We start from the raw sequence: 56,227 nt of genomic DNA on the forward strand, positions 1-56,227 counted from the left end.
ATGTCGGAAATTGAAAACTTGGGAGTGAGTGTAGAAGAGTATTTAGAGGGATTGGCAGCAGGGATTGACATTTTAGAGTTGAAGCGGTTAGAAGCAAGGGGAATTCCCACCAATTTAGCTTTAGAAGTGATGGCGATTATACCAAAGGTAATCAATGGCACAGCCACACCTGAAGAGGTTGTCCGAGGACTAATGATTATGTCGCCATCCTTAAGAGAGCAAATTGAATAGTTTCGAGAATTACCACATTGGTTTACTTTGGGTTGTCGCCTTGCATCAGTGCATCTAACTGAGCTAACAACTTCTCTACTTTGGATTTTTTCTTCGGATCATCCCACACTTTCGCTTTTTTGAAGCGTTGAAAAGTATCATCAACGCGGTCTTTTATGGATGCTGATTCTGTTTGCTTTGATGACTCTGATTTAGACTGCTGCTCAATTTCTTGAATCTTACGCTTGATTTCGCTCAGTGAGAGATTGTAAGCGATCGCATCTTCTAAGAATTGTTTTCTTGTTTTTTCATCACCAACTCGTGCGATCGCTTTGGCTTTACTTGTCTCCAGTTTCCCCTGACGTAATACCTCTAAAATGTCACTGGGCAAATTGAGCAATGGCAAACGATTGCTGATAAAAGAGTCTAGTTTAATATTGCCGAGCGAGGTCAAAACCTCCTCCACTACACTAATGACATCATTGCCAATAACGTTATTGGCAGCAGTTCTACCACGCTGTTGGTTTTGAATGTGATGTAGCAGTGGTGGTACTTCTTGGGGTGAAATTTTTAATTTGACAGCCAAAAGTCGCACAATCCCATCAGTTTCTTCAAGGTCAGTGAGTCCCGAACGAGCGAAGTTTTCTATGAGGGCAATTTCTAGAGCATCTTCATCATTGAGTTGACGAATGACTACAGGGACTTCTACCAATTCCAGAATGTGTCCTGCTCTGTAGCGTTTTGCCCCTGCTACTACCTCATGTTTGTCACTGCCAGGGATAGGACGGACTAAAAGTGGTTCTAGAATGCCGTTTTTTCTGGCAGTAGCAACAATTTTGTCTACCTCTTCTGGGTCGATGTAGTACCGCAGTTCTGCTTTAGGCAGCACAATCAAACTTAGGGGCATAGTCGCCTTAGTTTGGTTAGCATCATCCCTAAAGATAAACTCTTCTACCATTCTTCTATCTCTTGCCATTGGTTACTCCCAAGGCTTCGGTAAAAAGTGCCTCAAAATCTTTGGCGGCGCGTTTAGCTGTTGCTCCTGGTAGTTCCCAAACCGTCGTGCCTTGCCCTGGTGCATCAGCAATTACCTGTAAGTCATACACCATTGTTTTTAGTAAAGGAAACCCTGTGTTTTTTTCTGATAATGCTCTTTGGGCATCTTTGAGTAATACAGTTCCTTTTTTTGCGTGATTTAAAAATAAACCAACATGGGGCATACCACCTCGCAGTTCTCTTGCCTGCCGCAAAATTCTTACCATTTTTGATGTACTGTGCATATCTAGACCTGCTGGTTTACAGGGTACTAGGGCTAGGTCACATCTAGATAAAATTGCCTTGGTTGTTTCACTTAGGCTACCTGGCCCGTCTACAACTACAGCATCATATTGTTCTGCTAAAGTCGGCAGTTCATCAAATAAATCATCCGGGTCTATCATTGTTTTACACGGCAGTTGCAGGTCTTTCATCCAGTTAGTACTACTCTGCTGTGCATCTGCATCCACAATCATCACTGTTCCGCGTTGGCTTAACCAATACGCCAGATGACCAGATACAGTAGTTTTACCAGCGCCCCCCTTCTGGTTTGTTAACCCAATAATCATAATTTTTTTTAAAGTCTTGCTCAATTTACTATTGCGCTTGTATCTGTCGCAATTAATTTTCACTATTTAGCAGTAATAGTATCAGTTTTTTTTTGAGATGACTTGATAGTACTGCGATGGCTTTGCCCGCCGCAGCCATCGCATCCCATTAGATAGGCCCTTTGCCAATAACGTTATTGGTGGAAATGCTTTTGTGAAAATCAGTGAAGTTAATTGTGCGAACTTCTCATGCAATGGCATTATTGGCTCATCTGGTAATTTCATGCTTTATGCCGTTAAATTGATGAAATATTGAGCGATGGGATGAATAACCGAATTCATCATCGCGTTCATAATATTGTTGAATCCAATTCTGTAAAAAATCAAAAGTTTGTGCCTGTTCTTCAGGCGATTGGAATTTATGCACTTCCCAAGGGCGATTGCGGTTATTTTCAAGACACTTATCAATGCCAGGATTGAGGAAATAAATTTCAGTTGAGAATTCAAGAGCAATTTTGAGTAGCGTAGTATAGCAACCTTCAATTACCCAAGCAGTATTATTTTTTATGAAGTCTCGTAGATCCCTAACTGAATCTTCGTGATTACGCCGTATGGCAATTTGGTTTGCTTCCCATGCAATAGTATCGAGGTCGAGAACTGGAATGCCGAAGTCTTTGCCAAGTTTATTGGCAAGAGTACTTTTGCCAGAACCAGAATTGCCAAATATTAAAAATCGATGCATAACAATGATTTAATTAATAGCGATCGCAAGAGTGGTTCCTGTGGAGCATCACACTCTTACTTATCATCTGGTAAATACAATCTGCTGCTGTCAATCGGACTACATCTTTATTCATATTATGGTTTTTTTGTAAAGACATTGGCTACTAAAATTTAAAATAATAGCTTTAATAGAAATATAAGATAATTTCTCACTTAATTAAATGGTGAGAAAAAGGAGTTGCTATGTTGACTCACACGATACCTATGCAATGGCTAATAGAGCTAGTGCAAGAATATCGAAACATTACTAAACGCAATCTGTTTTACAAAACAGTAAATTTGGCTTCTTCACCTTCAGACTTTCAATGGATCAGACAACTGTATTATTTATCCTGCGACTTTACAGCAGCAGTGGCGTTACGTTATGGTAGCTGCCACGATGCACGTTTTCGTGATGCTTTTGGCGAACACGCTGCTGAAGAAGTGACGCACCCTGAAGAACTAGCTGATTGGATGCGTGAATCTGGCTTACTAGCTCCTGATGAACAACTAACTTCAATACCACCAACATTTGAAACTTTAGCGTTAGGGTCTTATTTTATCCGCTCTGTGATGCGTGAATCGATAGCACATCAGATTATTACGCTGAATTTGGTGGCAGAGGGGCTTGCTTACGACTTCTATGCCATTGTCAACCCTAAACTAGCCGAAGTAGGATTGACCCCTAAAGGTTATTGGTTGGTTCATCAAGAATCAGATATGAAACATCAAACTTTAGGGCTTGAGTTAATCCCAGAATGTGAGCGCAATTCATTGTGTGGCAGAGGATATACTCATACTATGTGGGAAGTGTTCAGCCTTTTTAACCAGTTATTATACTCTTGGAGTGGAATGCCAGTAGAACACAAACCCCAACTTCCTACACCTATAGAATTGGGTAGTTATAAGGGAAAATCCTAGTTGGTATTGAGCCGATAGAAAAGGGAATCCACTCTTAGAGGTACTGCCCCTCAATAATCTGTGTTATCAGCACAGCGCCTCACTTTTCGGCTTCAGGTGGAAGGCGGAAGATGGAGGAATTGAACCCCCAGGTATTACCCTGCTCTAGTTTTCAAGACTAGTTGCCCTCCCTTGAGCAGCATCTTCCATATAAGGGGTGTCTGGCGGGACTTGAACCCGTTATGACTGGTTCCACAAACCAGCGCCGCGACCGCTTTGGCTTCAGACACCAAGAGTGGATTCGGTGAGGCTTGAACTCACAACCTCCTGTGTGCAAAACAGGCGCTCTCCCAATTAGAGCTACGAACCCATGAGCAGGAGTGGTAGGGGTCGAACCTACATTGCTCGATTTAGAAGATCGATGCCTTATCCATTAGGCAACACTCCCATAAATTGGTAGCCCCGGCAGGGATTGAACCCGCGACTTCCTCTTTGTAAGAGAGGCACTCTCCCAACTGAGTTACAGGGCTAAGAAAGCGATCGACGAGATTTGAACTCGTACCTAGAGTTTGGAAGACTCAAATGCTGCCATTACACCACAATCGCATTGAAGCTGGTGACAGGAGTTGAACCTGCAACCTACTGATTACAAATCAGTTGCTCTGCCAATTGAGCTACACCAGCATTTTGATAGTACCCCTGACAGGGCTTGAACCTGTAGAAAACCCGTTTTAAGCGGGTCATGTCTTCCAATTGCATTACAGGGGCAAGGTGGGTCGCCAGAGACTCGAACTCTGATCACTCCGCTTAAAAGGCGGGAACTCTAGCCATTGAGCTAACGACCCACGAATCCGAGTGGTAGGATTTGAACCTACGACCGCCTGTTCCCAAAACAGGAGTGCTGCCAAGCTACACCACACCCGGATAATACTGCCCTGCCAGGATTTGAACCTGGAATCTCCTCGTTCAAAGCGAGGGATGTTGCCAGTTACACCACAGGGCAATAATTGGCTGCCGAGGTTGGAGTTGAACCAACATCTCTATGATTCAGAGACGAGCGCGACTTTCCCAGTCGTCCACTCGGCAATGAATGGCTGCCCCAGTAGGACTTGAACCTACAACCCCCGCGTTAACAGCGCGTTGCTCTGCCATTGAGCTATGGGGCAATGTGCCAGTCCCCCAGGTCAGTATCGAACTGACGACCTCCTGTTCTTCAAACAGGCGCTACTACCAACTGAGCTACCAGGGGGTAAGGCGAGAACGGAAGGACTTGAACCTTCACTTTTCAGTTTCGTAGACTGATGTGTTATCCAGTTACACCACGTTCTCATAAGGCGGAGAGAGAGGGAGTTGAACCCACAGTGAGATGATGAATCTCACAACTGTTTAGCAAACAGCTTGCCCTGCCAATAGCAATCTCTCCATAATGGGCCGGGCTGGAATTGAACCAGCAACGCAAACGCGGCGGTTTTACAGACCGTTACCTACACCAATAGGTGAGCCGACCCAAAAGGTAGTGCAGACGGGACTTGAACCCGCTAATTACACGCTTGAAAGACGTGCCGCTCGGCCACTTCGCTTCTGCACCATGTATGCCATGTAAGTTGAAAAAGCTGTTGATTCACACACAGGAATTGAACCTGCATAGACTGTTTAAGAGACAGTTGCCTTACCATTCGGCTAGTATGTAAGCTTTTTCGATTAGGACACGGCAACGCACAGACTAGGACTTGAACCCAGAACAACAGTTTTGGAGACTGTGGTGTTGCCATTACACCATCTGTGCATTTGGTAGCAGTGGCGAGAGTCGAACTCGCATATACCAAGTTATGAGCTTGGGGCTTTGCCGTTAAGCTACACTGCAACGTTTGGAGTCCAGGGCGAGAATTGAACTCGCACAGTCGGTTTTGCAGACCAACACCCTACCATTAGGCGACCTGGACATACTACGAGGACGACAGGAATCGAACCTGTGACCACTTGCCTCGGAAACAAGCGCTCTTTCCGACTGAGTTACATCCTCATTTGGAAGCCTTGACGGGAGTTGCACCCGCTTCTCTCTGACTGAGAATCAGAACGACTTGTCTATTTGTCCACAAGGCTACACGGGGATGATGAGATTTGAACTCACGATCTTTCGCTCGACAGGCGACTGCTTTAAACCGGACTAAGCTACACCCCCACGTTGGATGGCAATTATTTAATTTTCATGGTTCAGAAGTGTTTGCGCTATGCCTTTTTAAGAGGCTGTAGTGCTTTACTACATACATACTACATAACGTATTACAAAGTGTCAAGGGCATACTACAAACTTTTTTGAGAAATGAGAGGGCAGTGTTATGTAATGGCGCTCATTGCCCTCTCTGACTAGGTTTGAAGTAAATTACTCAGATTCACTCAGGCGTTGTGCGTTCCAAAACTGTTCGGCAAATGCTACTGCTGGGTGAATTGGAGCTTTGGGCTTGTTTTTCAGTACCATTCCAGCTTCGTGAGGTAGGCGATCGCTCTTGATTGAATTACACTTCTCACACGCAGTTACAACGTTGTCCCAGGTATGCTGCCCACCTTTTGAGCGGGGAATCACATGGTCGAGCGTCAGACACTTGCTGCTGCCGCAGTATTGGCAAGTGTGGTTGTCTCGCTTGAGTACTTCACGCCGATTTACAGGTGGTACTTTCCAGTGGCGTTCGGGATTACCCATAGTCAAGCGAATATGTTCGGGAACTTGTAGTACAACACTGGGTGAGCGTACTTCCCACTGCTTTGTACTGCCAAAATCCAACGATTCTGCCTGACCTGTGACTAACAGCACGATTGCTCGTTTAATGTTGATACGTGCCAGTGGTAGGTAGTTCTTAGAGAAGACCACCACCGAATTTTGTAATATGTGTGGTTGAGCTTGCATCACTGATTCACTCCTCAAAAAATAACCCCCGCCTCTGGTGAACAGGAGCGGGGGTCAGGTAGTTGATACTTTTTGCCCTATGTTGGTGCTATAAAACACTTGCACCTCCCGCTTTGGATAAGTTGATCTAGATTCAGCCATCCGGCAATTGCTCCAAAAATGCCAACACTTGCAGATTTATCGGCGGCAAACAGATATATTTCCTCAAACGCAAACAGCGCGAATACTCTGCCTAAACCCTTGTTGGGTTGGCAATGCACCGTGCTACTAATGGTTGAAGAGAATCTGCTGATCATTGAAGGCTTGTAGTATTTGTAATTGAAACTTATATCAATAATACAGTTGTAGTATGCGTTTGTCTACTGCACAATTCTGGGGACGGGCGAACGCTGCGTGAATGCCTTGGCGGTAAAGGCTAAATTTGCAGATGGGGCATCATTTTTTCTCAGCACAACCTTCTAAAACCTTATTCCCCAGGATAAAAATTGCCGAGTATGGATACTCTTTATCTGACATACCATCGCTACAGGCATCGACTTTTTTGATGATTAAGATATTGTTGCCTTTGCCTTGAAGTCGGTAAACTCGCACCAAGTCTGCTCTCCGCGCCTCTGCTTTTAGAGGTGCAACATAGGAGAAGGTTTGCTGTTTTGTGTCTGGTGAAGAGTAGACAATTCCCTTCTTGCTCACAGTAACACTCCAAAAAGGTTCTGTACCCCTAGCGATGAATTCTTCACTACTCGCATTTTCTGCAACAACGAGACTATTGCTAGTAATAGATGATTCATTGGCAGTACTGGGACTGTTAGCTAGTAAGCTAGCGCCAAATAAGAACAGAGTAACATAACAGATGAAACTTTTCATGTATCGAGGTATAGCTACTAATTTGCAATATTCTTGTATGTTATTGGACAACTGTAAATATACGGCACTCAAAAGACGTGGAACAGTTCTGCCCTAATGCTCCCCTCAAGTATCCGATTATCCTCTAAGAAATGGAGAAATATGATGGATGAAGACAAGCCCACAAAATCTAGAGTTATTACAGGAACATTTAAATATTGTAATTCTGGCAGAGAAGAAGAAAAAACAGTTACTTGTTTATTTACTGAAAGGTCAGAAAAGTTTGAATTAACAAAGGTGTATGTTGTTGAGTTTGGATGTGAGCTAATTTTTTGTAAATCAGATAACCACTTTTTAGTTAATGATTAGTGCGATGCCCACGGCACAATTTCCACAGTATAAATACTGTAATAATATGAAAATCCTAATTAAAATTTGGCTGAAACTTCTACTAGATGACACCCTTTATTTATTAGGAGAGGAGTGTTTTAAAGAGATGGTAAATAGAAAACTTATCGTTTGGGAAGAAGATATTAATAATATTGAGCAGAATTGAATTAATGGCGTTGCTTGCCGTCGTAGGCATCGCTCCCACTTTCCTCTAAGAAAATTGTTTTATATAAAGGTGGGTAGAGTTTGAGATACTACTGCTACACTGTTGTTTTCAGTATTCTGTGAAACAGTAGCATATCAAATGACAAATTATCTTTTACCAGAAGACTTTAGGGTATACGTTAGTGACGAAGGGAGTGTTGTCAACTGGGCAGCGCCTGGATATACAGAGAAAATTCTGCCCACCGTCAACAAGTATATGTTGCGAGATGGCGGTTATATTGCTTGTTATTCTCGCAATGAAGAAGGAAGTATTTATTCTGTTGGTGGTGGAATTTATGTAATGGGTCAAATCCGATTACAAGGTCGATACATTGGGCGGATATTTCACCCCTTGGGTTATGAGGGTAAAGATATTAGTGCTGCTGTTGAGTTCAAAACCCTTTGCAATCAAACATTTGCTGCTGCACGCAATGGCGGCTGGGCTGGTGGTGATACTGGCGGTTGGTTTGGAATCGAGTAATATCGTTTTTAATTTTCCGGAATCGCTAACTTTACTGTGGTAGTAACACACAGACAAGCAAATATAACGCACTTTCTATAATTAACCTTTGGGAATATACCCAACTCAAGCCTAGTCGTTATGACTAGGCTTTTGAGTTTGAGTCTGTTACCCGAAGAGTTAAAGCAGGTATCGCATTTACCACAACGATAACTGCCCCGGTGAAACATTAGACTTACCGCCTCTATGGTATAAAAGGTGACAAGCACTGCAAAGAGCTATAAGGTTGCCTCTGTGATTATTTGCTGGATTTCTGTCCCAATGGTGTACCTGTAGCGTGTACACTCTACGTTTTGAGCGTGTAAGTTTTGCTGTGTTTTCTCCTGGGGGGATGCACTGTAACCCGCACTTTTGACAACGCCACTGGGCTTGTTGCTTAACTGAAGTGGCAAGTTCTGACCAATTGTCTGGGTACAGAGAATGGGTAAACGTCATCAGTGTAATTCAACTAAGGCTTGACCAATTGTAATGCGAATAGCAGCGCAAAAGCCTATTCTTCATCCTTATCGAAGGACACACAAGGACTATCAATTACAATTGCACTTTGGAATGAATTACAGAAAATGGCGGTTGAACAATTAACCCCAAACTCGTCAGGGTGAATGCACTGTATGGCTCCTTCTACATTGATATGAAAAGCACAGTCATTGCAAATAGTTTTAAATGGCAATGGTTGACAGTCGATTGAGTCGGACATCAGCTAATTTCGAGTTCGGTATCGGGGATGATGATAATATTTTAAATTTGCAGCATAACTTAATATATAGCGTTGGGCAATCGTCTGGTGGAGCAAGCTTATCGCCCTCATTAATCGAACTCTCCAAAAAAGTTAACCAAGAGAAAGCAACAAGGTGAAACAATAGTGTGAAACTCTTCATCCTACTTATCAATGCTCAAATTTACACGCTTTCACTTCGCCATTATTAGCAGTGCGTTGCTTTCATTTACAATAAGTGCTGGTGTACCTGCTGCCAATGCCCAATCCCAACAATGTGAAGCTGAATCCGTTTCAATTTCCCGCAGTGGAAAAATAGCCACGGAAATTACATTTGTCAACCAGCGAAGCACACCAGTAAGATTATATTGGCTTGATTACTCTGGTCAACGGAAGTTTTACGCCTTAATTGCTCCAAATAAGAGAATTACTCAAAGCACCTATGTAACTCATCCTTGGGTAATTACTGGTACTAAAAACAACTGTCTGGGTGTTTATTATCCTGATGGACAACCGCGCATAGTAGAAATTCTCTAACGCCCCAAAGCGATGCAAAAGGCGGCAAGCTACGCACTCCCTCTACTCATCATCATCATCTGGCAAATACAAAGCGCTGCTATCAGTTGGTCTAGCATGGAGATACATTTCCTCAAAATCTCGGCAGCACTGTACCGGTTCCCGCATCCTTCTTCACTCTTACATACCCCTTGGTAGTATCGCTCTTGCTATGTCCCAACTGGTCTTGCACCTGAAAAAGCGGTTTACTCTCCACCGCCCTCGTTGCATGAGAATGCCGCAACCAGTGACACGAAAACTTCACCTTCGCCACCTCAGATATATCCTGAATCAACTTTTTAATTGCCCGATCGCTCAACGGCAATCCCCTTTTTGCTGGGTCAGGTGAGATATTGGCAAACACGGGCATCTTATCACTAGCCATCCCCCGGTACTTTTTGAAAACGAGCGAAGTCTGATGGTCTAAGCCAATCTCCCGGTACTTGCCACCTTTGCCTCGGAACTTAATTGTATAGTATCCCCGGTTTCTATCCTCTGGTGTCGCGTCGGGATACCACTGGAAATTATGCCAATATAACCCCGGATAATCTTCTCTCGGTTTAAAAGGTACATCACCTGGAACAGTTACACGTCCAACTTCACCAACCCGCATCCCACTATAAAAAAGTAGAGAGAACACCAACCAATGCTGCCCCCCTAACTGTTTGGCAGCATCAGCTAGCTTCGTCATCTCCCAATCTTCTAGATATCGCTCAGATTTAGGTAAATCACTAAAATTATCGTAATTTATACTACTTGCAATATTCCGCAAAAAATAGCCACAATTCTCAGCCGAACCGTAACTCCAGAGTGATCGCAATATCAGCACTCGGTTACTTTTAGTATAAGGGGAAACCTCACCCCAGGAAGCAACAAACTCAAGTAACAATGGTTGCTGTAGCAATCTTAAATCAGGTATTCCTTGATTACGTACCCAATCGAGCAATTTTTGACCAAATCGATAGTATTTTCGTTTAGTTTGTTCGCGGTTTTGACTTCCAGCCCAAGCTAAAATTAACTCCTCATCATTACCTACCGCAGGCGTGCGGTAATAATATTGCCGAATTACCTCCTCTACCAATTCTGGAGTTACTTGAGGATTAGTGTTTTTAATTACACTTGGTTGGAGAGTAGGAGGCAGAATTTCTACAGAGCCAATCTCAATATTAGTAACATCCATTTGGTCTTTAGGTTTACGCGACCATAAACATATAGCTTCCTGGAAGTGCAGTTTCAGGAAGCTTTTATATTCTACGACAACGCCGTGGATGTGCTTAACTGCTTGCTCCATTATTTGTGGTCAAGCAACACCCCGTTTTTTGTGTTCAAGCTGTAGCATTTAGGCACTTGAAATTATTTCACTGGATGGTAAAGTCCATCTTTTGGATTCCATTCCCAACCTATGCCCCTTGGGTCGCGGTTACGAGTCCAACTGATAAATTCTTTGGTAGTAAGTTTTTCTCGTTCCGGTGCGAGGCTTGACGGACTTAAACCTAGTCGCGGCGCTAAGTTTTCATCCGGCAATGCTTGCAGTTCAACTAGGGTTTGTTGGTATGGGTTAGCTTGTCTTCTTTGTTTAGGTTGACTATTGTATCGAGTTGATGAAATAGCCCGTTCGATGAGTTCCAGCTTTTTGGTCATTGCGTCGAGCTTGCTTTCCAGCTTCAACTCTAGCTGCAAAACCGATTTACTGCTTGGGGTAACATCGATATCAATATTGCTATCAAACCCAGAGAGCAATTCTTCCAAGCCTTGCAGCAAGGCAATTGTATGTCCCTCTCTGTGCAGTTTGGATAGTTGGCGTACTGCTCCAATTAGGGCAGTAGGAACGCGAATCATTTCGCTTGGTGGGGTCTTGTGGTCAGCCATTTGATATCAATTTTGATAGCAATGAACTGATTGTAGAGCCAAAGCGATAAGGAGCGATCGCCCACAAGAATTTTCAAGCGAGGAAACGCGATGCCTACGGCAGCAAGCTACGCTCTTGTAGACAAAAACTGGAAATCGCCTCAAAAATGATGATGATTAAATTAATCTTCGATAGTATCTAAAATTTATGCGTTTAATCATCAGTCGTTTTCAGGCTTTGGCTGTTGCTACTGCATTAATTGCTCTGTTGGGTTGTTCGCCAGCGCAAACCCAAACCCCAACAACAGAAAAACCATTGCAGGCAACGCCGATTGTACCTACTAAACCCTCAACCAGCGCTAACCTGCTTTTGGGAAATCCCAGCAATGCGATGGCGTACCCGCCCGCCGCAGGCATCGCCCTGGTGGATACTCCTGATAATTATCTGCTGGTTAAAACACAATATGTAGTCTCTTACAACCGAAGCAAGGGAACTCCCAACTGGGCAAGCTGGCAGTTAAATAAGTCATGGCTAGGGAAAGCAGAGCGTCAAGATAACTTTCGCCCTGATAATACTTTGCCTGCGGGTTGGGTGCGGATAACTCCTTCTATGTACTCTGGTTCAGGATATGACCGAGGACATATTGTACCTTCGGCAGACCGCTCTCTAACAGTAGAGGATAATTCCTCAACTTTCCTCATGACCAACATGATGCCGCAGACACCGGACAACAACCGGAACACTTGGGGTAATTTAGAAGACTATTGCCGAGAACTGGTAAGCCAGGGAAAAGAACTGTATATCGTAGCTGGGCCTTTTGGCAGTCAAGGTGAACCCCTTAAAGGTAAGGTGACGGTTCCCAAATCAACTTGGAAGATAGTTGTCGTACTAGATAATCCTGGCTCTGGACTTGATGGTATTACTGCAAGCACCCGTGTCATTGCGGTTAACATCCCCAACCAAGAAGAAATAAACAACGATTGGAGAGCTTACAAAGTAAGTATTGATGAATTAGAAAAATTCACAGGATATGATTTTCTCTCTAATGTTTCGCCAAATATCCAAGAAGTTCTTGAAAGCAAAGTAGATAATTCGTAAACAGGTCAAGTTTCAACAACTTTTGTGGACAGTCCGATACTGTCTACCGATGGAGTTTGACCAATAACATAGACATCAATCTCTATTTCCCCAAGGCGATATACCTGCAAATTGCTCAGGTTTTCTTTGAGTGTCTGCACAAGAGCTTGAAATCGTTTGACGGTTGCTTTCTCTTCTTCTTCATGCCAATCTTCTTCTGTCGTTGCCACTTGAAAAAAATCGTCAATCCCCACAATTTTAATGGGTGTATCTTGAGGATGATTTGTTTGTTGTATAACTTTTTGGGGTGTTACAGGTGCAGCATCTTCCCAAAGAAAAACTTCAAACGGATACTCGGATTCGCTCATCATGAGTAAACCATTCGCTGCTGTACGAAGCTGATCTAGGATTTCTGAATTAGTTTTGGTCATAAGCATTTAATAGAGCGTAGTTTACCGCCGCAGGAAGGCATCGCAATAAACTATATCATCCATCTATCTGCTTTTTTAGGCAGTATTGGTGGATTTTTATTCATAGTTATTATTTCTAACGATACAAGACAAATAACTAAAAATGGTGCAATTTAATAGTAGTGCAAATATAGGAAATTATGGACGCTGCCAAACGCCTTGCTACTCTAAATCGCATCCGCAAACTCAGCCGCTTGATGGATACATCTATACGTATCCCGCTAACGGGTTTTCGCATTGGAATAGACCCAATTATCGGTTTGATTCCCGGTGCCGGTGATTTAATCAGTACAGCGTTTTCAGCTTATATCATATTTTTAGCAACCCGCTTCGGTATCCCGCGTGAAGACTTAGCCAAAATGATTTTTAATGTAGGTTTAGAAGCAGTTGTTGGTACTGTGCCTTTAGTAGGTGATTTATTTGATGCTTTCTATAAGTCTAATATTCGGAATTTGGCAATTTTGGAGCAACATTTGACAGTGGTTGAACCAGAACTTAAAGAAGTATCTGATGAACTTTACTCTGGTAAGTTCAGCCAAGTTTAAGTAAGAAAGTAGATAGAGTTTTCCAGAAATTGCCCTACACGCTATCATCCATCCACCCACACTCTGGATTTTGACAATCCCAATGCACCCGTGCTGACCAGTCGCGGTCAAACTCATATCCGCATTGAGGGCATTTGCCAGTAAACATAGGATGGGTATCTAGCAGCTCTAGCTGTTGCTGTTGCGTCAATCGCTGTTGTGGTTGCAGTATTAATTCACCGTTGTAGTAGCTTGCCCCTTCCGGTTGCCATAGCTCCTCTACTTCAGCGTTGGGGTCAAGTCGAAAGTCCAAGCAGCTATCCCCCTGTGGCCCTGCTGGGTGAACGGCACAGACGAGGTGAGGATCATGTGAGTAGAGGAGACAGCGATCGCACTCTGAAAGTTTTGGCATATCACCAGTTTATCCAGCACAGGTAACGATGCCTACGGTTCAAGAAGCCTACGTAGTCTGGAATTTTTTGGTATAACATCAGTTTAATCCCCCAACGGCGATCGCCCCTTTACCCTATTGATTTCCTGGCTTGAATTGCTGCAATTCGATGTTGTACTCTGAACAAAAGAGATTGTATATCTTTTATCACTTGCCGAACAGTTTATTAAGCACATCAGCTAGACGGTAGCCTGCCAAACTCATCCGACGTTCTGCTATTGGTTTGGCGGTAGCAGCATAATTTGGCGGTAACGGCTTTCCATCATTTTTATCACTACTGCCAGAAAGTTTGCCATTGAGATATGCTTTTTGTTTAGCGATATTAAAACTCTCTACTTTTGCCCAATTATCAAATTTAGTTTCTCTTAATTCTGGCAATTTACTGCGTTGATAGGAGGCTCTTATCTTAGTTGCGGTGTTGCGAACAGTTTGAAAATTTTCTGAGCCTAGTATGAGGTCATCCCAGAATTTATGCAAACTAATTGTTTGACTATCTGGTTTAACTCTAATATAAAAACGTGTACCGCCTCTATCACCTTCTGGTTCTGGATACTGATCAGTTATTAATTTGGTGGTATGTAGTGGCTGATGCACATCTCCTAATAAATGGAATAGCCAGCATATTGCAACTGCTTTTTCGCTGTTACTAGTAGCACTACTTTGAACAATATCAAGATTTTTTTGAAAAGCATAGATAATATTTTCTTCACCGGGAATTTGACGAGGAATTGAATTTGAAGAACTGCCTGGTTGATAAGGAAAATTTATGTAGTGCCAAGTAGGGTGATCAAATGTTTGATTGCCACGAGCTTCATCTGGCCATTTTGCCGCCCACATAAACAAGTACAAGTTTTTATTTTCAGCAGAAATATTAGATTGTTTGAGGGAATTCCACTGCTGCTCAAATTTAGAGTATTCAGGGTGTTCTTTTAAAATGGCAACCATTTTCTCAATTACTTCTTGATGATTCTGCAAGAGTTCACTGTAGGCGATCGCTCCTGAAACCATGTGGCCAGACTTATTCCAAGCAAAAGCTGGGTACTGCCAAACCAAGATTGTTGATAATACTGTTAATAAAGAAAACTTAGCGAAAGAATGTAACTTCAGCATGAAATTCTTTGTTAGAAAATACAGCTAAAGTATAGGTTGCATTCAGGTAAGTTAGGGTTAAATTTGCATGATAAAAATAAATCACCCTACACAATACTCATATATTTCAATAAACAGAGCTGTACATTAACGAGTTTAAGAGTGCGATGCCACCGGCTCATGGTGGGTACGCCATCGCACTCTTTGATTTTCGGTGCATAGCAAGTGTACTGCTTTGTCACAAGCGATCGCTTCCTCTAATAATTTTTAAGTTACTTTCTTTTTCGCTCTTGCATTTCTTGCTGGCGCATGGGCATAGCGTCAATTTGCTCAAAAATTGCTGCTGCCTGGACAGGTTTTGTGTCACTGCGCTTAACACCACCATCTTTGCCTACCAAAATGACCTGAAAATTTTCTTTATCAACCCCAAAGCGATTTCGCAACTTGACAGCAGAAGATTCATCTATTAACTGTCCGTTGGCATAGCTTTTATCTGTTGCCAAAACCTGAACGAGAACTAAATCCCGGTCTGTAAAACCGTTTTGGTGCTGGTTAAATAACTGCATCTGTTGCTGATAGCTATGGTTATCAACCGACGGTGCAAACACTAGTAACACGCGGTTTTGCCATTTTTGGGAACTAAGGTTAAATGAAGACATTTTGATGGCATGGGTTGAACTTGGGACAGTACCAGCAATGCTGACTGGTGACACGGCTGTACAGGCGGTGAGGGTCAGGGCGATTAATAGTGACTTTTTCACTTCGGGGGTTGAGATGAGCGTTCCATCATCTCAAGCTATCATTAGTTTCCCCGCTATGACTCTATCTGGTGATGGTAATTGAATAAGTGTGATGCTTACCCGCAAGAGCGATCGCTATAAGAATAGCGCCAACCTAAATCCAGGCAGGCGCTATTCTTTTATTGAAATTCAGGGAGAAAATATAGTGAAATGAATTCCCTGATTTTTGTTATTAATTAATTCCAATTTAATTGATTACACAGCACTGCGACGATTTAGCAAGTTCCACAAAAATACCGCAACGATTGCGCCAAGAACCGCTACTGCAATACCGGGAATGCTGAGTGTGGGGGCGGCTAATGTCAAGGTTCCTGTACTGAAGAACACACCCAAACTACCACCAACAAAAGCACCAATAATTCCTAATATGATTGTTCCAAGAATTCCGCCGCCTTGATGACCGGGGTAGATAGCCTTTGCAATAGCACCAGCAATTAGACCTAAAACAATCCAAGCAAGAATATTCATTGTTTTAATTTTATAAACGTTTTTTACCAACAAATACACAATAGCAATCCAAACATTGACATTCCTTCTACCAACAGAACCAATTATTAATAGCCTTGAGGATGAATGCTGTTACTTCTGGTGATATACCCCCTAATTGAGATTGATAATAAATAAAAAAAGCTCCTAGTTGGTCTAAAACTAGGAGCTAATAAATTCATTGCTTGATAATTGCAGTATATGCATTTTTAATGATTTATCTCATCTACTGGAAGAATTATGATTACGGCGGTCGGTTACGTCATCGCACCGTGATTTTTTTTATACCAAGACGGAGAGCAGTGATTAGCAGTATTAAAACCAGTCACATATTAATAGCAGCTATCACTAATTATTGAAGGTAAACATAATTCTGGAGCGATAAATATGCTTCGATTATTTAATTCATTTGCATCCAAGCTCGGCAGTATTAAAGAGCAAAAAACTGAGGGAATGGCGGCGGTTGTTGCCTATTTAATGTTTGCCTCTTACTGTTTAACACTAGTAGCTATACTTTGCGTGGTAGTTGTTTTGTAGTCTAAGTTTTCAATCAGCATAATCTAGGTGGGATGAAACTCTGATTATAAAACTAAGAACATAGTCTTGTGACTATGTTCTTAGTTTATCAGACAAATTTACTTGGTATGCCGAAAAGTAATTTGCTTCAAACCTCCACAATCAGTTACTAGATATTCTCTTAATCTAGCTTGGAAATTCTTCTGTTCATTTTCATGAATTAGGTTTAAATTATGACCAATAACATAGTCGGCTTCTGTCATCCAAAAATCAAGTATTTGGTCTATTTGAGCGATTTCTAAGATATCTGCTATCCGTTGTGCTTCTGATTCTGATAAACTACTTAGACTTGCTAAAGAACAATACTCTCGGATAATGTTCTTCTGCTCATGAGTTAATGGTAACTCTGGATTTTTAATTTCCTTTGAGAAAGAAAAATTGACCATTGGTACTAGCTCCTTATCACCAAATTCTGTTCGGACTTACATATCCATCTAGTTGTAGAATTCGTTAGAGATACGCAGTATCCTTTTAATTTCCAGTTTGTGAACATATTTGGCTTGGTTAACCTCCTATTATACAGTGAGAATGTTTTAGTTTTGTGACCTTACATAATGAATAGTGAAAATATTTTACTTTTGTGACCGCTAATGGCGAAAATTTAGAAAAATTTTATTAACAAGTCACAAAAAAATCATTTTTGTCACTAACAAGTAAAGTTAATCCATTTTTCAACCGAATAAGAAGCCGTAACACTTCCTACTTAGTTAACTGGAGGCAATCGGATGCTATCTTGTGGTCGTAAGGCATTTGACACAGAATTTCAGGTCTTGCTTGATTCTGGGAGTTCTTCTGCCCACTCGATGTTAGCTTTCATTAAGCGCAGCCTTGCCCAATTCAATCTCAGTAATTCTTATAGTCCTACCTGGGTACTAAATGAGGCATATATGCGTGGAATCAAACTTATGGCAAAAGGTGAACACATTGATAAACCGCTTGCTTGGGTTCGAGCAACAGCTTATAACATCATTAGGGAACAGAGCCGAGAACGTAACAGATTTTCACAACTTGATGAAAGCATGATTGAATTTCATGTTAATTGCAGGCTTACTGTTTCTGAAGAAATTGAAGAGGAATTATTCAAAAGAGTAAACCTAGCCTTTGAAAAGTTAGAGCCAGAAGAAAAAGAAATTTTGAGATTGAAGATGATCAAAGATTTATCATGGAAGGAAATTAAATTGCATTTAATTTTACAAGGGAAGGAAGTTCAGAATGAAGCAACATTGCGTAAACGCAAAGAAAGAGCTTTAAAGCATCTTCGCAGCATATATCATTCTTTGGAACTTCAAAATGTTTAGCATTCTTGAGTGCAATTATAAAAGTGTTTGAATACCATTAGTTTTACCTAGCAATGTCTGAAGAATAAATCTGAACGCTTACGAGATATCTGTATAATTTATATTGCTTGGTTATGCATCAAGAAAGTGTAGAGTGAAGCGACCCACCTATCACCAGGCGATGTTTGACGAAAAGCCGCTATGCGTCGGGAGCATATCTACCCTGTTTGGATCGCTGACTCTTTAACTTTTCCTCGCTTGTATATTTTTAGCTGAAATACTCGCTCAAAGTGAAGGCGATCGCACATCTACCTTGTTTGGTCACTGACTCTTTAAGTTTTCCTCTAAGAATGCTTTTAGCTAGGATATTCGCTCAAAGAGAGGGCGATCGCTCTGGCAATGAAAGTGAAATAATAAACTAGTATGCCTTGCTCTGGAGATACAGCCATGACCTACACCATGCACGAAGCTCAAGAAGTGGCAAAGCTTGCTGCTGCTGACATCGAGGCTTGGCTTTACTCCAAACCAGAAACTATTAGCGTTGTTAATGTTGAGAATGACCCAGATTACCAACGCAGAGATATTGACCTCATCTGGACAACGCACAGTGGCGAAATTTTGATTGAGATTAAGGGCGATAGGTGGAATAAAACTCGTAACTTGTTCTTTGAAACTCACAGCAATTTAGAGAAGGGAACCCCCGGCTGCTTCATGTACACTGAGGCAGATTGGCTATTTTATTACTTTGTCAACACTCGCCAACTGTACAAGCTACCAATACCCAAAACGCGGGAGTGGTTTTTGATTACCATGCGGCGGTTTCGGGAGCGCTCGACTACAACACCAGTGGGGAGTAGTTATTACACAACTGTGGGGCGGCTTGTGCCGATTACTACGGTGAAAAGCGCGACAAGAAATTTAGCTTTAAGAGCGTAGGCATCCAGGCACAGGGACGCACAACTATTTTTAAACTCAACTACCGCAACACGGCTCAAGTATTGGGGGTGGCGTATGAATTTGCTAAAGAAGTAATGCAACCCACCGAAACCCAGGATGATGACCAACAAATATTGGTAGAACCGACTAGTGCAGGACGGCAAGGCCCCAAACCAGACCTCATCCGTTTACCCAGTTTTAAACACGAGGTAGATTACCTAGCAGGGCGAGTGCAACAATTACACGAGCGAGATATCCCCTGGAACGAAATAGCAATTATTTATCGCTCCAACTTTATGGGCGATCGCATCTACAACGACTTCCAAGAAGCCCAAATCCCAATAGAGTGGGTAAATGCCAATAGTGACAGCCGCAACTATAACCCGGACGAACAAAGCATCAAACTCATAACCATGTACTCCAGCAAAGGGCTAGAGTTTTCAGTGGTGCTTATTCCTGGCATTGGTTTTATGCCTGACCAGTACGGTCACGGTACACCAGAAGAAGAAGCGCGACTATTGTATGTGGCAATGACACGGGCGATTGAGCAGTTGATTCTGACTTGCGATCGCTCATCAGAATTTACCAGCCGTTTGGAAACGGTATTAGGTAAAGTAATTTGATTGCGATCGCCCCCAAACCCCATGACAAACATCCACAACCTCGGCGTGACCGATACAGAGTATGCAAAGCTGATAGTGCTTAGGCAGCGTTTGGCAGAAGCTGGACGCGATTGAATCTGTTCAAGTCGATGAAGCAGTTTTCCAAGGGCGACATCACTATCATGCGTGAAAGCTTTAATTTCAAGGGATTTAAAAGAAAAGTTGATACTATTGCTGAAGCCGATCAACTTGTTTTAAGTTACCATCCTTCGTGGAACGGAATCAGGGAAGGGAGTTTAGGTCATTGGACTTGGTACTTAGTAGACGAAATTATTGCTGAAGCATGGCTACATCAAAAATCTGGATGGTGGCTCAAAATCAAAATCGTCGATATTAGCTAGATGCAATCAAGGTGTGAGCCAAACAGGGAATAACAAGAAGATGGCTTCTCTTAACTGTGTAAGCTAGTGATCGCTATAAAGTGGCCAGGTACGCCATACCACCTTTACTATGTGTTTTCTAGTACATTACTAGCCAGTTGTAGCGAAGCGATGACCGAGCGCTGTGAGTTGGCTGCTGAGTTCTACAGCGTTGGGTCAACAACTGGCGATTTGTGACTGTTCTGTTCTGTCGATATCTTATTTAAACGGCAATTTAGAGAGTTGTGATGCCAAATTGCCAGAAGCTTTGAACATAGCGCTGTCACTTCAACTTTTACAAGCGAACGCGAGTAGCGCGTCTCGTAGAGAGGAAACCCCAAGTGATTGCACCTATCACACATTCATGTTCATGATTTTTGATTTTGTGACTTAAACCTACCTGCAATAAACTCTCGCTTAAATAAATGTTTTGTCTTGCGTTTGGTAACTCGCTCTCGCCACATACGAAAACTGGATTCTTTCATTTGCTGCCGCATTAAGGCAATTACCTGTTTCTCTTGTAGCCCAAACTGAGTTTGAATAACATCAAAAGGTGTTCTATCTTCCCATGCCATTTCAATGATGCGATCAATAGTTTCGAGATCAAGGTTTGGTAACTTCATGCCGAGAGCTTATAATTGGTCAATTCGAGCTACATCTATTTTACTTTTTGTCTTAAAGAATTACGGTGTTGCTCCCGAAAGCGGGATGATTTAGCAACTAATAAAATCTCTCCCCCTGCTCACCCTGCTAAAATCCCTGTATTCAATACATCAACTACCATGTCTGGCAAAGGATTTGGACAACGCCAACCTACAAAAATCGATAAACTTGTTGAATCTGCGGTGCGTTATTGCCAACAGCGACAGCCAGAAGCATTAGACCAAACTTTTGACAATCTGCCTGTTAAGCTCAACCAGCAAGTAGTGACAGGTATTTTGGCAGCATTTCAGGGAGATATTGATAGCCTAAGTTGGCTGTGTGGTTATTTTGCATCCGAAATTAATAGCACTTCAGACAACCAGAAGCCTCGCCATTCTATTGCAGAACTTAGCAAATTGCTCATAACATCAGGGATGAAACCTTTCGGTGATTTTGCCCCTTACCCCGGTTGTCGCATTGTCATACTCAATACTGATAAGTTTGAATCGCTACCAGAGGAAGTTAAAACCATAGTGCAGCAAGCTTTTAATGTAACGGAACAGTCTGGTGAAGAAGCACAACGGATAAATGATGCCTTGCTGCAAGAACTAACTGTGACCTAAGAGTAGTGAATAGATGCGATCGCCCCCCAACCATGACCAACATCCACAACCTCGGCATGACCGATACCGAGTATGCCCAGCTACTAGCCCAAGGCTACGACCCCAACGTAGAACACCAGTTGATAGAGTTTGGCGAGAGCATAGACCAAGCCCGAAAGCTAGCGCGAGTAGTGGGCTTGACCAAAGACAAACCACCCCAGACTGAGGAGGAGTGGCAAGAGTTCATGGCAGTGTGGGAGGATACTTGCGATGGTTCTCTTGGAAATTGAGCGACACCGGACAGCCCGTCGTAGACATCGCCCTTCATTCAAGCGTTCGCGTTCACCGTCTCGTAGAGAGGAAAACCGGAGAGCGATCGCCCCATTCAAGCCAGGAAAGCAGGGGGGATGGAGGGAATAACTGTTGAGGTGCGCCGTTCAAAGAGGAAAAGCGATCGCTTGCATTGAAAGGTCTGCGATGGCGTACCCGTCCACCGTAGGCGATCGCTCTTTGTCCTCGATCTTCATTCTTAACAGGAATTACGCAAAACTTTTTCGTTTTTCTCACGAAGTAGGGCGTATTGTTGGGGTGGCAGTTAGCTTACTTAGAATATGTTAATAACATCGCTTAATTAACCTGACAAAGCCAAGATTCGCTTTCAATCCGCTCGGCGATTGGATGTTTTGTCGTTGTTCCTGGCTTAGTATCAAGATGCCATCCCTGCCAAATATCTGCCGCCAATTTAGAAAACTCACCTCGTACTTGAAACCAAGTAGGATTATCTTCTCTACTCCATAAGCTACATAGTAAATCTAAAACTTTTTCAGACGTAGAGTTATTCATTTTATTCAGTTCACTTTTGTTTGATTCAATTAACTGATACTCTCCTTGAAAGACACTGCTAAGTCCTTTTTTTGTACTAAAGTTGCCAAGCTTCTTTGAACACCTAGAAATATTGAAGAGTGCATCACACATCCGACGGTTTAAGCCTAAGTATACAGACCCCTTCAAGGCTTTTAAAAAACACTCTAAAGCCTCAATAGGATTATTTTGAATCAAAAGCTGATATTCTCCTTGAAGTAAATTAATTTCTGAAAGAACTGCTTGGCGAAAATTCTCACTATGACCAGTTGTTAAATCATTATTAGCAAGTTTTTTGGCAAAATGTAATGCCTGTATTGACAAATGATCATCTCCAAGTCTGACCCAGACTCGTCCTGCTAAAGCTACCCATCGAGTCATACGTTGAGTTAAACCAATACGCAATCCATAATGAGCTGCTTTCAGAAAATATTCTGCGGCTTGTTCTAGGATATTGCGATCGTCGCAAAGGTAAAGCTCTATACGTGCAATATTTCCATAAATTTCAGACAAGGCTTTATAAACATCTAAACCAGCATCTTTATAACAAGATCCAGGTTTAATTGCACCTCTAATTTTACTATCCCATTCTGACAATCCCAGCCACTTACTCCTCTTGGTGGATTCAAATAAATTTGACTCATGTCCGCAGGAAAGCTCATATAAATAGATATCTGACTGAATTAGAGCCTGTATAGGAATAACCTCTTCTTTTACTTGCTGGTCTTCTTCAAGGACTTCTTTAATTTCTTGAATAAGCTGTTGTGCATTACCGATATTACCTTGAGAATTTGATCGCCTTAACTCCAATCGTTTTGCGAGGAGATAGCAACGGTAGAAGTTGAGTCGATATGAAAAATAAATCTTTTCTTTGGGAATTTTGTTCAATTCATCTCTAGCTGTATTAGCAATACTCTCAATCTCAGTAGATTGGCACTCTTTGTCAAGGAACTGAAAATTCTGAAAAGCCCTCCTTGCTATAGTTACTCGCTTCCTTAAATCAGAGAGAGTTTTAAATGCTGAACTATAGATTTCCAAGTCGAGTTCGTGATTCCAGTCCCGATCTGCTAACCATTGTCTTGCAGCACAGACAATCGCTTGCAGCATAGTGATCATTGAATCCCGGTCAACCCAAATCCCTTGATACTGTTGTTTATTTCCCAGAGTTACTGTTGTTTCAGCTAAAGAGTCAAGACTGCCGTCTAGGGTTTTTGTTAATAGGGTAATGTTAGCTACCTCTTCAGTAAAACCCATGTGTAAGCTACAGGCACTGATCGCATTCTCCATTATTGTATTGCTAGAGGTATACATCCATTCGAGAAGTTCACTAGAACTGCCATCCTGACTAAAGCTACAAGTTACTACCGCCATAATCACTGGACTGAGCGAATCAAGAGACTGTGGTTCTATTTGTGTTGTTAAGCACGCACCCAGAGTACTGAGATTGCGCTCTGCTTGATGAGCAATCTGTACGAACCTATGGTATACATCACTATATTTCTCTTCCTGATTAATGTACTTGGATAAAGTTCGGAATTCTACCTTTTGAACTCTAATATTAAGATTAGCTGGATCTTTAGGCATTTGCTGTTTAATGACAATACTAAGGAAAAGTGCGATCGCTTCTTGCCGAGTGAATTTTGTCTTGCCTCCAGCTTTCAATCTTTCCCAGTTCCGCCGCAGCTTCTCGATAATCTCCAGTCTCAGTTTTAAGCCCAATGTTGGATGTGATTCCCGTAATTCTTCAATCAGATGCCCCAGATAGTCATTCTCCTGATACTCAGAATCCTCTCCAAAATGCTTTTTACTTGAAATAGCTATCTTGTTACTAGCGATCGCCAAAAACTCTTGGGTTGTGGGACGTAAATCTTCAAAATCCAAAAACTCAAGCAATGCAACTACTTGAGCAACTTGAAAAAATCTTTCTTGGGTCACTTTAATAGTACTAATGTTCTCTGGCAAAAAGCCAGCAGACTCCAGTAGTTCATCAGCTCCAATCTCTCCCAATAAGTCTCGCAATTCGTCAGGATTAGATTCAACTTTTTCTCCTCCCTCTATTTTTGATTTTCTTTTGGACGCTCTACGTTTGTAAAGACTCTCACACAGTTTGATCAAGTTTTTACGGTCAACTGGCAATCGTTGCTTCTTGTCTTTATTCAAAAAATTAATCACTACTGGTCGGCTAACACCCATACCTTCTGAGAGTTCGACCTGCGTTGCTCCCATTTTGTCTAAGAAGAAGTGGAGCATCTCCCGTAGTTCTTCTTGATCTCCAGTGCTTTCTTTGTTCATGACTTTTATTCTACATCTAGCTTAAATGTAAATCGTATTGACATTAAACTGCTATAGTTATTATTTTTTTGTGGTTGATGATACAAAATTTTGCAGCTAAAAGTGACCTAAATTTACATTTGGTGGTAATTTGTAGCTTAGGCTACAGATTACGCTATAAAAAAGTGATTTTATATTTTACATAGTACATCAGGTTTACAGTGTATGAATAGTTTCTGCCTCCCAAAGCGGTAGAGCGAATCCTCGACTACTGCGAACAACGGATAGCTAGATTTCAACAATCTAACAACACTGGACTTATGGAAATCCGGTGCTACCCTAATCAAAGTCAGTACAAAGTTGAATGCTGGTGTGGAGATTTTCAAACTTTCCTGATTACGGTAGAAGACCTAGCTGTCTGGAGAACGACTCCGCTGTCTAGACAACGGGAAACCTTGGAAACTGGGAAACAGGTTATCACAAAGCTCAATAGCGCATTGTTTGAGACTTTTCGTCTACAACAAGGTTATGCGACTATTACGATCTTGCATCGTGGACAGGACGGTGAATATGGATTCCTGTTTTGTCCCTCGGTAATCCACGGAATTAAACCTTGTTAATTTTAGAGGTGATAACAGCACAACTACACCTCGTAAATTTTTGAAATGAATCTCGTGTGAGACTGATTCTGAACAACCTAATAAATTTCTACTAACACATCATCGATGGAAATAACCACGACGGATGCTGCTGAAGCTTCAGCACATCCGTTTTTTGGTTTCTGAGAACCAACAGAATAAATTAATCACTTGCAGGGCAAAAAATGAATTTACTCAACAATCAAAACTTTAAGTATTTTGCCTATTTAGCTTTGCTAACTACCTTTTTAGCCGTACTAGCAAAGTTTGATGGAACTGTTATTGTGCAAGTTACGCCTTTAGGGTTACAAGTAGAAGTTAAAAACCATTCTGCGGAGTGTCTAATTGACCCGCAACTGCCAAATATTCAGCCTAAGCTGCTTGACCAGGAATTTGCTTAATACAGGATTTCATAAGTTTGTAAAAGTGTTACGGACTCGGCTTTAGAAACGCTACGAACTTATGAAATGCCATCGGGTCAAATTCCCAACTAAAAGACTTATGTAGACAGCATTTCAGCACACTGATTTTCAGAAAAATAGTCCATATAGGAGTTCATAGCTATGACCACAAATCAGTATAGTTTTCTATTCAAATTGACTGCTAAATTCCTCAAATATTTCTTGGTAGCAATATTTTGGTTTGCGATCGGCTACATTCTATCGATGACTTTTGGGGCTTTGAATATTGTGGCAGTCCTGCTGCCCTTTGCAGGACATTTGTTTTGTAAGCTAGGAATTATCCTGTTGTGTTTGATGACAATAACAATTATCTTAGAGTCCTTGCGTTAAATCAGGACTCAGCAATGCTTCAGTAACTGAAAGTAAAACATTGCCAAACTTGAGCTATTACGAGAAGGATTTCCGCCTCACGTACTACTCACGCTCGGCGATAGACGTTCTTTGATATGCGATGCGATCGCTCTCCCCATTCTTAGAGGAAGCAAGAGCGATCGCCCGACCCCCAAGCGTAATGGATGCTGACGAACCTCAAAGTCCGCAGCCCACGGCGACCAGTCAACCGTCAGACCATCGTGAACGTCGGCAGCTGACCAGTGTTGTCAAAGAGGCCAACGCTATAGCTGCCTCCATACGGCACGATCATCGCGTTTGATCGCACGGCGGCCCGCGCCCAGTCTGCGTTCCCAACTGCCGATGCTGCAAGCGCCGCCAGCCCAGTAGCCTGTATGCACTGCAAGAAGTAGGCGCTGGTCACGAGGAGCAGGTCATACGTGGGCTGGTCGTAGTTCGCGATCGCGAGGAACACGTTCTGGGGCTGCCACGTTGCCTTGCCCCGTACAACCCCGGCCGACTGGATCGCCAGGAGTGAGTCGGCACCACCTGCACCGTTGACAATCTCAGCATAGCGACTGCGCGGCCGACTTGCGGCTTGCTCGGCGTGTCGCCGCCAATTGTCGAGCGGGCGGATCTCCTCGACAGCATAAGTACCGTCGAAGAGTAAGGTGTCGCGGTAGATGAAGTAGCCTACAGGAGCCATCGCGTTTGTCGGCTTTGAACCAGTCAGAATCTGGTCGAGGTAGCCTGCGTTGTACCCGTAGCTGTCGGTGAGTCCCTGGAGCGGCGCACCCCGAAGACTCCCCTCGGCGTAAGCGATCGCTCCGGCATCGTTGCCGTTGAATGCTATGAGCGCGGCGTTAATGCGCGTCACAATCGCGTCAAAGCTATTCGCGGTCGGCGCAAATCCGGGCCGTGGGTTCGGTGAACCTGGCACCGGGAAGCGGATGAAAGCGTCACGCAACCACACGCCGCCAAAATACCCGGCGAGGTGCATCAGCCACAGCAACGTCGAAAGCGACGGGTCGCCGGGTTCGGACGGTCGGAGTGTCTGCTCGAACACGTACACTGGGACGTAGCGTGAGAGAAAGTCGATCGGATTCTGACTCGCCGTCGGGGTTGCACGCGCGTAGGCTCTCACGAGTCGGTCTAGGAGGGCTTGATCCTCGGTCATGACAGTTCGGAGGTTGTCAAAGAACGGGTAGGGGGGCAGGTTGAGACGCAGCCTCTTTTGGCTTTGTGCGACGGCGATGCTGCCGAAAACTCCGGTTCTTGAGAGGGACGTGGCGGCAAGTCCGGTCGCTCCCGCTCTCACCGCGCCAATGAAGAACGCACGGCGCGAGATGTGGTTGTGCATGATGATTCCCTCTGCTACTGAATTAAAATACAGTAAATTTACTAAATCTCCAATTTCAAGAATTTTCTATATAAATTAATGGGCTTATTTATCAACAAGCAACTATCAAGTAAATATTAAGTAAATATCAGGTATAGAGGATAAATCCTAAGAGCGATGCAGCCCGTCGTAGACATCGCATACAAAAAAGCCCAGTCATCTCATAACTGGGCTTTCATTATCTCAATCAATCATTGGAGGTAGAGAAGTTTCAGACTATGCAGCAGGTTGTTCGAGATTAACCTTGACAACTTTGTTCTTTTCTTGCTCAGTTTTTGGCAGTGTCAAATTCAAGATACCGTCTTTATAATCTGCGGTGACATTGGTATTTTGAACTCTAGCAGATAGAGGAATTACACGTTGGAATTTACCATAGTAGAATTCACTTCTTGTAGTGCCATTGTTTTCGGTTTGAGTTTGGGACTTGCGCTCACCGCTAATATGAACAGCATCTTGGGTGACTTGAATATCTAGGTCTTTAGCTTCCAGTCCTGGCAGTTCTAGTTTTAGATGAATCGCATCATCATTTTCTTGCAATTCAGCCGCCGGAACTTTGATAAAATCTCTGTCAAACCGTGCAGATGGGACTCTGGTATTTCCAAATAAGCCGTTGATGTGACGTTCTAAAGCGTTCAAGTCTTGCCAGGGGTTGTAACGAACTAGTGCCATAACTCTTTCTCGGAAAAATTCAGCTATTGTTTAATCGTTTTTGCACTTGGGTTTGTGCTTATGTATTTATAATAAGTAAGCTTAAAACTCCTGTAAATTCGGTTCTCATCACCTCATACAAGGATGATTACCGCACTAAAGTAGACCTAAAATAAGATTACGGTTTACTCGATTTTTGCGGTTCGGTAAACCAGAATAAGAACTATTAATATCACTAATAATCAACTAATAAATCTGCTGTTGAAGGGGATAGTACAGTTAGGCATTGCTTATATTTCCAAAACAAATATGACACTCGCTTTACTCGCTTCGCCATCGCACTCTTCAATAAGCATTTCGATTTAGTCATCGGGAAACTGCCAAGATGAAATACTTTCTACATCTTTGCTACTGCATTGAATACAAGTAACATCAAATGCTGAATCCATCCACTCATAATCGCAAGCACGACAATGACAGAAAATATTATTACGGTTGGCATCTTTTATACCCTGATGCCATTGCTGTAGTTGGTCAGGATTTTGAAAAGGTAAATTATCAGACATTTTAATTTAATCACCACGAAACACCCTACTTAAACGGCTGCCCCCACCGCTCCCAATTTTCCTTGTTGAACGGCGATCGCCACTTTTGAATCAGGCTCAACTCTAGCGCCTGCCGTGCGCGTTGTTCAACTGGAGCATCCCACCAAAAACCAATATTAACTGCCGTCTCTATCTGATAGCGATAATGTAAGTCTTGGTAACTGCTGATGTAATCTTTACAGCCATGAGTCCCACGCCAGCGTTTGTTACTACGACAGGTTTCGCCAATATAAAGTAATAGGGAAGCAGCACTATCAATCACAAAATACAAAGCTGCTTGACCAAAATCATCTGGCATCCGGTAAAAAGCCATTGGTTGTAAATGCAGCGTAAACGGATCTATCGTCTCTGGGTCACAATGCACTGGAGCTAGGTCAAATAATGTCGCCTGCTGCACTGGCTTGGTTTCCCTCACCCGTTGCTGATAGTCCAAAATCTGCGCTTTCCACCTCAGCAAGGCATCAGCACTCATCACCAGCGCCTCTGCTCTACGTGCTGGTGTGGGTTTCACTTCTGGAAATAGGTTTAGTTGATTGGGTTCCAAGGGTATTACGGGAGCGTGGCGACTTGCTGATTATCCCCCAAAACTGAATTGAGTAAACTTGTTAACGGGTTTAAGCGATTCGCATGTTTTGAAACCGGAAACGGAACAATAAACTTATTTTTGCGCCCAAACCTGCGTGACGCGAGGGATGCAAAATATTGTTGTTTCGTCAGCAGCCAATGCCCTTATTTGGGCAATCGTCTGGTCAATCTCTTCTTGTGTTGTCAGTCCAGCTTCAATGAAAGCATCAACTGCCTCAAATAATGATAAATCGACTAGGCGTTTGGCGTTATAGCGCACTACAACGGGTTGCACCAAAGAAACGGACGGTGCAACCAACCCAACATCCTGAAAAACTCGGTATAGCGTGGTTCCAAGACGAAAATGCTGACCGCGAATGTCGCTGATAGCTAAGAAAAGTTCAAAACAACGCTCATAAGCCGGGGATGGCGGATCACAAAAGGCACAGCTAAAGTCTGCTTCCTCGCACACCATTAATCCACCAGGCTTAAGAAGCGATCGCATTTGGTCGAGTGCATCAGTAGGACGAGTTAAGTGCATTAGCAAAAAGCGGCAGTAAACCAAGTCAAAAGATTCTTTAGGTAATCCTATATCGTAGGCATTGCCAAGGGTAAATTTTATATTGCTTAAACCCTGAGCCTCTGCATTCTGCTGCGCCTTTTCTAGCTGTGCGGCACTCATATCTACACCAAAAACAGAGCCGCCAGAACCAACCTGTTGGGCCAGCCAGTTAGAAACATTACCAGTTCCGCAACCAATGTCAGCTACTAACATTCCTGGCTCAAGTCCAACTTGCCGGAATAAGAATTCTGTATAGGGCTTGTGGATGATGTTGAGGATTGAAAGCCGATGTGCGCCTAACTCCCCTGTGGCAAGTGTATAGCGGTCATCTTGTGCCATTTTTATCCCCCATACTACAACTTTCAGACTTCGGTAATTGTATAGCTCATCTGACCGTTTGGATGCTGCAAAGCAATTACAGTCAGCACAGCGCGTAACTGCTCAACTAGAGGCGGAAGTTAAGCAGTTACGCCAAAGTAATAACCAGTTAGAGCAAGTCAATAACCAATTAGATATAGCCAACAAACAATTACAACAGGAGAAAGCAGCTATGGAAACCACAGCACAGCAAGCCCAAACAGTTACTCTGAATGTCACTGAGTTAGATTCTTGGCTAGAAAAGAAAATTATTGAGGTGGTGAACAAGGTAACTCAAGGCATAGCAATAGCACCTGCTACCACTGCCACACCTGCCAAGATTGCACCATCAAGGAAGAGATTGACTGGCAAGCCAAGACTGATGATGAGGTATGGGGGAGCAAAGCGCCGGGGGCAGGTATAGAAAAAATTCGTAGGTCTTATCAGGCAATCTGTTTGTATAACGATACTGTGGCGACTGGGGACGGCGATCGCTTGGCTGTGACTAACCAAGCCCTGAGAGATTTATCTGGCTGTAATGGCTTGCTGGTGCGTGACTGGATTGAGCAACACAAAGACGAAATAATCAGTCATAACGCGAAATTCGGTATGGAGAACAAGAAAGACCCCAGTAACCCTGCTAGCTATGCCAACAAGGGCAAAGACACTAGTATTGAAAGCGAAACTAGCTGCTTAAACATAAGTTTCAGTAATGTATGTAACTGTTCTCACCTGTTTTAGTATAATTAGTAACCGTAACTATACTTAGTTATGTCTAGTTAAGAAAATATAGTCAACTTAACCCCGCCCCACACCCGACCACATATCCCCAGAGCGATCGCCCTTTAGCAAGTCATTAATAATGATGTTCGGGTAGTTATACTGGTGCAATATTTTTGACTCAGTAGATAAAACTGAAGTGCAGTTTCAGGAAGCTTTTATATTCTACGACAGCGCCGTGGATATGCCGGCACTATTCGTTAATAATTCCAAAAGCCTGCACAAAAGTAGCAAGATCCCTTCTAGGGCGAAAGACCCAAAACACGGCGGACAATTCCCGAACGGGTTTGTGCTTGAATCACCAATCCCTGATATGTTGATAGCATTGCTATCTACTTGATATCGATAGCTGTTGCTATCAATTGCGATATCACTATGTCTGACGAGAACAAACCCAGCGAGATGATCCGCATACCCACTCCCCTGATTCCAGCAGTTAGGGAGTTATCCCAGCTGCACCGACAAGGACGAACAAGCGAGTTGCTTCACTCTTTGGATGAATTAATACTGGCGTTGGACAGTAACAGTAGAAGCGCCAACCCTACTTCCCAAACGATATTAGCTATTTGCGAACGACTGGATAAGCTGGAATCACAGAACTTCGGTGAATCTAATAGCAACGAAACTGGAGCAATCCATAATCTCGCCGATTTAGAACAAAAAATTGAGGGGATGACAGCCCGAATGACACAGTTTACCGAGGCGATTATTAAAATTCAAAATCATCTCAACAACCAACCAAGGCGGCAGAAGAAATCGTACTATAACAATTCATCCTATCAAGGGCATACTCCGCGAATCCAACCATTAACGGAAGAAGGTTTAGCTTCAAGACTTGGTGTAAATGTAGAAACTATACGTGAACAGCGAATTAATCTGCATCCACCGCTTTTTGTGGCATGGTGCAAGGGCAAGGATAGATCAGGTATGGGGTGGGAATTTAACGAAAATACGGGGTTATATCATCCGGCAAGTTAACGGCGCTCTTGCGATCGCCCCTAGTCTATTAGCTTGAACATGCCAAATATTCCCTAACTCACATCTTGCACCTAGCCTTAGCGATTATAAATCGCGGCTATATAAACGAAGAAACGAAGTCCGCCTGGTATTGTGAAGACTAACGGAAAATCAAGGTTCAAAACCCGCGCAGGCGTGTTTTGCCTGTGTAGCCAAGCCAGTGCGTTGGGCGGCTCCGCCGACTTGAAGCACCTGGCGTGCGACTTCTAGTCGCCTGGTGCAAGATATAAGCTAATCGCACGCAGCATACTTGCACTACCTTTACTGTTAACCAAAAGAATCGGCGCAAGATGCGATGGACGATTCGCTTCAATAAAACCTGTGGCTGCGTGTTTAGCACTAGCCGTCACCATCACAACAATGTCAGAATTTCTCACCCACTGACGCAGCCTATCATTACCTCCCTTGTCATGACTGAGATAAACTGTCACTTCTTTACAAGCTGCTTCTAAAATACTTTTTACTCTGATTGCTGCGGTTTCTGTGAGAGTGTAAATAAGAACAGATTTACTCTTGAGTTTTTGGAAAATATTCACCTCAACTTCCAGATTTTGCTCGACTAAACTCGCTGGTTCGTCAAGCAAATCTGGAAACGATTCTCCTAAGTGTAAATCTTTTACCAAAGCGCGAAAGATTCCCCTTTGCACTTCATCAATACGTTCTGTAAAACGGCGTAGAGTTTCAGCCGTAGCAAATAGAAGTTGTTCGCGCTTTTCTAGGACTGGGCAAGGATATGATATTAGTACATCAATTAAGTCAAGCATCCAATCAACTTTTTTGGGTGAGGCGAACCTGTCCCAAAGCTCCAAAGCATAGTCTACAATCTCTGTATATTTTGCTGTATTAACTCCCAAAGTTAAAATAGCGATCGCTAAATCATTGAACAAAACCAAATCAACATCCCCACCCTCTGTACTCAGGACTAGCAGTTCTAGCAATGAGTAATAAAGGCTCTCGAACTCGCTACGGGGAAATTGCTCATCTTTCTGAAAAAATCCTAGCAAGTAAGGAAGCGCATCGTGCAGGATAGACTCAGCTGTTGAGCCTACTTTACTTAACAATTCGTCAAATTCTGCCACCGCCTGTGGTTGCATCAGCAAGCTAGTGACATCCCACTCGGCAGAACCCTGGCGTGCAGTGTATAACGCTCGTTCCCAGGTTGGCTTTTTATCAAGTTGCGATAACCACTCCAACCAATTCGTTGGGACAGATAAAGCTGTTGGGGTGTCTTTTGTTGTACCTTTTTGGCTTCCCCGCAGTTGAGTAAGAAAATCTTGGTTCCAACGTACCTTTAGCAAGGCTGTTTGCTCGTCAGCAGTCAACTCGTCAAAGGCTTGCAATACAGCTTTTTCCACCGCCAAAGTTTGCAACTCGTAGGCGCATTGAAGGAGCAAGCGAACTTTCTCTTTCGACGACGTAGCATTACAAAGCAATGAAAAAGCTTGATCAAAGTCTCCATTTTTGGATAGCTGTTCGGCTTGTTGCAGGGGGTCGCCTTCGCTGTTCGGGGTAGAATCTTTTAGCAGTGCAGCTAACCTTTGCAAATAGCTGCGGTGAGTTTCTTCAACTTCCCCAATTGCCAGCAGTTCGTCTCGAAGTGCAGGTTTCGTTGGTTCTCCACCCACCGCCAGCAGCATAAATAATTTCAATACTTCCGGGATTTTACTACCTGCACGGACAGCAAAAAGATTGTTGTAACGGGGGAAAACTACTTCTTGGAAATAGGCTACAGCACTGCCTGGGGCGTTATTGTCCTCAAAATGTTGTAGTTCAGTGCAGTATACTGCCTTCAGCAGAGCTTGGGTAACGGCGAAGGGGCGGCGAACCTGTAAAAGATTGCCTAGTTCCGGGAGGGTAAGCAACTCATTCCATTGCTCTAGTTCTGCTAAGAGTTGCACCCGCAGAAACAGCAGATTCAGCGCATCCAGACGATGCTGGTCTACAAGGTATTGTAGTGAGTTTTCCGCAGCAATGCGATCGCCTGCTTGCAATGCCATATAAAAGTCCCGCAGTACGCGACCTGTGGGACGGGGAATATCTGCGACCCGTTTCACCCGTCTCTCACTCACTCGGCGCATCTGCTCTAGTGCTTCCCAAACATCCGTCGCTTGTCCGCACAGTTTGACCGCAGCGCCTCCAGTAAATTCGTAAATTGCTAATTCTATAGGGTCTTGGGGGTTTAGTTGCGCTCTTTGTCCGCGAAATGTCGAATATGTGGGGCCAACAAACGCCATTAATTCTTCACTCAAACGGCGTAATTGGCGTTCCGAAAGGGCGATGCCGTACCAATCTACACTCTCGGAACGCCAGCAGGGAAGAATTGTTGGCTGAGGTTCGCCTTTGGTCAACAACTCGACCCAAGGACGGATTTTGGCTTGTTTTCCTTCGCCACGTTCAATCTTGCCAAGGTCAAATTTGTTGTCAGTGCCAAAAAACTGCTCTAGGAAGTGGCGGATATCTGCATTGCTGGCATTAGTCATCGCTTTTGAATATCACATAGTTAATATAGTAGGATGTGTAATAAAAAGTACTCAAATTTTTACAGGATAAAAATTAAATAATCCAAAATAGCATTACGCCCCTCCCCATCGGTTAGTAAAAATCAACTGTTGTTCAGCGATCGCTTCTGGGGATGTTTCATAAGTTACAACTTCCTCATTGACTGTAATACCGTTGTAGGTGAAGTTCATCGAACCTGCAAGATAATACCCATCTCCCAGGATACCTTTTGCGTGGAGTTCTTCGGTAATGTGGAATCGCACAGGAACATCCTGATAGTCAGTTTTGCCTTTGATTTGTTCAATAAATCTGTGGTTATGAGAGTCGGGACGGGTAGCAATGTGTACAGTCGTTCCCCGTTCAGCTAGAGTGGCGAGGACTTGGGAGAGGCGAATGCGGGAACGACTCCATGAAGGTTCTAAGCATAGGAAGGTGTTGGCGGTGTTATCGATAACGGGGATGTCAGATATCCACGGAGAAACAAGCCACACGCATTGGCTGGGGGTGATAAGTTCGGCGACGAAGATTGTTTGGAGTAAGTCAGGGATTTGGCGGGAACTTAGGCGTGAGTGAATATAGCGGGATGACATTTCTTCTTATTCTTGACGTGGATCTAACTGGGGCGGATGCCAACCCGCTTCTACCCAAAAACGACGAGCAACTTGAATCGAAGGCTCATCCCGACGTTCATCATTGAAGTCAAAACGATGGCTAGTAGCTCTCCCTGTAGAAGTTGTACCGACAATTTTTGTCCCGTCTTTTGTCCAAATAAAATGCTCAGACCATTGTTGCTGACGGGGATGAAATAGAGGGACTTGTTTTTGAGTGTTGGGATCAGTACCTACTGTAAAATTATAGTGACGCTCATTACAGCGATGACAAGCTAATGCCAAATTATCCAATTCATCAGAGCCACTCAAAGACTGCGGCATGATATGGTCAATGGTAAAACGGTCTGGACTCAAGTATTCTGGAGAGTGACAGTATTCGCAGAGATATTCAGCTCGTTTTCTTACAAGTCTTCGAGTTTGTTCGGACACCATTTACTTTTGGCTGCTAGTTGAGCGTTAATCAAGGTAAATATTCGCTCAAGTTCGGAAATGCCTACATATTCAGCTTCTTCTTCAGGAGTGAGCGCATCAGCTTTTTTCTTCTGCAACAGTTCTTCAAAGCGAGACTGTAGCTCATCGGTAAATTTAAAAAGATAAATATCACCGAATTCGCTCATCCTGATACCAGAAGACATTAAGGATGAGGGTTGAACCATCAATTGAGTAGTCATTGTGTGTTCACAGTGCCTTTGGTTCTATTGTGCCTCAATTAATCAATGATTATAACGGTGTGGGTGGGTGCGATCGAATAATTTCCAGATAATTCTACGTATAGGAACTTTTGCCGATGTTATCGATAACGAGCATACTAAATAGATATCCAGGGAAAACCGAGCCATACGCACTGACTGCGGTTGCTGAGTTAAGCGACGAAGATTGTTTGCAATAAGTCAGGGTTTAGTAGATGCTTAAGTGGGAGGACATTGTAAGTAAACAACAGATATAAGTTACCCTGACTATTGAATATTAACAAATAGCATTTTTTTGTTATATAATTTATTTAAATTTGAATAATCATCGCTTATTTCAGGATTGAGCTGCTTCAGCTTTTTTATTAGCTGGTCAATGTTATTACTGTTTTCAGGATCTATTTTTATGCTATTATCTGTTTTGATATAGCGAGAAATAATATAACCTTTAATAGCATTCCACATATTTTCATTCATCATGAAAAATCTTGATTGTGGATTTATAAACTTAATATCTTTCTCTAATAAAGTCTCAATTTCTGGAGAATAAGCACTTATTTCAACTGACTTTAGTTCAACTTCTTGAAATAGTTGCTCTCGCACAGAAGTTTCATTATCTAAATTTCGTTTTGCTAATGATGCCTTAATCGCTTCATAGATTTCTTCTTCTGAAAGAATTTTAGTGGCACTATCTGTCAGTATTTTTTGTTTATAAAAATATAAGTCTTGAGACACTTTTATTTACCTCTTGCTTGCTTGATATAATCAACCAATGACTGTAAATTACCAACTTTTTCTAAATTTATCAAAAGTTTTTGAACGTGTTCACAGTCATAATATTTTATATCTACACTTGGATAATCATTTTGCAAATTTTGGAGGATGTTAATACTTTCAACATTAATATAATTAACTGGAAATACATAACGGTAGCCGCTTGGAAGATTTCCTCTATCCCAACGTTGTCTAAGTTTTTTAATTGATTGTTTTAAATAACCTGTATCAAAATCACCTTCCATATTGGTAGGAGAAGTTTTGCATTCATATATATAGTTACCAGTTTCAAAAAATTTTGATTCCATATTGTGAATAGCCGAATTTTATTATTGTTAAAGTATTTATTTTGAGACGGTGAGTAGAAGATTTAAGCTACTTTCGGATTGCTGCGAAAATGCGCTTTTACTTCATATTCTTTTCCTAACTTACTTTTGGCAACATACCCATCTATTGCAATAATCTTTCCTTCCATCAAACCTGTAATTAGTTGATCTGCCTTTTGAGATAAAGCTACAAAATCAGTTGCAGGCTCATTCTCACCCAAATTATCTACATAATCTATACCTGGCTTCATTTTAAACTGATTCATTAAATCCTTCAAAACTGATTTAAAGGTTAAATCAATAACTTTTCCTTTTTGAAAAGGATTCATTTGATGAAAATCAGGCAAAGACTCAAGAGCTTTAGATAGTGCATTTTTTACTTCACCAATTGAAAAAGTTAACATTCTGGTTAATTCTTATAAAAGTAGATGTTGGCTAACAAAAAGTTAACTTAACTATTAGTAAGAACACTTCAGTAATTACACTTGAATTTAGTCATGGCAAAGTATCTTTTACGCTACTAATTGTAACTCCCGAAATTACGCCCTTCATTCACGTAGCGTTTCACAGAAAAGGCATTGCACAACTCTTAAAATCAAAACTCATCTAGAAAAAACCTAAAAATATTGATAGGCTGAATTTAGATTTTCTCAATTTGCAAATTTTGAGGATTTTTCAGGATAAAATGATTATCTTGTTTGACTAAATCACCTGTGCCGCGAATTGGTAAACGCTCCTGATAGGTGAGATTGAGGGGATATTTAATATAGTTTTCATCCAGAATACCTCTAGATGTACATTTTAGTTGTACTTCTAGTCTAGGGGAAAAGATTTTACCTGTACCACCTCTACTGACTATTCCTAAATCTACGCTATCGTTATCAACTTCTGGTCTATATAAAGAATAACCTGCAACGGCAGCGATCGCTCTAATATAGCTAATGCTAAATTGTTCTTTTTGTTGGTTAATTATGCTTTGATAATGTGAGAAAAATTTTGATCCATAAATTAGAAAAGAGTTAACGAAAATTCAGGCTTTCGCGCTAATCACAAATTAAAACTTTGAATCAAATCATGAGTGAGAGTTGAAATTATGAATCATAACTAGAGAATGAGTTGAAAAAACACAATTGAACAAAACTTGCACAAAAAATCCCTGACAAAATTGTTCTAACTTAAACTTTCAATCCAAAATATGATTCAAATACCCATTTTATGGTTCAAAACTTTTATTTTAATAGATATTTGAGTAAAAATAAAATATTTCATTGAACAAGCGATCGCCCAACAACAGAGCGATCGCCTACTCAACTCGTAGCTGAATAATAATGATAATCAAGCCGAAGGATTGATACAAACGTCTCTCTTATCAGTCTTTTTATCCCCTATACACGATAATCATTATTAGTAAAAAAACTCGAATATTAAAAGTGAACTATAAACTGGATACTCATTCCTGAAGCATATCATGAGTTAAAATCTCAATTTTTAGTTCAAATCACAGTAATATCCATATTGTGTTGGATGGTCAGACTTTATCTTCAAGCAGATTATTACTGCACCGTTTCTCGCACCCGTAGCCTCACCCCAAACCCTCCCGGATACCTCTGCACCCCCTCCACCAATGGATAAACCTGCAAAAACCCAAGTTCCATCGGTTCGACTGCTAAACTCAAAATCGCTGACTTTAAATCTCCCCTCGCATCAGGAGGCGCTATCAGCGAAACCGATGCACCTTGCTTAAACGCTTCCTCCACCTGTTCTCGCCAATTGGGTTCATTCAGCCAAACTGTGCGATCGCCCACTTGCAAAATATCCAGTAAAATTTCTCTATCAGCATCGGCAATCACAACAAAGGGATTGTAAGAAGATAAGGCGCGAGAACGAATAATATTTCCCCTCGCCCACAACAGCCCATAAATCACTTGAAACCGCCAATAGGGATTAGGCTGCACTAAACCAAGATGCAACAATGCCTGATCCAACTGGTCATCGTTGCTGGCGACATAAGCAAACACCCGCGCATCAATTTCAATACCTAAACGCGCTTCTTCTTGATGCCACAAACGAATCAAATCCAGCAGTAGTTTATCGGTTTCTGAGGTACTTCCAGGACGCAAAACCCGTGCGTTAATTGCAGTCATCACCGGATGCGTTACCAAAATCCCCTTAGAGGACAGGACTTTGCGGAGGCGATCGCTTGCTTGTTTTAATTCACCATGTCCTTCGGCTAACCGCACATCAGCCATTGCATCGGCGACATCTGCACTGGTTTGGGTTAACTCCAATAACCGCGTCAGTTCCGAGTTCACAATCTCAAAATCTCCAGGTGACAACGCACTCCCCGCCAATCGGAAAAAATTCGCCGGATCAGCAGCATAGCGCCGCAAGATTTCCTCAATCACCCCACCGCCACCAATGGTAGATTCAGTTATCCAAATTTCCTCTACTCCCTCTGAAATAGCAGGTGCATCTGGTGGACGCGGGCCAGGATCGATATCTAAAATCAGGTCGCCCAAATCAAAGTGGGGACACAATTGCCCGCAAGCATCCAGCAGCGCCCCTCCCAAGGTCGCTTTAAAACGTAATGCTGCCCAAGAGTGCCACTCTTCATCAGGTTCTGACCAGAGAATCGGTGCAAGGTCATTTAATATAGTTTGGATGATGTCTGCGTTGGCAAGTGCCAGCAACCTATCATGTACCCTCTGCCGTCCCTGAATTTGTTCTGGTGCAGATTCCCCTTCTTCCAGTAGAGTTTCTTCGACGTTCAAGCTTTGAAAGATATTGTCCAGAACCCTTGCCATTTCTTGACCCATATTTTCACCCAAAAGCGCCTCAAAAGCTTCAGGTAGGGAGATTTGGTCTGCCAAGGCGCGGGCGGTGAGCATCGATATATATATTTGATAAAGCCATTCCCGTTGAAAGACATTTGTTAATTCACACAATCTGGCATCTATCAAGACCCGATATCGGAAATATGCCGTGCGAAACGCCCAAATCTTCTCTGGATTAGAATCGCTGGGACTGATGCTGAAATTAGGGGGAATACAAAAGCGAAATACTAGACCATCAACAGATTGGGCAAATCCTACAGCTGCTGGACTACCATCGTGTTTTTGGGTGAAGCAAATTGTCGTATCGAGTTCGTCACCTTTTTGAAAACGGATGTTAGCATGGGAGGCGATCGCAAACCGCCGCACTTCAAGGGGCGATTGTTGGATGTGGGTAAAGCAGCAAACTTCTGTAATAATTTTGCACCACGAGGAACCTTGGGGTAATTCGAGTTTAATACCGGAGTCGGGAGGAATTATTTGACTGCACCATTCTAATTGGGCATTAGAACGAACGGAAATGCTGGCAGGAACTTGTGTAAGATTGATTGCCCAAGGACGAATGCAGCGAATATCTACAATTTCTCCATTTTGCCAAAGTTGAAAAATTCCCGCTTCTTCAAATTCAGTACAGTAGTCTTCTATTGGTAAATTTTGTTCTCTTTCTTGCCAATTCGGGGGAGCAATCCAGTGAGTTGCATGGATGTGTTGTACCCCAAAACGACGACTAGCCCTGCCTGGTGTAAAGGTTTTCAGTGCTTGAATAATGGGCATGAGGTTAATATCTGGCTGGCTATTACGCAATTGGGGAGGTGTCGTAATCTTTACTTCTGGTAAGAGCAAGTCGCTAAATAAACTGGGGGGAACGAAATCGGGTAAGGGGTCGTTGGTTTGATAATCTTGATTTGATTCATTTAAATGTACTGAAAAGCGATACCAATTAGACTTTAAACGCCGCAGCAAAGTGGGAAGTACCACCATCATCAATGACCTTGGGGCTTCCCAGAGAATAGCTTCGACCTCATCTTTGCTCAAATTCAAGGCTGATTGCAGATATGCTGCCAATTCGAGTTGTCTTGTTTCTGTTTCGAGAATCTTTTCAATTAGTTCTATTTCTAATTGCTGGCGTTTTTTTGCGTATTCAGATGGGCTGGCAAAATCATACCAAACACTTCCTTTGATTGCTGCTAACTGGTGTCCTACCCAATCCATAAAAGCGAAAACCGCAGATGTGCGAATAACATAGCGGTTTTGGATGGGGAGCGAGCGCTTTTCTAAAACTGGGTTAAATAACATATCATAGCCTTGATAGACAATGCGATCGCGTCCGTAGTCAGAAAGCACTACCACTGTCCAAGGTCGCATAATTCGCCGTCGTCCAGCACGTCCTTTTCTTTGGAGAAATGAAGCCATATCTCGCGGTGATTTGTGCTGAATTACACCTCCAACCTCTGGGTCGTTGAATCCCACTTCTAGGGATGCAGTAGCAACAATTACATCGCTATTTGGGGTAACTCCAGTATCTTGGGAACTAGTGCGGCCAATACTTAAAGGCAATTCCAACCCATGACCAATTTCTTCACATAAAAGCCAAGATTGCCCAGCAACTAAGCGTTCGCTCCCCTCAGATGCACTATGCGATCGCAATGCTGCAAATGGCTGTCTTCCCCGCAGAGGACGACCCCAACTGTCGCATCCTTCGGCATCCAAAAGGTTATGAAATAAGCGGTTGGTTACATCTAAATCGTCAGTAAAAGCAAAAACACGGGAACCATAGAACCCTTGGCTGGGAGGGTCTTCAGATGGATCAAGGATGCGCCGTAGCAGCATCGAAGTTAGTATCGTTGTAGACAGTAAACTCGTTCCAGATACGGGGTCGCCTCTGAGAACTAATTGATATTCCGTGCCTTCCGCAACTTGATTTTCGCCGGGAGAAACTTCCTCGATAGAACCAGGATTTAAGCCTATCAGTTGGCTAAAAAACTCTGCTGCACTTTCTAATGTTGCCGAAAGACCCGTAAATTGGACTTTTGTGGCAATTATTTTCTGCCAACGTCGCAACAGGTAAGCAACCTGTGCCCCGTGAATACCCGTGTAAGTATGTACCTCATCAAGCAAAACTATCTGAGGCTTTTTCGCAGTTGCAATGCCGAATATATGACCGTAACGGGAGTCTCCCATAGACCGATTGAGCATTTCTGTGCTGGTAAAAACCAAGTCTGGGGGAGTTTTCGTCATGCGATCGCGTGTTAAAATTACTTCATCTTCTTGGATAACAGCACCGCAAGATAGCTTGAGACAAGAAAGTTGTTCTTTACCTGCTTCTAAATCAGCCCGTCGCCAAGATAGCGCACCCTCACATCTGGGACACCGCAGGTAAGGACAAGTAAACCCACCACTTTCAGCTTCCCATTTATCCTGTACCCGATCCAAAGTTGCGCTTCTGGGAGTTAAGCCAAAAAATGCACCAATAAGAATTTTACGCTTACCTTCTGCCTTGAGGACAGCATCAAGACGACGTGCTTCTTGATAGGTTTCAGAAAATTGGTCTTTGAGAAGTTCGTTACGGGGATAAATTGCCAGTCCCTTACTCCAATACTCATTCTTTTTCAACAACCCTGCAATATGCGCCAGTGCTGGTAAGTAAAAAGATAAAGTCTTCCCCGTTCCTGTCCCAGCACAGACAATCATCCCGCGACTTTTCGTGCTGTTTAAATCCCGCAGCATCCGGCTTGTAGCGCGTAGCTGAAAATCTGCAAGTTGAACCTCACCACGCAATGGCGAATTTAGTATAGCTGCAACAGCTTTTTTTCGTATTGGAGTTAATAGTTTATCTGCCTCTAGCTGTTTAATTACTGCTTCTGGCGTAATATATCTTTTGGGATAAATTCTCGGACGGATTTGTAAGCGATAATCAGCAACTAAGGTAGGAGATGTTTGCCAACTATTATTCGGGAACAGTTGGCGGAGACGGGCAAATAATCTCACCCCTTCCGCCATCCTGGTGCGAAAAAGGCGATCGCCTCTGAGGTTGAACTCAAACAACAATTTGCGATCAATGATTTGCTCTATAAAATCCCAAACATCCTCATCAATCTCACAATTATTTAGAAAATCGTCAGCAAGTTCTTTAATTTCATCTTCAGAAAATCCACCATCAATAATTCCCCACGTCAAAAGTTGAACTTCCTGGCGTTCCAACTTATCTAAAAATTCTCTAATTATTTTATCCCAGTTGGTAGTCACCCTTGCTCTGCCCTTACTTTATTTTAAATCAAGCGAATTCTTAAGGAATCAGAAATACCATGCTGATTAATCCAATCTTGAACTTCTGGAGTTAAAAGATTTAAAGGCGCTCCTTGATTTGCTGCTGCTCGAAGAAAATGCAATACAGCTTCAGGAACTTCATCAGAGCTAAGACTATTCCAATAATATTTTAATTGTTCAATTTTACGTTCATATACTGCAAACTCAGCATTGTTTTTCGGATAAATAACATTTTTTATTTCTCTATCTATAATCTGAATATCCCGAACTGTGTTTTTAAAAGCTTCTACTTTAGCCAGTAAATTGAGGATTTCATTGTTAGTGCTAGGCATTTGTCGATCCCGGTAGCTTTTCCATGCTTCGCTCAGTTGCTGTTCTAGAGTAGTTTTTAGGCTATCTATATTTGACTTTAAAATATTACCTTTAAAATTTTTATTGTCAAGAATCCACTCGGAATTATTTTGTAAATTATCCTCAACATTAATAACAAAACTTAAAATAGACTCTACTTTCTGAGTTAAATCAATATTGTTAATACCTCTTTGGCGAAAAGCTTTTAATGCTTCCACAAGTGGCTGAATAGTTGCAAGTGCATCAGCAATTTGCTTTTGCCTAGTTTGAATAGTTTTAAGATAACCTACAAAGTTTTGCAGAGATTTTCTACGTTGAGATAAATCAATTAGTTCTTGTGATTTTTCTAAGAGCATTTTGTATCACCTTTAATTTCATTCATAAGATTCCGTAAGTTAGCTAACCCCTCACAAATTTCTTCGTAACTAGATTCTCCTGTTGCACCATCAGGTTGCTCTAACTCTGCAATACGACTTTTGGCTTCAAGAATCGAAGCATCCAGAAAATTATTAGTATTATCGAGGAATTCTGAAGAATCAGTAATAATTTTTTGATAATCTTCACTCAAGTCTTGAAGTAATTTACCAACTTTACTTTCTGGGTTGTCTTTCTCAGCTTGTACGCGCTTCATTGTATCTTGATACTTGGTAATTGCGGTACGTCTAAATTTATTTAGTATGTCTTTCATTCCAACAAAGTCTTTTTTACCACGAAATACACCTTCACTTTGTGCTGAAATCATTGCAGCTTCGAGAGTTTTAATAACTTTCTCTTTATTAATTTCTTCTCCCAACTCAGATACTAGAGATTGATAAATATTAAACTGTCGTTCGTACTCTTCTTGAATAGCATTCTCTAGGAGTTCATCGACTTGTTGACGTACCTTTTGTAACTCTGGAAACTTATCGCGGACATCTTCAGGAATTTGCTCTTGAGGTTGCCAATATTTACGCACTTTTTCTAGAGGTTCAATAATTTGAATTGCATCAATAATTTGAAACGTTGAATAACTACCTTTCGTACAAGCAATTCGACTTTTAACAATATCTAATAATGCTTCTCTGTTTCTCTTGAGACTAAAAGTATCAAACAGCTTTTTCCAACTAGATGCACGAGTTGTATCATCGCTTTTATCTAAGTCGATAAACAAAGAATTAATCAAATTTTCGAGCGTATTAGTAGGATACCCCGCCATCGTGGCGCTAATCGCTAGTAATTCCACCGCAGCAGGTACGGGGTTCCAAGGTTCACCAGATTCGCGGGGATAAAGGCGAATTTTTTCGATGACGTACTGACTCCAGCATTCTAGATACTTTGCGTACATACGAAAATAGCGATCGCCATTTTCAAACTTCCAATTTCCATATTTATTGTACTTTAATATACCTTGAAATACGTATACAGTTTCTGTAAATTCCTTATCATCATCTGGATTGAGAGGAAGCGATAAAACAACCCCGGAATAACGTGTTCTCTTATGTTTCATTGGGTTATGGAACATGAGATTTTCTTGCTTAAGCAACTTACCACCACTACCGACGAAAGTACCCTTCAGCAGCATTTCAGTATCCCATTCAATTTTTTCGATAATAGCGGGGAAAAGCAACTGACGAATATTTTGTGCAAGCGTATCTGATAGTTGTCCTTCATTGTTCCAACTATCGAGTTTTTCAAGCTTTTCTTGTAGCGAAGTATCAATTTTATATTCCCCTGAAGGTTCTACAACCCTTGGTGTTATTGGATGAGGTTGGGGTGGAACAGGCGGAATTTTTATTGGTTTAGCCTTAACATCAAGCAGAGGTAAATTAAAAGCAGTATGAACTTCTGAGAATAAATTGCAAAGTTCATGACTATCATCCCACAGGTCTAAAAATATCTCTCGACGCTTTGAATTTTGTGGATCTTTGGCTTGAATATGTAACTTCACATCAGTACTCAATCTCATCTTCCCGAAGTGTTTTCCTAAAGTAACTGAAGGGAAACGCCCATTTTCAATATCATCAATAGAATTTTCCAAAGTGTATTTCAACACATCTCTAATTAAAATTCTGGGGTTAAATTCATCTGGATTTACTCTACTAAACATCTGTTCTAAAGCTTTAGAATTGAAAGGATAAAGACCCATTCCCTCAACATGACCAAAACCTGTATGACAAGCTTGGGAATGTTCGCATTCGTTACAAGCACTTTCTATTTCATCTCTATTTTGAGAATTAGCCCAGTTTTCAATGTCTTGTTCCTTTAAGCGAACAGCATTTAGATATCTAGCAACAAATACTTGAATATCATCCTGAGTAATTAAAGATTTCTCACCAACTGTATCAATATTAAGATTGACGCTGAAGGTAACGCGCTGTTGCACTGTATCAATCAAATTTTTAAAATAACCTGTAGTACAAGCTAATGCTGTACGCATAGCACATAATGGCTTATTTCCAGCTTGCTGAGGTCTTGCTAAAACTGCTTCCAATACTTCTCTATCAATACCTTGCAATTTAGCGAAATCTTCAATTAAAAGTACTAATTCAATATTTTTTTCTGCTAATGTCTCTCGTACTTCGCGCATTAATTGCTGCAAGTCTTCTCGACCAAAATTCAAAACTTGGGTGATAGCTTCATCTAAGTGATCATTTAACCAAATTACGGTGTGCTTCTTTATATCCTCATCATTTATTAATAAACTATAAAATTCTCGTGCCTTTTCTCCAGCTTTTTGAATATTTAAAATATTAAGAGGCAAATCTTCGATAGAAAACTCACGACGTTCATTAATATCTTCAATAGTATATTGATATCCCAGTGTATGAATTACTAAACGATGAATAATCTCTCCATCTCTTAATAAATGTTCTCGAAAGAAATCATCATATAGCAAAGCAGGTAAATTTTCGATTAAATATTCCTGAGTTTCCTCATCAGCAAGTTTAGCGCGTGTATGTTGTCCGTTAATACCAACTTGAAAAGCTAAATTGTTTAATAATTGTTCTCTTGCACCCTTATCTGTGAAAGTCCGGCTCGATTGATTTAAACGTTTGCGGTACTCATCTAATTTATCTGCCTCAAATTCTGCAATATTTAAAATCTTTTCAATTATATCTTTTAAATTTGTGCCAATTCTGGGAATTAGCAGCACTTTTCGTCTATCGGTTGATTTTATATTAGCTTGCAACCAACGAATCAGGTGAGATTTTCCCGTACCCGTCTCACCCAAAACAGGTACAAAGGCAAAATCGTTTTCACCTAAAAAATCTTTGAGAAACTGTGCTTCATCATATTCTTTTTGTGATAAAGCTTTAATAGAGTCCTGACGATACATTGCAATAGGATGATGTGTAGCCAAAAACAAATGATTTGCAGTTTGGGTTGCTTCCACATTCATCACCTGACGAATCATATCCAGTTTCCAACAGACAAACTTTTCAAAAGTCATGATTTTTCTCCTTTCCAAATAATGTGAGAAATTCGCCCATCATTATCAACTTGGTTATTGACTTTTGGTAAAATCATAAAGACTGAATCAGATTGTCTCTCAAGCTGAATCTCACCCTCATCGTGAAGTCGAAATAAGGCAAAAGCTGTACTTGTAGAAAGAAAATTAGTTTCGCGTGTGCCAATTTGTTCTTCTACCTCTTCTCGAAACTTTCCAGTTTCAAATAAAGGACATTGTTTGGCTAATCTATTAATAAAATCTTGGATTGTAATTTCTTGTTGTCCATTAAACAAAAGCTTGAGATTTCGTTTAATATAAGCTGTCGGATCGGGAACTGTGAGAGGTTTCCCTCCCAAAGTATGACCCCATGCAAAACCCAGGTAGCGCATCCAGTCATCCATTTGCACAAAGAGGCGACTGCTTGACATTTTCAAAAAATCGCCTGCTTTTTGGTTACTAATACGCTTTTCCACTTCTTCCCAAGTCCCAGGTGCATCGTAAATATCCTGTGCTAAATACCAAGCACAAACCCGACCAAAGTCTTCTTCATCTTCGTTATCAGATGTAAAAAAAAGGTAATTGAAAGTATCAGGTAATAGCTTGTCACCAAGCTGAGGATTTATTGCATCTTTTGGTAAAGTTTGATTAATTGTAACTTCTTCATTCTCTTCGATTAAAAGTTTGCATTTTATGCTTTCCCTAATAGCATCATTGAACATAGGATGAGAGGTTTTTTTGTCTTTTGATTTTTCTTCACTCGCTAAATGTTCGACTAATTTATCAGGAGATAATATTTTTTCTAATACGTCTCTCTTCTCCCTTTGTCCTTGAGCATGAAGTAAATATCTAAATATTCCCCGCATTCTACTGGGATGAGCCAAACCTGTTTTTAAAACACTCATATACTAACCTCGGTACAAAATACATCAAATTTAAAATATCTGCCTGAAAAAATATTAATTAATAGTCGGTCTTCTCTCTCTGGGTCTGGTGTATTTATAGGAAGTAAAATGATGCGCGTTCTGCTTAATGTACTGTAATTAGATAAATATTTTGCAGGTAAACGTATTCCTGGAGGATGAAAAATCAGAGTGGGTATTCGTGGCATTAGCACAGGTTCATAACTATCAAATAGAAAAATAAATGAGTTATGTATTTTACTACTTTCTTTCAAAAATTGATTATATTCTGGAGAAATTACAATATTATTCATCCCCTGTTCTATTAGCCACTTAAACAATTTTCGACCTCTTGACAACTTATTTAATTGTTCCAGCGAATCATAGAAAATAAGCAGAATTTTTTCACCTGCAAGCAACCTTTGGATTTCTTTACCCTGAATAAAATTGGGTTTTTGCCATACAGGTCTAGAAGCAGGCATTATTCCGGGAAAAGGTGTGACTCCATTTTTTCTACAAACAGGACAACCTCCACAAGCATGAGAAACTATCACGGGATTTCTGGGTTCTGGAGTGTGACGTGAGGGAATACTATACGCTTGTGCAAATATTTCTGAAATACAACGTTTAGCTTTTAAAGTTTCTTTCATCAGTTCAAGGTTTTTATAACTCCAGCTTTGGCGTTGATGGCGAACTGGTTCAACTTCAGATTCCCAAATAAATTTTTCTAAATGGCATTCATTGCGGATACGAATACTGCGAGAATTTCGGTATAAATCCCAAGCTGCTTGATAAGCTTGTTCAGATTCTGATTCAGAGTTTTTCTTCTGAGGAGGTTCTTCTGAGTCTATTTCAATTAGATTTGCTCGGTTCATCAAAGTTAACGTGCGAATATTCCAAGCCCTATTTTGGTCACTTTGCATATCAATATCTCCTTCTAGCAAAGAGGGAGGATTATTAATAGGCACACTATATTTACCGTCTTGCAGGGGTTCTTTTTTCGCAAACATACTTTCCCAACGCTGCAATCCTCTCTCAATAGTAATTGTCGATTTTTCGTTTAAACCACGAGCAACATTGAAGTCTTCAGTTGTATATAATGTTAGCGACATACAAGCTTTACCATCTCTTCCTCCCCGTCCAACTTCTTGATAGAAACGGTCAATGGTTTCGGGAATACAAACGTGAATTACTGCCCTGACATCTGATTGGTCAATACCTAATCCAAAGGCAGAAGTAGCAACAACTATATCAATCTTTCCTTCTCGCCATTTTTCAATTAGTTGCTCCCGTTGCTGAGTAGTAGATTTACCTGTCATCAGGTCACATCTTTTAAATCCAGCGCGGGTTAATTCTCGTTTCCAATTCTCGACATCTTTAACTTTAGTTCCGTAAATAATTAACGGGTGAGGAAGATGATAAACTGCCTCAAGTAGCCTTTTTTTTCTAACTTCTTCACTCTCACATCGCTTAAACCAATAAGCAGGCTCTGGTCGCAACTGTACAGCAGATATTACTTGTAAATCTTTCCCAAATAAGGTTTCCAGGGTGTCTAAACAAGATTCTGTTAATGTTGCTGTTAGTAATAAAGTTGTGAAGGAATTAAGACGCAGTAAATCTCTTCGCAAACCGGGAATTTCTTGAAATGCGGGACGAAAATCATCACCCCATTGCTCTACCATGTGCGCTTCATCGATAATAAAATACCGTAATATCCCTAGTTTGGCTGCTTCATACAGAGCAGGTGCTAGAGAATCCATTAAACTTTCAGGAGAGGTAAAAATTATCCTTTGGGTTCCGACGCGAATGCGATCGCGTATCCCTTCTCTTCTTTCTTTACCCTCTACAGAATCATCGCTATAATAGGCTGTGGCATGATGTACAGAAGATTTTGATTTTAATGCCCGTTCTTGGTCAATAGCCAATGCTGTAGTTGGCACAACTACCACGCTGACACCATTATTATTTCTGGAGTTCAGCAATGCAGGTAGTTGAGCGCAAAGGCTTTTTCCCGCACCCGTAGGTAAGTTTATTACTAAAGTTGAATTATCAGGAGCAGTCAAAACTGCACGAATTGCTTCACGCTGTCCGCTACTGCTGTATTTGTCTAACTTCATTAATTGCAAAAACGGGTCGCCGGAAACTGGTTCATAATTCCGTCGGTTTTCTTCTCTAAATAAAGGTGCATCTGGCGGATATTGGTCAGCTAGGTCAAGCCATTCTGGTTGCCAAGGACGGGCGCTGATGAGATAGTGTTCTTTATCTTCGCGCAGCACGGTTATGCTAGCCGACTCCCAAATACTGCGATTAGGAAAAGGAGGTTTGCAAGATACTAAAAGAGTCGTTGCAGAACTTCCACCCTGTTTTGCATCCTCGCGCCGCAATACATGACGCACTAGACTAACAAGATCCCCAGACCCAGGCGAGTTTTGCAGCGCATCCAACAAACGCCGATGACAAGGTTCTGAGACATTACTAATATCTTCAGGAATTTTACCTGTTTTAAGAATTTCCCGAAGTTCTGAGAAGGAGTCAATCATAAATCATCCTCCTCAGATTTAGCTGGAGGTCGCCCAGAAACGATAATAAAACCAACAGAATCAAGACGAATGCTAGGATGACGAATTCCTTCGATAATTACTTGGCTTAATGCCGTTTCGTTATTGAGTTCTTGCTCCAGTACCTTATTAGAAATACGCTCTTGGTTAGTAAGTCGGTTGAGACGCAAGCGCAATTGATCTAGTCTCTTACCTAACTTTTGTTTAGCACGGATGGCACTATTTTCACATAATGAAATAAATTCGGGACGCTGACTGAGTAATTCTAAAGACGTGCGACGCGCCTGATGGCAAAATTCTTGCCACCTGCTAGGCTCAATAAAATTATCAAGAATAGATAAACGACTTTTGGCTAAGTTGTAATCTCGATATTTACCGCCTTGGCCTTTATAAGGACGTTGCAGGATATTTAATAATGTTTCATCTTCAACCGCACACATTGGTTCATATCGTGCATCAATAAATACACTTTCTACAATGGGCGGGAATAACCCATCTACGCGTCTTTGCAAAGTTTTATCTTTTATGGTATTTTTGTAATTCGTTAAATTTGTTTCAATAACGTAATTAAATCGTAAACCATACCACTCTTCACCTTCCCCAAAATCCCAAGTTTCTGCAACTCGCCACATAGCAAAGGCTTGACCCCGGTCGTCCCAATGGATATAAGATGATAGTGCTTCTACAAATTTTTCACCAATGCGGTAGAGTTTTGCACCAAGCTGTTGATTTGCTACCCTACGGTTAAAAGTCCCAAATTCTTCTAAAACCCCTGCAAAATTGCTGCTTAAATCGTTTGCTGGAATTAATGTATTTCCGGTAGGTTTATAACGCTTAAGTGTCGAAAAATTAGGATTAGTGATTGGCTGAAATCTCAATGCATCACAAATCCAATCTTCAGTTACTTGCTGGATTTCTTGATGACGGGCATCATAATCGTCTAAAGCTTGAAAATATTGGGTAGCGTTCTCATCCAGAGCATCAATTTCATCTAGGGCATTTTGTTCGTTAATTTTTATTTGCTCTTGCTGAATTTCTTTTTGAATGACTTCTATGTTTTCTAATAGTCCATTTGCACCCGATTTAAACAAAATTTCTGCTAACAAGGGTAATTTCTCATCAACATAGAATTGGAGGCTGGCAATAGATTGCCCAAAGATATTAAACCCTTCTTTCAATAAGCGATACCATGCATCATAGAGACTATCGGGTAAGTCTACGCCAGCAAATACTGTAAACTCAACTTTCAATAAACGACCAATCCGGTCTATCCTACCAATTCTTTGTTCTAGGCGATTTGGCGACCAAGGCAAGTCAAAACATATCATGTAGTTGGTAAATTGTAAGTTACGACCTTCTTCGCCAGAGGAGTCGCAAACTAAAATAAAGCATTTGGAGTCTTTTTTAAACCGATTTAAGTTCTCCTCCACTTGAGACCTAGTTTGTCCAACTTGGTGACTGACGATAGTTCCCTCACCAAAACGATCGCTCAAGTAACGGACAATTTCGGCACAAGTTTGTACAAAACTCGTAAATATAACAATTTTGGGCAGACTGTCTCCCGGTATCGGTCTTTTTAGCCGTTGTTGAACCTCTGCAAGTAATTTAGGGAGGTTAAATTTCAAGGATTGTACTTTTAAAGGTTCGCAGAGTTGATAGAGGATGACTGTCTTGAGTAATTCAAGGCGATCGCCATCCTCTGACGGTTGTTCTATAATTTGCAGTAGGCTTTGCAAAATATTTGCTTCCCCGTTAGCAAATTTAGGAGTTTCAGTCAGGATGCGAACACTATCAGCACCAAACTCCTGAATTAATTCCGCAGTGGACACACCACTTAAACGTGCTTGAATTACCTGTTTTAAAATACCCAGCCAAGTACCAGAAGCACGGAAAAACAATAGAAAAATGTGGTGATATTGTTTGTCATCAGGAGCTACTTCACGCCACTCCTCAATTAGTTCGTGGATGTCAGGCGATCGCTCATCTAAATCGTACTCGGTTCTCAGTGTAATATTACGGTCAAAAATTACATCTTCTACGGAAGCGCGACGATTGCGAAGCATCCGGCGGTGAAGTCTGTAGGTATCGCTAATATGAATACGAATTGCCCTGACAATTTCAACTATATCGCTAGCTTTTGCTTGTAAACTATTTTCTAGATTGTCTGCCAATTCCAGTAAATACTTGTCTTCAGGAAACAGGTTACGGAGATTTTTGAGATTAGTTTTCAGGACAAAGGGGTTTGCACCTTCTTTAAAGGACAGGAGAATTCGACCAATCTCTTGGCGTTTTACTACCCTTTCACGAAAACCTGCTAAGTCATCAAGTTGATAGGTTGCAGGATCGAGCAGATGCAGCATTGCTAGAAAATCTTGCTCGTGGTTGAGAACCGGGGTAGCCGATAATAGAAGCAGGCGATCGCTTTTATGAGCAATATTTTTGCAAGTCTCAAAACGCTGGCGCACTGTTGCATCGTTAGAGGTTGCCATTGCCGCGATGTGGTGTGCTTCATCTAAAATTAGCAAGCCAATATTCGCTTTCGGGTTGATTTTGTGAATATCCTCAACAGAAAGCACTGCTAGCCGTTTGGGAAAGTGGGAGATGTAAAACTTGTTTTCTAATTCCTGCTGCCATTGTTGGAGTAAATATTGCGGAACTAGCACTACCGCACGTCCAGAAGGTTCATCTAATAAATATTGACGAAGAATAGCACCAGCTTCGATGGTTTTTCCCAGTCCAACTTCATCCGCTAATAAATATCGTTGAATCGGGTCTTCAAGTACACGACGGACAACTTCAACTTGATGTGGATAAAGTTTAATATTGGCAGAAATTAATCCCGTCATTCCCCGACTGACAGCGCGTTGTAAAATTAAGCATTTAACAAAAGCAAAGCGTCTATCGTGGAAATAGGGCGTTTCTTGCCCCTTCATCGCTAAAGTGTCGATGGGGTCTGTATTTGGGAGATTACAACGAACGTAAATGTCTTCTTCAGTAGCGATCGCAGTTTTCTTATCTGGTAAATCAATTTGATACATTTCTGTATCTTCATCCCAGATGAAAACTCTGCCAACTATCCATTTATCCTGAGTTTGGTACTTAATATAGCATCGAGCCTGGGGTTCAAGTCTGACTTCAGAGAGCGAACTTAAAGGTAAAGTTTTTTGAAGACGTTGCCCTATAGAACAAAAATACTCAACATTTGCATTGGCATCAGATATATCAATGACCTTCCCTATGCCCAAGCTGTTGTTTCGGGAACCTACCAACGAACCAAGTGTTATCATACTCCAAGTCCACTAAGTACGTTAGCATTAACCTTCCCGTAGCACGCACATAGCGTATTGTATCCGTGTGCTATTCGCTTCTTCCAAGATAGCTTCTCTAACAGAGAGACACCGTTAACGCGGAGCCTAGCATAATCTAAACTTAAGCAACAGCATAACTCTAGGTGTCCTACCACAGTGGTAAAAGGTAAGTCACAAACTAACTTGTCAGCATGTATTTTCCAAATTGCTAATTTTTGCAGCTTGGTGTGTAATAAAGCAATTTGCATCACTATAAATTTACCAGTAGTACACCCAGAGGGTAGATAAGTATATATTTATTATGCTTTCCTTAAAAATAAAAACCAATGATTTATTGTTAGAAACACAGAAATCAGTAGAAGTACTGGATCAACAACAGCTAGCAGCTAGATTACAACTTCTTGGAAACCATTCCTATTGCGAAACTTGCTGTCATATCAATACGGTTCGGTTAAGCCAAAAACCAGATAAGGGCTTCCAAGGAATAAATTACTCAACAAAAATCAAGAGTCAAATTTAGACAATAATGATAATCATTATGGGGAAGTAAAGCAACCTTAGCAGGTATAGAAAAAATTCGTAGGTCTTATCAGGCAATCTGTTTGTATAACGACACTGTAGCGACTGGGGAGGGCGATCGCTTGGCAATTACTAACCAAGCACTCAGAGATTTATCGGGCTGTAACGGCTTGCTGGTACGCGATTGGATTGAGGCTCACAAGGATGAGGTGATTAGCCATAATGCTAAGTTCGGCATGGACAACAAGAAAGACCCCAGTAATCCAGCCAGCTATGCCAACAAGGGAAAGGACACAGATAAAATTCTCTTGCTGATCAATGAAGAATTTTTAAGTGGGGAAGGCTTTAAGTCAGGGAGAAATTAAAACAATTCGCAATTCGCAATTACGTTTTGGGACGGGGATTTAAACCCCCACCCAAAACGGGCTGCCTTTGTTAGGCTCTTTACTTAAACCCCCAAAGTTCGTTAAAGCTATTTTTTCCCTTACAAACTAATTACATAATCACCACTAAGTTTATGTAATTAGTGGATTTTAAATAACAAAATTGTATACCAAACTACATTTTCTTCAGACTATGCCACAACTTAGCTTGGACTATCCCTAGACTATGCCAGAACTTAGCGCTCTTAATCAGTTTTTTCAAGAAAGCAAGTTCAATAGACTATGCTTGGACTATCCCTAGACTATGCCAAAACTTAGCGCTCTTAATCACTATTTTTTGCCCTCAACAATTCTTCGCTTAGAGAATAACATAACCATACTCACTATGGTTTCATGCCCTGCGGGTGGCTGCACCATCTCTCGCTGCGCTCGTGACATGAAACCGCCGTTCGCTTGGAGGTTTTTTTGTACTACAATGCACTGCATTTGTAGCATAAATCTTTGATGTCGCCACTAACAATTCTCAGAATTGAGAAACTAAAAACATTCGGCAATGTTGCCGCAAGTGATGACCATGTTACCAGGAATAGAGAAACACCCAACGCAGATCCAACTAGAGATAATAGACGGTTGATTGGGGGAGAAGACTCACGCGACTTTTAGCAGCGATCGCTCTTGTAACGGGCGGTTACGCCATGTATATAGAGGGCGTGACTGCGGTATCAGAATTTGATACAAAATACGGCTATTCTCAGTGGTGACTACCAAAAACCGTATAAAAACCAGCATTGCCAAGCTAGTACAGAAATGAAGTGGTTGCCCGTAGCCAAGCCAAGAATTGAGATTGGGGATTTGGGGTTTGGTAGTTATGGTTTGGTAGTTACGATGAATTTGGTAGTCATGATGATTAATATCTATTTATATAGAGGGCGTGACTACGGTATCAGAACTTGATACAAAATGCCGCTCTTCTCAGTGGTGACTACCAAGTATTGTATAAAAGCTAGCATCAGTAAGTTGCTAGAGAATTAATTGGGATAAAGCGATCGCTTCGGGAATTAAGCATACGGGGAAGAAAGTGGTTCGGCTAGCAAGAACCGCAGGCATCGCGGACATTCATTGTCTAAGGCATTCTTCTACTGCTGGGAGCAAAATCAAGAGCGGTGGCTTTAAGGTCTGAAGGGGTGAGGCAAGCGATCGCGCTGTGGTCAATTAGAGGCAGAGAAATTAGGCAGTCAGGATGATCGCCTTTGCAAGCTACGCCCGTAGTCACGCTAAGAATTGAGATTGGGGATTTGGGTTTTGGTAGTCATGGTTTGGTAGTTACGATGAATTTGGTAGTCATGATGGTTAATATCTATTTATATAGAGGGCGTGACTACGGTATCAGAACTTGATACAAAATGCCGTTATTCTCAGTGGTGACTACCAAAAACTGTATAAAACCCAGCATTAGCAAAGCAGTACAAACTTGAGATGGTGGCGCGGCTATGCCAGTGAAAAGACGCGACAACGTAGTTGTAAGTCTTGGGCATTGGGTATGGTATGGGGTGAAGCGCTTGCTCCCTTAGCGATCGGCTACGGTGGCGGGTAAGCTGGGAGCTAGCCAGAAGAAAATAATAAAGCATAACTACTGGAGCGATCGCTATCGTAAAACAGGAGACGTGGCAACGCAGTTGCCAGTCCAGTCCACCACACCACAGATGTCAATAACCGCGCTGACGATTCTGTGCAATGGCGTAACCGCCCTCTGTCTTGCGATCGCTAATCATAGATTTGTTCCAGCCAGTTACTCAAATTGCTACTAAAAACCCAATGAATGAATTTTGGGTAAGGGCTGGACGCGATGATTTTCTCTAAGAATTTTGAGGAGCGTAGCTTGCTGCCAACTCTTGGAGACGT

General features: G+C 41.7%; 60 protein-coding genes and 25 tRNA genes. 24 read left to right on the forward strand and 61 right to left on the reverse strand.

The window, feature by feature from the left end:
• Window positions 1-231, forward strand: a 231-nt coding sequence (locus FD724_RS37790; protein WP_094344845.1) for a hypothetical protein, incomplete at its 5' end; no start/stop codon positions are given.
• 22 nt (window positions 232-253) lie between these two features.
• Here FD724_RS37790 and FD724_RS37795 read toward each other — a convergent pair.
• The 3 genes from FD724_RS37795 to FD724_RS37805 all read right to left on the reverse strand — a co-directional run bounded on the left by FD724_RS37795 (window position 254) and on the right by FD724_RS37805 (window position 2,535).
• A complete protein-coding gene (locus FD724_RS37795) occupies window positions 254-1,186 on the reverse strand; it encodes a ParB/RepB/Spo0J family partition protein (protein WP_094344844.1) in 933 nt (310 codons plus the stop codon).
• Window positions 1,173-1,814 carry an AAA family ATPase gene (locus FD724_RS37800; RefSeq protein ID WP_179076743.1) on the reverse strand — a complete coding sequence of 214 codons (642 nt, stop codon included), beginning with the start codon at window positions 1,812-1,814 and terminating at the stop codon, window positions 1,173-1,175. The genes FD724_RS37795 and FD724_RS37800 overlap by 14 nt, the downstream gene beginning before the upstream one ends.
• Before the next feature lie 247 nt (window positions 1,815-2,061).
• Entirely contained in the window at window positions 2,062-2,535 is a 474-nt protein-coding gene (locus tag FD724_RS37805) for a shikimate kinase (RefSeq protein WP_179076744.1), read from the reverse strand.
• Window positions 2,536-2,759: 224 nt separating this feature from the next.
• Between FD724_RS37805 and FD724_RS37810 the strand changes: the two genes are divergently transcribed.
• Complete coding sequence (locus FD724_RS37810; RefSeq protein WP_179076745.1) at window positions 2,760-3,476, forward strand: iron-containing redox enzyme family protein; 717 nt, start codon at window positions 2,760-2,762, stop codon at window positions 3,474-3,476.
• Window positions 3,477-3,580: 104 nt separating this feature from the next.
• Here FD724_RS37810 and FD724_RS37815 read toward each other — a convergent pair.
• The 27 genes from FD724_RS37815 to FD724_RS37945 all read right to left on the reverse strand — a co-directional run bounded on the left by FD724_RS37815 (window position 3,581) and on the right by FD724_RS37945 (window position 7,224).
• Window positions 3,581-3,663, reverse strand: a tRNA-Ser gene (locus tag FD724_RS37815).
• A gap of 8 nt (window positions 3,664-3,671) precedes the next feature.
• Window positions 3,672-3,745 (reverse strand) — tRNA-His (locus FD724_RS37820).
• Window positions 3,746-3,751: 6 nt separating this feature from the next.
• Window positions 3,752-3,825 (reverse strand) — tRNA-Ala (locus FD724_RS37825).
• Between the two features lie 5 nt (window positions 3,826-3,830).
• Window positions 3,831-3,903, reverse strand: a tRNA-Arg gene (locus FD724_RS37830).
• Between the two features lie 6 nt (window positions 3,904-3,909).
• A tRNA-Val gene (locus tag FD724_RS37835) sits at window positions 3,910-3,985 on the reverse strand.
• A 5-nt stretch (window positions 3,986-3,990) separates the two neighbouring features.
• A tRNA-Gly gene (locus FD724_RS37840) sits at window positions 3,991-4,061 on the reverse strand.
• Between the two features lie 5 nt (window positions 4,062-4,066).
• A tRNA-Thr gene (locus tag FD724_RS37845) sits at window positions 4,067-4,139 on the reverse strand.
• 10 nt (window positions 4,140-4,149) lie between these two features.
• A tRNA-Leu gene (locus FD724_RS37850) sits at window positions 4,150-4,223 on the reverse strand.
• A 4-nt stretch (window positions 4,224-4,227) separates the two neighbouring features.
• A tRNA-Lys gene (locus FD724_RS37855) sits at window positions 4,228-4,300 on the reverse strand.
• A gap of 5 nt (window positions 4,301-4,305) precedes the next feature.
• Window positions 4,306-4,379 (reverse strand) — tRNA-Pro (locus FD724_RS37860).
• 6 nt (window positions 4,380-4,385) lie between these two features.
• A tRNA-Gln gene (locus FD724_RS37865) sits at window positions 4,386-4,458 on the reverse strand.
• Between the two features lie 5 nt (window positions 4,459-4,463).
• Window positions 4,464-4,541 (reverse strand) — tRNA-Gln (locus FD724_RS37870).
• Window positions 4,542-4,546: 5 nt separating this feature from the next.
• A tRNA-Asn gene (locus FD724_RS37875) sits at window positions 4,547-4,621 on the reverse strand.
• 9 nt (window positions 4,622-4,630) lie between these two features.
• Window positions 4,631-4,704: transfer RNA gene (locus tag FD724_RS37880), tRNA-Phe, on the reverse strand.
• A 6-nt stretch (window positions 4,705-4,710) separates the two neighbouring features.
• Window positions 4,711-4,784: transfer RNA gene (locus tag FD724_RS37885), tRNA-Arg, on the reverse strand.
• A gap of 6 nt (window positions 4,785-4,790) precedes the next feature.
• Window positions 4,791-4,878 (reverse strand) — tRNA-Ser (locus FD724_RS37890).
• Window positions 4,879-4,882: 4 nt separating this feature from the next.
• A tRNA-Tyr gene (locus FD724_RS37895) sits at window positions 4,883-4,963 on the reverse strand.
• Between the two features lie 6 nt (window positions 4,964-4,969).
• Window positions 4,970-5,043: transfer RNA gene (locus FD724_RS37900), tRNA-Glu, on the reverse strand.
• A 34-nt stretch (window positions 5,044-5,077) separates the two neighbouring features.
• Window positions 5,078-5,145 (reverse strand) — tRNA-Lys (locus tag FD724_RS37905).
• A 25-nt stretch (window positions 5,146-5,170) separates the two neighbouring features.
• Window positions 5,171-5,241 (reverse strand) — tRNA-Trp (locus FD724_RS37910).
• A gap of 3 nt (window positions 5,242-5,244) precedes the next feature.
• Window positions 5,245-5,319 (reverse strand) — tRNA-Ile (locus FD724_RS37915).
• Window positions 5,320-5,324: 5 nt separating this feature from the next.
• Window positions 5,325-5,398: transfer RNA gene (locus tag FD724_RS37920), tRNA-Cys, on the reverse strand.
• Window positions 5,399-5,404: 6 nt separating this feature from the next.
• Window positions 5,405-5,478, reverse strand: a tRNA-Arg gene (locus FD724_RS37925).
• 3 nt (window positions 5,479-5,481) lie between these two features.
• Window positions 5,482-5,558, reverse strand: a tRNA-Glu gene (locus FD724_RS37930).
• A 3-nt stretch (window positions 5,559-5,561) separates the two neighbouring features.
• A tRNA-Asp gene (locus tag FD724_RS37935) sits at window positions 5,562-5,637 on the reverse strand.
• 201 nt (window positions 5,638-5,838) lie between these two features.
• The gene (locus FD724_RS37940) at window positions 5,839-6,360 is read right to left on the reverse strand and encodes an HNH endonuclease (protein ID WP_179076746.1); all 522 of its coding nucleotides are present in this window, start codon (window positions 6,358-6,360) and stop codon (window positions 5,839-5,841) included.
• Between the two features lie 435 nt (window positions 6,361-6,795).
• On the reverse strand, window positions 6,796-7,224 hold the full coding sequence (locus FD724_RS37945) for a COG3650 family protein (protein WP_179076747.1): 429 nt from the start codon (window positions 7,222-7,224) through the stop codon (window positions 6,796-6,798).
• 141 nt (window positions 7,225-7,365) lie between these two features.
• Between FD724_RS37945 and FD724_RS37950 the strand changes: the two genes are divergently transcribed.
• The 4 genes from FD724_RS37950 to FD724_RS37965 all read left to right on the forward strand — a co-directional run bounded on the left by FD724_RS37950 (window position 7,366) and on the right by FD724_RS37965 (window position 9,569).
• Entirely contained in the window at window positions 7,366-7,572 is a 207-nt protein-coding gene (locus FD724_RS37950; protein ID WP_100904372.1) for a hypothetical protein, read from the forward strand.
• 325 nt (window positions 7,573-7,897) lie between these two features.
• Window positions 7,898-8,278: a hypothetical protein gene (locus FD724_RS37955; RefSeq protein WP_179076748.1), complete on the forward strand. Its 381-nt coding sequence runs from the start codon at window positions 7,898-7,900 to the stop codon at window positions 8,276-8,278.
• Window positions 8,279-8,980: 702 nt separating this feature from the next.
• The gene (locus FD724_RS37960; RefSeq protein WP_179076749.1) at window positions 8,981-9,172 is read left to right on the forward strand and encodes a hypothetical protein; all 192 of its coding nucleotides are present in this window, start codon (window positions 8,981-8,983) and stop codon (window positions 9,170-9,172) included.
• Window positions 9,173-9,206: 34 nt separating this feature from the next.
• Entirely contained in the window at window positions 9,207-9,569 is a 363-nt protein-coding gene (locus FD724_RS37965) for a hypothetical protein (RefSeq protein ID WP_069068075.1), read from the forward strand.
• A 112-nt stretch (window positions 9,570-9,681) separates the two neighbouring features.
• Here the strand turns inward: FD724_RS37965 and FD724_RS37970 are convergent, their stop codons facing one another.
• Both FD724_RS37970 and FD724_RS37975 read right to left on the reverse strand, forming a co-directional pair.
• Window positions 9,682-10,878, reverse strand: coding sequence for a site-specific integrase (locus tag FD724_RS37970; RefSeq protein ID WP_256874771.1), 1,197 nt, complete (start codon window positions 10,876-10,878; stop codon window positions 9,682-9,684).
• Between the two features lie 62 nt (window positions 10,879-10,940).
• Complete coding sequence (locus tag FD724_RS37975) at window positions 10,941-11,456, reverse strand: hypothetical protein (protein WP_179076750.1); 516 nt, start codon at window positions 11,454-11,456, stop codon at window positions 10,941-10,943.
• 187 nt (window positions 11,457-11,643) lie between these two features.
• Between FD724_RS37975 and FD724_RS37980 the strand changes: the two genes are divergently transcribed.
• Entirely contained in the window at window positions 11,644-12,534 is an 891-nt protein-coding gene (locus tag FD724_RS37980) for a DNA/RNA non-specific endonuclease (RefSeq protein WP_179076751.1), read from the forward strand.
• Window positions 12,535-12,539: 5 nt separating this feature from the next.
• On the opposite strand, the gene FD724_RS37985 is transcribed toward FD724_RS37980, so the two are convergent.
• Window positions 12,540-12,944 carry a nuclease A inhibitor family protein gene (locus tag FD724_RS37985; RefSeq protein WP_179076752.1) on the reverse strand — a complete coding sequence of 135 codons (405 nt, stop codon included), beginning with the start codon at window positions 12,942-12,944 and terminating at the stop codon, window positions 12,540-12,542.
• A gap of 179 nt (window positions 12,945-13,123) precedes the next feature.
• On the opposite strand from FD724_RS37985, the gene FD724_RS37990 reads away from it, so the two are divergent.
• Window positions 13,124-13,528, forward strand: a complete 405-nt coding sequence (locus FD724_RS37990) for a DUF4112 domain-containing protein (protein WP_179076753.1) — start codon at window positions 13,124-13,126, stop codon at window positions 13,526-13,528.
• 34 nt (window positions 13,529-13,562) lie between these two features.
• Here the strand turns inward: FD724_RS37990 and FD724_RS37995 are convergent, their stop codons facing one another.
• From FD724_RS37995 to FD724_RS38015, 5 genes are all read right to left on the reverse strand, one after another.
• Window positions 13,563-13,919: a hypothetical protein gene (locus FD724_RS37995; protein WP_179076754.1), complete on the reverse strand. Its 357-nt coding sequence runs from the start codon at window positions 13,917-13,919 to the stop codon at window positions 13,563-13,565.
• 186 nt (window positions 13,920-14,105) lie between these two features.
• A complete protein-coding gene (locus FD724_RS38000) occupies window positions 14,106-15,068 on the reverse strand; it encodes a S1/P1 nuclease (protein WP_179076755.1) in 963 nt (320 codons plus the stop codon).
• 251 nt (window positions 15,069-15,319) lie between these two features.
• Complete coding sequence (locus FD724_RS38005) at window positions 15,320-15,808, reverse strand: DUF4174 domain-containing protein (RefSeq protein ID WP_179076756.1); 489 nt, start codon at window positions 15,806-15,808, stop codon at window positions 15,320-15,322.
• A gap of 234 nt (window positions 15,809-16,042) precedes the next feature.
• On the reverse strand, window positions 16,043-16,315 hold the full coding sequence (locus FD724_RS38010) for a GlsB/YeaQ/YmgE family stress response membrane protein (RefSeq protein WP_099101606.1): 273 nt from the start codon (window positions 16,313-16,315) through the stop codon (window positions 16,043-16,045).
• A 653-nt stretch (window positions 16,316-16,968) separates the two neighbouring features.
• Window positions 16,969-17,295, reverse strand: coding sequence for a hypothetical protein (locus FD724_RS38015; protein ID WP_114084177.1), 327 nt, complete (start codon window positions 17,293-17,295; stop codon window positions 16,969-16,971).
• A 339-nt stretch (window positions 17,296-17,634) separates the two neighbouring features.
• Here FD724_RS38015 and FD724_RS38020 point away from each other — a divergent pair, with 339 nt between their 5' ends.
• The 4 genes from FD724_RS38020 to FD724_RS38035 all read left to right on the forward strand — a co-directional run bounded on the left by FD724_RS38020 (window position 17,635) and on the right by FD724_RS38035 (window position 20,125).
• On the forward strand, window positions 17,635-18,207 hold the full coding sequence (locus FD724_RS38020; RefSeq protein WP_114084178.1) for a sigma-70 family RNA polymerase sigma factor: 573 nt from the start codon (window positions 17,635-17,637) through the stop codon (window positions 18,205-18,207).
• 426 nt (window positions 18,208-18,633) lie between these two features.
• Entirely contained in the window at window positions 18,634-19,122 is a 489-nt protein-coding gene (locus FD724_RS38025; RefSeq protein WP_256874772.1) for a hypothetical protein, read from the forward strand.
• Window positions 19,123-19,148: 26 nt separating this feature from the next.
• A complete protein-coding gene (locus tag FD724_RS38030) occupies window positions 19,149-19,745 on the forward strand; it encodes a 3'-5' exonuclease (protein ID WP_256874784.1) in 597 nt (198 codons plus the stop codon).
• A 128-nt stretch (window positions 19,746-19,873) separates the two neighbouring features.
• On the forward strand, window positions 19,874-20,125 hold the full coding sequence (locus tag FD724_RS38035) for a hypothetical protein (protein ID WP_179076758.1): 252 nt from the start codon (window positions 19,874-19,876) through the stop codon (window positions 20,123-20,125).
• A gap of 386 nt (window positions 20,126-20,511) precedes the next feature.
• Here the strand turns inward: FD724_RS38035 and FD724_RS38040 are convergent, their stop codons facing one another.
• Window positions 20,512-20,766: a TIGR03643 family protein gene (locus tag FD724_RS38040; protein WP_179076759.1), complete on the reverse strand. Its 255-nt coding sequence runs from the start codon at window positions 20,764-20,766 to the stop codon at window positions 20,512-20,514.
• Between the two features lie 159 nt (window positions 20,767-20,925).
• Here FD724_RS38040 and FD724_RS38045 point away from each other — a divergent pair, with 159 nt between their 5' ends.
• Both FD724_RS38045 and FD724_RS38050 read left to right on the forward strand, forming a co-directional pair.
• Window positions 20,926-21,408: a hypothetical protein gene (locus FD724_RS38045; RefSeq protein WP_179076760.1), complete on the forward strand. Its 483-nt coding sequence runs from the start codon at window positions 20,926-20,928 to the stop codon at window positions 21,406-21,408.
• Window positions 21,409-21,440: 32 nt separating this feature from the next.
• Window positions 21,441-21,677, forward strand: coding sequence for a hypothetical protein (locus FD724_RS38050; RefSeq protein WP_179076761.1), 237 nt, complete (start codon window positions 21,441-21,443; stop codon window positions 21,675-21,677).
• Window positions 21,678-21,729: 52 nt separating this feature from the next.
• Here FD724_RS38050 and FD724_RS38055 read toward each other — a convergent pair whose 3' ends face one another.
• Complete coding sequence (locus FD724_RS38055; RefSeq protein ID WP_179076762.1) at window positions 21,730-21,954, reverse strand: hypothetical protein; 225 nt, start codon at window positions 21,952-21,954, stop codon at window positions 21,730-21,732.
• A 60-nt stretch (window positions 21,955-22,014) separates the two neighbouring features.
• Window positions 22,015-24,540: a hypothetical protein gene (locus tag FD724_RS38060; RefSeq protein WP_179076763.1), complete on the reverse strand. Its 2,526-nt coding sequence runs from the start codon at window positions 24,538-24,540 to the stop codon at window positions 22,015-22,017.
• An 802-nt stretch (window positions 24,541-25,342) separates the two neighbouring features.
• On the opposite strand from FD724_RS38060, the gene FD724_RS38065 reads away from it, so the two are divergent.
• Window positions 25,343-25,558, forward strand: a complete 216-nt coding sequence (locus tag FD724_RS38065) for a hypothetical protein (protein WP_179076764.1) — start codon at window positions 25,343-25,345, stop codon at window positions 25,556-25,558.
• A 162-nt stretch (window positions 25,559-25,720) separates the two neighbouring features.
• Window positions 25,721-25,948, forward strand: coding sequence for a hypothetical protein (locus FD724_RS38070; RefSeq protein ID WP_179076765.1), 228 nt, complete (start codon window positions 25,721-25,723; stop codon window positions 25,946-25,948).
• Window positions 25,949-26,180: 232 nt separating this feature from the next.
• Here FD724_RS38070 and FD724_RS38075 read toward each other — a convergent pair whose 3' ends face one another.
• The 5 genes from FD724_RS38075 to FD724_RS38095 all read right to left on the reverse strand — a co-directional run bounded on the left by FD724_RS38075 (window position 26,181) and on the right by FD724_RS38095 (window position 30,065).
• Window positions 26,181-27,308 (reverse strand): hypothetical protein, encoded by a 1,128-nt coding sequence (locus FD724_RS38075; protein WP_179076766.1) that lies wholly within the window; start codon window positions 27,306-27,308, stop codon window positions 26,181-26,183.
• 255 nt (window positions 27,309-27,563) lie between these two features.
• Window positions 27,564-28,016 (reverse strand): Hsp20/alpha crystallin family protein, encoded by a 453-nt coding sequence (locus FD724_RS38080; protein ID WP_179076767.1) that lies wholly within the window; start codon window positions 28,014-28,016, stop codon window positions 27,564-27,566.
• A 341-nt stretch (window positions 28,017-28,357) separates the two neighbouring features.
• On the reverse strand, window positions 28,358-28,561 hold the full coding sequence (locus tag FD724_RS38085; protein WP_094347023.1) for a hypothetical protein: 204 nt from the start codon (window positions 28,559-28,561) through the stop codon (window positions 28,358-28,360).
• 25 nt (window positions 28,562-28,586) lie between these two features.
• Complete coding sequence (locus FD724_RS38090) at window positions 28,587-29,144, reverse strand: GIY-YIG nuclease family protein (protein WP_313931446.1); 558 nt, start codon at window positions 29,142-29,144, stop codon at window positions 28,587-28,589.
• A gap of 114 nt (window positions 29,145-29,258) precedes the next feature.
• Window positions 29,259-30,065: a class I SAM-dependent methyltransferase gene (locus FD724_RS38095; protein WP_179076768.1), complete on the reverse strand. Its 807-nt coding sequence runs from the start codon at window positions 30,063-30,065 to the stop codon at window positions 29,259-29,261.
• A 37-nt stretch (window positions 30,066-30,102) separates the two neighbouring features.
• Here FD724_RS38095 and FD724_RS38100 point away from each other — a divergent pair, with 37 nt between their 5' ends.
• The 3 genes from FD724_RS38100 to FD724_RS38110 all read left to right on the forward strand — a co-directional run bounded on the left by FD724_RS38100 (window position 30,103) and on the right by FD724_RS38110 (window position 31,841).
• Complete coding sequence (locus tag FD724_RS38100; protein ID WP_179076769.1) at window positions 30,103-30,507, forward strand: hypothetical protein; 405 nt, start codon at window positions 30,103-30,105, stop codon at window positions 30,505-30,507.
• A 32-nt stretch (window positions 30,508-30,539) separates the two neighbouring features.
• Window positions 30,540-30,824 (forward strand): hypothetical protein, encoded by a 285-nt coding sequence (locus FD724_RS38105; RefSeq protein WP_179076770.1) that lies wholly within the window; start codon window positions 30,540-30,542, stop codon window positions 30,822-30,824.
• Window positions 30,825-31,238: 414 nt separating this feature from the next.
• Complete coding sequence (locus FD724_RS38110) at window positions 31,239-31,841, forward strand: hypothetical protein (protein WP_179076771.1); 603 nt, start codon at window positions 31,239-31,241, stop codon at window positions 31,839-31,841.
• Window positions 31,842-32,086: 245 nt separating this feature from the next.
• On the opposite strand, the gene dpdD is transcribed toward FD724_RS38110, so the two are convergent.
• From dpdD to dpdE, 14 genes are all read right to left on the reverse strand, one after another.
• The gene (gene dpdD, locus FD724_RS38115; RefSeq protein WP_179076772.1) at window positions 32,087-34,360 is read right to left on the reverse strand and encodes a protein DpdD; all 2,274 of its coding nucleotides are present in this window, start codon (window positions 34,358-34,360) and stop codon (window positions 32,087-32,089) included.
• A 93-nt stretch (window positions 34,361-34,453) separates the two neighbouring features.
• Window positions 34,454-34,969: a phospholipase D-like domain-containing protein DpdK gene (gene dpdK / locus FD724_RS38120; protein WP_104900803.1), complete on the reverse strand. Its 516-nt coding sequence runs from the start codon at window positions 34,967-34,969 to the stop codon at window positions 34,454-34,456.
• A gap of 6 nt (window positions 34,970-34,975) precedes the next feature.
• Window positions 34,976-35,422, reverse strand: coding sequence for an HNH endonuclease (locus FD724_RS38125; protein ID WP_179076773.1), 447 nt, complete (start codon window positions 35,420-35,422; stop codon window positions 34,976-34,978).
• The gene (locus FD724_RS38130; RefSeq protein WP_104900801.1) at window positions 35,392-35,661 is read right to left on the reverse strand and encodes a hypothetical protein; all 270 of its coding nucleotides are present in this window, start codon (window positions 35,659-35,661) and stop codon (window positions 35,392-35,394) included. Before FD724_RS38130 ends, FD724_RS38125 begins: the two co-directional genes overlap by 31 nt.
• A 285-nt stretch (window positions 35,662-35,946) precedes the next feature.
• The gene (locus FD724_RS38135) at window positions 35,947-36,414 is read right to left on the reverse strand and encodes a hypothetical protein (protein WP_179076774.1); all 468 of its coding nucleotides are present in this window, start codon (window positions 36,412-36,414) and stop codon (window positions 35,947-35,949) included.
• A 2-nt stretch (window positions 36,415-36,416) separates the two neighbouring features.
• Window positions 36,417-36,761: a hypothetical protein gene (locus FD724_RS38140; RefSeq protein WP_179076775.1), complete on the reverse strand. Its 345-nt coding sequence runs from the start codon at window positions 36,759-36,761 to the stop codon at window positions 36,417-36,419.
• A 62-nt stretch (window positions 36,762-36,823) separates the two neighbouring features.
• Window positions 36,824-37,183, reverse strand: coding sequence for a hypothetical protein (locus FD724_RS38145; RefSeq protein WP_179076776.1), 360 nt, complete (start codon window positions 37,181-37,183; stop codon window positions 36,824-36,826).
• Window positions 37,184-37,419: 236 nt separating this feature from the next.
• Window positions 37,420-37,809, reverse strand: coding sequence for a DUF4365 domain-containing protein (locus tag FD724_RS38150; protein ID WP_306297130.1), 390 nt, complete (start codon window positions 37,807-37,809; stop codon window positions 37,420-37,422).
• 523 nt (window positions 37,810-38,332) lie between these two features.
• A complete protein-coding gene (gene dpdJ / locus FD724_RS38155) occupies window positions 38,333-42,856 on the reverse strand; it encodes a protein DpdJ (RefSeq protein WP_179076777.1) in 4,524 nt (1,507 codons plus the stop codon).
• Window positions 42,857-42,879: 23 nt separating this feature from the next.
• Window positions 42,880-43,584: a hypothetical protein gene (locus FD724_RS38160; protein WP_179076778.1), complete on the reverse strand. Its 705-nt coding sequence runs from the start codon at window positions 43,582-43,584 to the stop codon at window positions 42,880-42,882.
• Entirely contained in the window at window positions 43,575-46,658 is a 3,084-nt protein-coding gene (gene dpdH / locus FD724_RS38165; RefSeq protein WP_179076779.1) for a protein DpdH, read from the reverse strand. Before dpdH ends, FD724_RS38160 begins: the two co-directional genes overlap by 10 nt.
• On the reverse strand, window positions 46,655-47,560 hold the full coding sequence (dpdG, locus tag FD724_RS38170) for a protein DpdG (RefSeq protein WP_179076780.1): 906 nt from the start codon (window positions 47,558-47,560) through the stop codon (window positions 46,655-46,657). Before dpdG ends, dpdH begins: the two co-directional genes overlap by 4 nt.
• Window positions 47,557-50,097 carry a protein DpdF gene (dpdF, locus tag FD724_RS38175; RefSeq protein WP_179076781.1) on the reverse strand — a complete coding sequence of 847 codons (2,541 nt, stop codon included), beginning with the start codon at window positions 50,095-50,097 and terminating at the stop codon, window positions 47,557-47,559. The genes dpdG and dpdF overlap by 4 nt, the downstream gene beginning before the upstream one ends.
• Entirely contained in the window at window positions 50,094-53,402 is a 3,309-nt protein-coding gene (gene dpdE, locus FD724_RS38180; protein ID WP_179076782.1) for a protein DpdE, read from the reverse strand. The genes dpdF and dpdE overlap by 4 nt, the downstream gene beginning before the upstream one ends.
• Before the next feature lie 623 nt (window positions 53,403-54,025).
• Between dpdE and FD724_RS38185 the strand changes: the two genes are divergently transcribed.
• From FD724_RS38185 to FD724_RS38195, 3 genes are all read left to right on the forward strand, one after another.
• Window positions 54,026-54,307, forward strand: a complete 282-nt coding sequence (locus tag FD724_RS38185; protein WP_179076783.1) for a hypothetical protein — start codon at window positions 54,026-54,028, stop codon at window positions 54,305-54,307.
• A gap of 522 nt (window positions 54,308-54,829) precedes the next feature.
• On the forward strand, window positions 54,830-54,988 hold the full coding sequence (locus FD724_RS38190; protein ID WP_179076740.1) for a hypothetical protein: 159 nt from the start codon (window positions 54,830-54,832) through the stop codon (window positions 54,986-54,988).
• A 66-nt stretch (window positions 54,989-55,054) separates the two neighbouring features.
• The gene (locus tag FD724_RS38195; protein ID WP_179076784.1) at window positions 55,055-55,279 is read left to right on the forward strand and encodes a hypothetical protein; all 225 of its coding nucleotides are present in this window, start codon (window positions 55,055-55,057) and stop codon (window positions 55,277-55,279) included.
• A gap of 169 nt (window positions 55,280-55,448) precedes the next feature.
• Here FD724_RS38195 and FD724_RS38200 read toward each other — a convergent pair whose 3' ends face one another.
• Window positions 55,449-55,598 carry a hypothetical protein gene (locus tag FD724_RS38200; RefSeq protein WP_179076785.1) on the reverse strand — a complete coding sequence of 50 codons (150 nt, stop codon included), beginning with the start codon at window positions 55,596-55,598 and terminating at the stop codon, window positions 55,449-55,451.
• 198 nt (window positions 55,599-55,796) lie between these two features.
• Here FD724_RS38200 and FD724_RS41500 point away from each other — a divergent pair, with 198 nt between their 5' ends.
• Together FD724_RS41500 and FD724_RS38205 are read left to right on the forward strand one after the other, a co-directional pair.
• Window positions 55,797-55,919: a hypothetical protein gene (locus FD724_RS41500; protein ID WP_256874773.1), complete on the forward strand. Its 123-nt coding sequence runs from the start codon at window positions 55,797-55,799 to the stop codon at window positions 55,917-55,919.
• The gene (locus FD724_RS38205; protein ID WP_179076786.1) at window positions 55,909-56,133 is read left to right on the forward strand and encodes a hypothetical protein; all 225 of its coding nucleotides are present in this window, start codon (window positions 55,909-55,911) and stop codon (window positions 56,131-56,133) included. Before FD724_RS41500 ends, FD724_RS38205 begins: the two co-directional genes overlap by 11 nt.
• The last annotated feature ends 94 nt before the right edge of the window (window positions 56,134-56,227 follow it).

The organism is Nostoc sp. C057 (assembly GCF_013393925.1).
Lineage (GTDB): Bacteria > Cyanobacteriota > Cyanobacteriia > Cyanobacteriales > Nostocaceae > Nostoc > Nostoc muscorum_A.

Coding starts and splice junctions, on each gene's coding strand:
- FD724_RS37795 (WP_094344844.1), bottom strand. CDS start 1,186: ATGGCAAGAGATAGAAGAATGGTAGAAGAGTTTATCTTTAGGGATGAT.
- FD724_RS37800 (WP_179076743.1), bottom strand. CDS start 1,814: ATGATTATTGGGTTAACAAACCAGAAGGGGGGCGCTGGTAAAACTACT.
- FD724_RS37805 (WP_179076744.1), bottom strand. CDS start 2,535: ATGCATCGATTTTTAATATTTGGCAATTCTGGTTCTGGCAAAAGTACT.
- FD724_RS37810 (WP_179076745.1), top strand. CDS start 2,760: ATGTTGACTCACACGATACCTATGCAATGGCTAATAGAGCTAGTGCAA.
- FD724_RS37940 (WP_179076746.1), bottom strand. CDS start 6,360: ATGCAAGCTCAACCACACATATTACAAAATTCGGTGGTGGTCTTCTCT.
- FD724_RS37945 (WP_179076747.1), bottom strand. CDS start 7,224: ATGAAAAGTTTCATCTGTTATGTTACTCTGTTCTTATTTGGCGCTAGC.
- FD724_RS37950 (WP_100904372.1), top strand. CDS start 7,366: ATGATGGATGAAGACAAGCCCACAAAATCTAGAGTTATTACAGGAACA.
- FD724_RS37955 (WP_179076748.1), top strand. CDS start 7,898: ATGACAAATTATCTTTTACCAGAAGACTTTAGGGTATACGTTAGTGAC.
- FD724_RS37960 (WP_179076749.1), top strand. CDS start 8,981: ATGGCAATGGTTGACAGTCGATTGAGTCGGACATCAGCTAATTTCGAG.
- FD724_RS37965 (WP_069068075.1), top strand. CDS start 9,207: ATGCTCAAATTTACACGCTTTCACTTCGCCATTATTAGCAGTGCGTTG.
- FD724_RS37970 (WP_256874771.1), bottom strand. CDS start 10,878: ATGGAGCAAGCAGTTAAGCACATCCACGGCGTTGTCGTAGAATATAAA.
- FD724_RS37975 (WP_179076750.1), bottom strand. CDS start 11,456: ATGGCTGACCACAAGACCCCACCAAGCGAAATGATTCGCGTTCCTACT.
- FD724_RS37980 (WP_179076751.1), top strand. CDS start 11,644: ATGCGTTTAATCATCAGTCGTTTTCAGGCTTTGGCTGTTGCTACTGCA.
- FD724_RS37985 (WP_179076752.1), bottom strand. CDS start 12,944: ATGACCAAAACTAATTCAGAAATCCTAGATCAGCTTCGTACAGCAGCG.
- FD724_RS37990 (WP_179076753.1), top strand. CDS start 13,124: ATGGACGCTGCCAAACGCCTTGCTACTCTAAATCGCATCCGCAAACTC.
- FD724_RS37995 (WP_179076754.1), bottom strand. CDS start 13,919: ATGCCAAAACTTTCAGAGTGCGATCGCTGTCTCCTCTACTCACATGAT.
- FD724_RS38000 (WP_179076755.1), bottom strand. CDS start 15,068: ATGCTGAAGTTACATTCTTTCGCTAAGTTTTCTTTATTAACAGTATTA.
- FD724_RS38010 (WP_099101606.1), bottom strand. CDS start 16,315: ATGAATATTCTTGCTTGGATTGTTTTAGGTCTAATTGCTGGTGCTATT.
- FD724_RS38015 (WP_114084177.1), bottom strand. CDS start 17,295: ATGGTCAATTTTTCTTTCTCAAAGGAAATTAAAAATCCAGAGTTACCA.
- FD724_RS38020 (WP_114084178.1), top strand. CDS start 17,635: ATGCTATCTTGTGGTCGTAAGGCATTTGACACAGAATTTCAGGTCTTG.
- FD724_RS38025 (WP_256874772.1), top strand. CDS start 18,634: ATGACCTACACCATGCACGAAGCTCAAGAAGTGGCAAAGCTTGCTGCT.
- FD724_RS38035 (WP_179076758.1), top strand. CDS start 19,874: ATGAAGCAGTTTTCCAAGGGCGACATCACTATCATGCGTGAAAGCTTT.
- FD724_RS38040 (WP_179076759.1), bottom strand. CDS start 20,766: ATGAAGTTACCAAACCTTGATCTCGAAACTATTGATCGCATCATTGAA.
- FD724_RS38045 (WP_179076760.1), top strand. CDS start 20,926: ATGTCTGGCAAAGGATTTGGACAACGCCAACCTACAAAAATCGATAAA.
- FD724_RS38050 (WP_179076761.1), top strand. CDS start 21,441: ATGACCAACATCCACAACCTCGGCATGACCGATACCGAGTATGCCCAG.
- FD724_RS38060 (WP_179076763.1), bottom strand. CDS start 24,540: ATGAACAAAGAAAGCACTGGAGATCAAGAAGAACTACGGGAGATGCTC.
- FD724_RS38065 (WP_179076764.1), top strand. CDS start 25,343: ATGAATTTACTCAACAATCAAAACTTTAAGTATTTTGCCTATTTAGCT.
- FD724_RS38070 (WP_179076765.1), top strand. CDS start 25,721: ATGACCACAAATCAGTATAGTTTTCTATTCAAATTGACTGCTAAATTC.
- FD724_RS38075 (WP_179076766.1), bottom strand. CDS start 27,308: ATGCACAACCACATCTCGCGCCGTGCGTTCTTCATTGGCGCGGTGAGA.
- FD724_RS38080 (WP_179076767.1), bottom strand. CDS start 28,016: ATGGCACTAGTTCGTTACAACCCCTGGCAAGACTTGAACGCTTTAGAA.
- FD724_RS38085 (WP_094347023.1), bottom strand. CDS start 28,561: ATGTCTGATAATTTACCTTTTCAAAATCCTGACCAACTACAGCAATGG.
- FD724_RS38095 (WP_179076768.1), bottom strand. CDS start 30,065: ATGGCACAAGATGACCGCTATACACTTGCCACAGGGGAGTTAGGCGCA.
- FD724_RS38110 (WP_179076771.1), top strand. CDS start 31,239: ATGTCTGACGAGAACAAACCCAGCGAGATGATCCGCATACCCACTCCC.
- dpdD (WP_179076772.1), bottom strand. CDS start 34,360: ATGACTAATGCCAGCAATGCAGATATCCGCCACTTCCTAGAGCAGTTT.
- dpdK (WP_104900803.1), bottom strand. CDS start 34,969: ATGTCATCCCGCTATATTCACTCACGCCTAAGTTCCCGCCAAATCCCT.
- FD724_RS38125 (WP_179076773.1), bottom strand. CDS start 35,422: ATGGTGTCCGAACAAACTCGAAGACTTGTAAGAAAACGAGCTGAATAT.
- FD724_RS38130 (WP_104900801.1), bottom strand. CDS start 35,661: ATGACTACTCAATTGATGGTTCAACCCTCATCCTTAATGTCTTCTGGT.
- FD724_RS38140 (WP_179076775.1), bottom strand. CDS start 36,761: ATGGAATCAAAATTTTTTGAAACTGGTAACTATATATATGAATGCAAA.
- FD724_RS38145 (WP_179076776.1), bottom strand. CDS start 37,183: ATGTTAACTTTTTCAATTGGTGAAGTAAAAAATGCACTATCTAAAGCT.
- FD724_RS38160 (WP_179076778.1), bottom strand. CDS start 43,584: ATGCTCTTAGAAAAATCACAAGAACTAATTGATTTATCTCAACGTAGA.
- dpdH (WP_179076779.1), bottom strand. CDS start 46,658: ATGACTTTTGAAAAGTTTGTCTGTTGGAAACTGGATATGATTCGTCAG.
- dpdG (WP_179076780.1), bottom strand. CDS start 47,560: ATGAGTGTTTTAAAAACAGGTTTGGCTCATCCCAGTAGAATGCGGGGA.
- dpdF (WP_179076781.1), bottom strand. CDS start 50,097: ATGATTGACTCCTTCTCAGAACTTCGGGAAATTCTTAAAACAGGTAAA.
- dpdE (WP_179076782.1), bottom strand. CDS start 53,402: ATGATAACACTTGGTTCGTTGGTAGGTTCCCGAAACAACAGCTTGGGC.
- FD724_RS38190 (WP_179076740.1), top strand. CDS start 54,830: ATGTCGCCACTAACAATTCTCAGAATTGAGAAACTAAAAACATTCGGC.